At 33.7% G+C, this 57,671-nt stretch carries 57 protein-coding genes and 1 tRNA gene (1 of these 58 cut by a window edge); 39 read left to right on the forward strand and 19 right to left on the reverse strand.

All coding sequences use genetic code 11. The annotated features are described in order from the left end of the window. Window positions 1–75: 75 nt before the first annotated feature. The 15 genes from NQQ59_RS13080 (at window position 76) to NQQ59_RS13150 (ending at window position 18,100) form a co-directional block, all read left to right on the forward strand. Window positions 76–1,107, forward strand: coding sequence for a LacI family DNA-binding transcriptional regulator (locus NQQ59_RS13080; protein WP_144215699.1), 1,032 nt, complete (start codon window positions 76–78; stop codon window positions 1,105–1,107). A 173-nt stretch (window positions 1,108–1,280) separates the two neighbouring features. After that, window positions 1,281–2,636, forward strand: coding sequence for an MFS transporter (locus NQQ59_RS13085; protein ID WP_144215700.1), 1,356 nt, complete (start codon window positions 1,281–1,283; stop codon window positions 2,634–2,636). Between the two features lie 23 nt (window positions 2,637–2,659). Then, the gene (gene pgmB / locus NQQ59_RS13090; RefSeq protein WP_144215701.1) at window positions 2,660–3,316 is read left to right on the forward strand and encodes a beta-phosphoglucomutase; all 657 of its coding nucleotides are present in this window, start codon (window positions 2,660–2,662) and stop codon (window positions 3,314–3,316) included. A gap of 195 nt (window positions 3,317–3,511) precedes the next feature. Next, window positions 3,512–5,815 carry a glycoside hydrolase family 65 protein gene (locus NQQ59_RS13095; protein ID WP_144215702.1) on the forward strand — a complete coding sequence of 768 codons (2,304 nt, stop codon included), beginning with the start codon at window positions 3,512–3,514 and terminating at the stop codon, window positions 5,813–5,815. A 27-nt stretch (window positions 5,816–5,842) separates the two neighbouring features. Beyond that, window positions 5,843–7,957: a glycoside hydrolase family 97 protein gene (locus NQQ59_RS13100; protein WP_144215703.1), complete on the forward strand. Its 2,115-nt coding sequence runs from the start codon at window positions 5,843–5,845 to the stop codon at window positions 7,955–7,957. 113 nt (window positions 7,958–8,070) lie between these two features. Then, window positions 8,071–8,784, forward strand: coding sequence for a carboxylesterase family protein (locus NQQ59_RS13105; protein WP_144215704.1), 714 nt, complete (start codon window positions 8,071–8,073; stop codon window positions 8,782–8,784). Window positions 8,785–8,814: 30 nt separating this feature from the next. Beyond that, the gene (locus tag NQQ59_RS13110; RefSeq protein WP_144215705.1) at window positions 8,815–10,674 is read left to right on the forward strand and encodes a glycoside hydrolase family 13 protein; all 1,860 of its coding nucleotides are present in this window, start codon (window positions 8,815–8,817) and stop codon (window positions 10,672–10,674) included. 149 nt (window positions 10,675–10,823) lie between these two features. After that, the gene (locus tag NQQ59_RS13115; protein ID WP_144215706.1) at window positions 10,824–12,491 is read left to right on the forward strand and encodes an alpha-amylase family glycosyl hydrolase; all 1,668 of its coding nucleotides are present in this window, start codon (window positions 10,824–10,826) and stop codon (window positions 12,489–12,491) included. Between the two features lie 160 nt (window positions 12,492–12,651). After that, window positions 12,652–13,329, forward strand: a complete 678-nt coding sequence (locus NQQ59_RS13120; RefSeq protein WP_144215707.1) for a glycerophosphodiester phosphodiesterase — start codon at window positions 12,652–12,654, stop codon at window positions 13,327–13,329. 83 nt (window positions 13,330–13,412) lie between these two features. Further along, window positions 13,413–14,621 (forward strand): BaiN/RdsA family NAD(P)/FAD-dependent oxidoreductase, encoded by a 1,209-nt coding sequence (locus NQQ59_RS13125; RefSeq protein ID WP_144215709.1) that lies wholly within the window; start codon window positions 13,413–13,415, stop codon window positions 14,619–14,621. Window positions 14,622–14,627: 6 nt separating this feature from the next. Beyond that, complete coding sequence (locus NQQ59_RS13130) at window positions 14,628–15,275, forward strand: HAD family hydrolase (protein WP_144215711.1); 648 nt, start codon at window positions 14,628–14,630, stop codon at window positions 15,273–15,275. A 1-nt stretch (window position 15,276) separates the two neighbouring features. After that, a complete protein-coding gene (locus NQQ59_RS13135) occupies window positions 15,277–15,849 on the forward strand; it encodes a Crp/Fnr family transcriptional regulator (RefSeq protein WP_144215713.1) in 573 nt (190 codons plus the stop codon). A 60-nt stretch (window positions 15,850–15,909) separates the two neighbouring features. After that, window positions 15,910–16,584: an MBL fold metallo-hydrolase gene (locus NQQ59_RS13140; protein ID WP_144215715.1), complete on the forward strand. Its 675-nt coding sequence runs from the start codon at window positions 15,910–15,912 to the stop codon at window positions 16,582–16,584. A gap of 73 nt (window positions 16,585–16,657) precedes the next feature. Continuing rightward, window positions 16,658–17,377, forward strand: a complete 720-nt coding sequence (locus tag NQQ59_RS13145; RefSeq protein WP_144215717.1) for a hypothetical protein — start codon at window positions 16,658–16,660, stop codon at window positions 17,375–17,377. Window positions 17,378–17,389: 12 nt separating this feature from the next. Next, on the forward strand, window positions 17,390–18,100 hold the full coding sequence (locus NQQ59_RS13150) for a hypothetical protein (RefSeq protein WP_144215719.1): 711 nt from the start codon (window positions 17,390–17,392) through the stop codon (window positions 18,098–18,100). Between the two features lie 35 nt (window positions 18,101–18,135). Here NQQ59_RS13150 and NQQ59_RS13155 read toward each other — a convergent pair whose 3' ends face one another. Further along, the gene (locus NQQ59_RS13155; RefSeq protein ID WP_144215721.1) at window positions 18,136–18,612 is read right to left on the reverse strand and encodes a TspO/MBR family protein; all 477 of its coding nucleotides are present in this window, start codon (window positions 18,610–18,612) and stop codon (window positions 18,136–18,138) included. Between the two features lie 317 nt (window positions 18,613–18,929). Here NQQ59_RS13155 and NQQ59_RS13160 point away from each other — a divergent pair, with 317 nt between their 5' ends. The 5 genes from NQQ59_RS13160 (at window position 18,930) to NQQ59_RS13180 (ending at window position 23,976) form a co-directional block, all read left to right on the forward strand. Further along, entirely contained in the window at window positions 18,930–20,012 is a 1,083-nt protein-coding gene (locus NQQ59_RS13160; protein WP_144215723.1) for a diphosphomevalonate/mevalonate 3,5-bisphosphate decarboxylase family protein, read from the forward strand. A 72-nt stretch (window positions 20,013–20,084) separates the two neighbouring features. Continuing rightward, window positions 20,085–21,023: a mevalonate kinase family protein gene (locus NQQ59_RS13165; RefSeq protein ID WP_144215725.1), complete on the forward strand. Its 939-nt coding sequence runs from the start codon at window positions 20,085–20,087 to the stop codon at window positions 21,021–21,023. 66 nt (window positions 21,024–21,089) lie between these two features. Next, window positions 21,090–21,680 (forward strand): DUF502 domain-containing protein, encoded by a 591-nt coding sequence (locus NQQ59_RS13170; protein ID WP_144215727.1) that lies wholly within the window; start codon window positions 21,090–21,092, stop codon window positions 21,678–21,680. Window positions 21,681–21,741: 61 nt separating this feature from the next. Beyond that, a complete protein-coding gene (locus NQQ59_RS13175) occupies window positions 21,742–22,698 on the forward strand; it encodes a geranylgeranylglycerol-phosphate geranylgeranyltransferase (RefSeq protein ID WP_144221535.1) in 957 nt (318 codons plus the stop codon). A 369-nt stretch (window positions 22,699–23,067) separates the two neighbouring features. After that, window positions 23,068–23,976, forward strand: coding sequence for a pseudouridine synthase (locus tag NQQ59_RS13180; protein ID WP_144215729.1), 909 nt, complete (start codon window positions 23,068–23,070; stop codon window positions 23,974–23,976). Between the two features lie 63 nt (window positions 23,977–24,039). On the opposite strand, the gene NQQ59_RS13185 is transcribed toward NQQ59_RS13180, so the two are convergent. Next, complete coding sequence (locus NQQ59_RS13185) at window positions 24,040–24,642, reverse strand: DUF937 domain-containing protein (protein WP_144215731.1); 603 nt, start codon at window positions 24,640–24,642, stop codon at window positions 24,040–24,042. A gap of 291 nt (window positions 24,643–24,933) precedes the next feature. Next, the gene (locus tag NQQ59_RS13190; RefSeq protein ID WP_144215733.1) at window positions 24,934–25,434 is read right to left on the reverse strand and encodes a DUF456 domain-containing protein; all 501 of its coding nucleotides are present in this window, start codon (window positions 25,432–25,434) and stop codon (window positions 24,934–24,936) included. Between the two features lie 94 nt (window positions 25,435–25,528). Here NQQ59_RS13190 and NQQ59_RS13195 point away from each other — a divergent pair, with 94 nt between their 5' ends. Beyond that, window positions 25,529–25,864: a hypothetical protein gene (locus NQQ59_RS13195; protein ID WP_144215735.1), complete on the forward strand. Its 336-nt coding sequence runs from the start codon at window positions 25,529–25,531 to the stop codon at window positions 25,862–25,864. A 34-nt stretch (window positions 25,865–25,898) separates the two neighbouring features. Continuing rightward, entirely contained in the window at window positions 25,899–26,378 is a 480-nt protein-coding gene (locus NQQ59_RS13200; protein ID WP_144215737.1) for a hypothetical protein, read from the forward strand. Between the two features lie 102 nt (window positions 26,379–26,480). Here NQQ59_RS13200 and NQQ59_RS13205 read toward each other — a convergent pair whose 3' ends face one another. Together NQQ59_RS13205 and NQQ59_RS13210 are read right to left on the reverse strand one after the other, a co-directional pair. Beyond that, the gene (locus NQQ59_RS13205) at window positions 26,481–27,584 is read right to left on the reverse strand and encodes a glycosyltransferase family 2 protein (RefSeq protein ID WP_144215739.1); all 1,104 of its coding nucleotides are present in this window, start codon (window positions 27,582–27,584) and stop codon (window positions 26,481–26,483) included. Beyond that, window positions 27,581–28,525 carry a flippase-like domain-containing protein gene (locus NQQ59_RS13210; RefSeq protein ID WP_257698273.1) on the reverse strand — a complete coding sequence of 315 codons (945 nt, stop codon included), beginning with the start codon at window positions 28,523–28,525 and terminating at the stop codon, window positions 27,581–27,583. Before NQQ59_RS13210 ends, NQQ59_RS13205 begins: the two co-directional genes overlap by 4 nt. A gap of 128 nt (window positions 28,526–28,653) precedes the next feature. On the opposite strand from NQQ59_RS13210, the gene ruvC reads away from it, so the two are divergent. The 7 genes from ruvC to NQQ59_RS13245 all read left to right on the forward strand — a co-directional run bounded on the left by ruvC (window position 28,654) and on the right by NQQ59_RS13245 (window position 33,367). Beyond that, window positions 28,654–29,208 carry a crossover junction endodeoxyribonuclease RuvC gene (ruvC, locus tag NQQ59_RS13215; protein WP_144219785.1) on the forward strand — a complete coding sequence of 185 codons (555 nt, stop codon included), beginning with the start codon at window positions 28,654–28,656 and terminating at the stop codon, window positions 29,206–29,208. A gap of 90 nt (window positions 29,209–29,298) precedes the next feature. After that, window positions 29,299–30,444 carry a radical SAM family heme chaperone HemW gene (gene hemW / locus NQQ59_RS13220; RefSeq protein ID WP_144215744.1) on the forward strand — a complete coding sequence of 382 codons (1,146 nt, stop codon included), beginning with the start codon at window positions 29,299–29,301 and terminating at the stop codon, window positions 30,442–30,444. Window positions 30,445–30,524: 80 nt separating this feature from the next. Next, window positions 30,525–31,274 carry a cyclase family protein gene (locus NQQ59_RS13225; RefSeq protein WP_144215746.1) on the forward strand — a complete coding sequence of 250 codons (750 nt, stop codon included), beginning with the start codon at window positions 30,525–30,527 and terminating at the stop codon, window positions 31,272–31,274. Window positions 31,275–31,434: 160 nt separating this feature from the next. Further along, on the forward strand, window positions 31,435–31,836 hold the full coding sequence (locus tag NQQ59_RS13230) for a GNAT family N-acetyltransferase (RefSeq protein ID WP_144215748.1): 402 nt from the start codon (window positions 31,435–31,437) through the stop codon (window positions 31,834–31,836). After that, the gene (locus NQQ59_RS13235) at window positions 31,833–32,183 is read left to right on the forward strand and encodes a DUF4260 domain-containing protein (RefSeq protein ID WP_144215750.1); all 351 of its coding nucleotides are present in this window, start codon (window positions 31,833–31,835) and stop codon (window positions 32,181–32,183) included. Before NQQ59_RS13230 ends, NQQ59_RS13235 begins: the two co-directional genes overlap by 4 nt. A 6-nt stretch (window positions 32,184–32,189) precedes the next feature. Then, window positions 32,190–32,558 carry an MmcQ/YjbR family DNA-binding protein gene (locus NQQ59_RS13240; protein ID WP_144215752.1) on the forward strand — a complete coding sequence of 123 codons (369 nt, stop codon included), beginning with the start codon at window positions 32,190–32,192 and terminating at the stop codon, window positions 32,556–32,558. Window positions 32,559–32,665: 107 nt separating this feature from the next. Continuing rightward, the gene (locus NQQ59_RS13245; protein ID WP_144215754.1) at window positions 32,666–33,367 is read left to right on the forward strand and encodes a PH domain-containing protein; all 702 of its coding nucleotides are present in this window, start codon (window positions 32,666–32,668) and stop codon (window positions 33,365–33,367) included. A gap of 145 nt (window positions 33,368–33,512) precedes the next feature. On the opposite strand, the gene NQQ59_RS13250 is transcribed toward NQQ59_RS13245, so the two are convergent. Continuing rightward, window positions 33,513–34,613 (reverse strand): DUF4407 domain-containing protein, encoded by a 1,101-nt coding sequence (locus NQQ59_RS13250; RefSeq protein ID WP_144215756.1) that lies wholly within the window; start codon window positions 34,611–34,613, stop codon window positions 33,513–33,515. 237 nt (window positions 34,614–34,850) lie between these two features. Between NQQ59_RS13250 and NQQ59_RS13255 the strand changes: the two genes are divergently transcribed. After that, window positions 34,851–37,661: a TonB-dependent receptor gene (locus tag NQQ59_RS13255; RefSeq protein WP_144215758.1), complete on the forward strand. Its 2,811-nt coding sequence runs from the start codon at window positions 34,851–34,853 to the stop codon at window positions 37,659–37,661. Between the two features lie 76 nt (window positions 37,662–37,737). Further along, window positions 37,738–38,796: a phytase gene (locus NQQ59_RS13260; RefSeq protein ID WP_144215760.1), complete on the forward strand. Its 1,059-nt coding sequence runs from the start codon at window positions 37,738–37,740 to the stop codon at window positions 38,794–38,796. A gap of 144 nt (window positions 38,797–38,940) precedes the next feature. On the opposite strand, the gene pckA is transcribed toward NQQ59_RS13260, so the two are convergent. Both pckA and NQQ59_RS13270 read right to left on the reverse strand, forming a co-directional pair. Continuing rightward, entirely contained in the window at window positions 38,941–40,545 is a 1,605-nt protein-coding gene (gene pckA / locus NQQ59_RS13265) for a phosphoenolpyruvate carboxykinase (ATP) (protein ID WP_144215762.1), read from the reverse strand. Window positions 40,546–40,846: 301 nt separating this feature from the next. Beyond that, the gene (locus NQQ59_RS13270) at window positions 40,847–41,233 is read right to left on the reverse strand and encodes a DUF423 domain-containing protein (protein WP_144215764.1); all 387 of its coding nucleotides are present in this window, start codon (window positions 41,231–41,233) and stop codon (window positions 40,847–40,849) included. A gap of 176 nt (window positions 41,234–41,409) precedes the next feature. Here NQQ59_RS13270 and NQQ59_RS13275 point away from each other — a divergent pair, with 176 nt between their 5' ends. Beyond that, a complete protein-coding gene (locus NQQ59_RS13275; RefSeq protein WP_144215766.1) occupies window positions 41,410–42,774 on the forward strand; it encodes a saccharopine dehydrogenase family protein in 1,365 nt (454 codons plus the stop codon). A 343-nt stretch (window positions 42,775–43,117) separates the two neighbouring features. Here the strand turns inward: NQQ59_RS13275 and NQQ59_RS13280 are convergent, their stop codons facing one another. The 6 genes from NQQ59_RS13280 to NQQ59_RS13305 all read right to left on the reverse strand — a co-directional run bounded on the left by NQQ59_RS13280 (window position 43,118) and on the right by NQQ59_RS13305 (window position 49,209). Continuing rightward, window positions 43,118–44,341: a M56 family metallopeptidase gene (locus tag NQQ59_RS13280; RefSeq protein WP_257698282.1), complete on the reverse strand. Its 1,224-nt coding sequence runs from the start codon at window positions 44,339–44,341 to the stop codon at window positions 43,118–43,120. Then, entirely contained in the window at window positions 44,338–44,712 is a 375-nt protein-coding gene (locus NQQ59_RS13285; protein WP_144215768.1) for a BlaI/MecI/CopY family transcriptional regulator, read from the reverse strand. The genes NQQ59_RS13280 and NQQ59_RS13285 overlap by 4 nt, the downstream gene beginning before the upstream one ends. Then, window positions 44,709–45,554 (reverse strand): DUF6624 domain-containing protein, encoded by an 846-nt coding sequence (locus NQQ59_RS13290; protein ID WP_257698284.1) that lies wholly within the window; start codon window positions 45,552–45,554, stop codon window positions 44,709–44,711. Before NQQ59_RS13290 ends, NQQ59_RS13285 begins: the two co-directional genes overlap by 4 nt. A gap of 136 nt (window positions 45,555–45,690) precedes the next feature. After that, window positions 45,691–46,113, reverse strand: a complete 423-nt coding sequence (locus tag NQQ59_RS13295) for a toxin-antitoxin system YwqK family antitoxin (protein ID WP_144215771.1) — start codon at window positions 46,111–46,113, stop codon at window positions 45,691–45,693. A 321-nt stretch (window positions 46,114–46,434) separates the two neighbouring features. Further along, window positions 46,435–47,532 carry a glycosyltransferase family 61 protein gene (locus NQQ59_RS13300; RefSeq protein ID WP_144215773.1) on the reverse strand — a complete coding sequence of 366 codons (1,098 nt, stop codon included), beginning with the start codon at window positions 47,530–47,532 and terminating at the stop codon, window positions 46,435–46,437. A gap of 288 nt (window positions 47,533–47,820) precedes the next feature. Further along, on the reverse strand, window positions 47,821–49,209 hold the full coding sequence (locus NQQ59_RS13305; protein WP_144215775.1) for a dipeptidase: 1,389 nt from the start codon (window positions 49,207–49,209) through the stop codon (window positions 47,821–47,823). 110 nt (window positions 49,210–49,319) lie between these two features. Between NQQ59_RS13305 and NQQ59_RS13310 the strand changes: the two genes are divergently transcribed. Together NQQ59_RS13310 and NQQ59_RS13315 are read left to right on the forward strand one after the other, a co-directional pair. After that, a tRNA-Leu gene (locus NQQ59_RS13310) sits at window positions 49,320–49,404 on the forward strand. Between the two features lie 184 nt (window positions 49,405–49,588). Continuing rightward, window positions 49,589–50,383, forward strand: coding sequence for a toxin-antitoxin system YwqK family antitoxin (locus tag NQQ59_RS13315; RefSeq protein ID WP_144215777.1), 795 nt, complete (start codon window positions 49,589–49,591; stop codon window positions 50,381–50,383). 6 nt (window positions 50,384–50,389) lie between these two features. Here NQQ59_RS13315 and NQQ59_RS13320 read toward each other — a convergent pair whose 3' ends face one another. Then, entirely contained in the window at window positions 50,390–51,016 is a 627-nt protein-coding gene (locus NQQ59_RS13320) for a hypothetical protein (protein WP_144215779.1), read from the reverse strand. A 238-nt stretch (window positions 51,017–51,254) separates the two neighbouring features. Next, entirely contained in the window at window positions 51,255–51,488 is a 234-nt protein-coding gene (locus NQQ59_RS13325) for a hypothetical protein (protein WP_144215782.1), read from the reverse strand. An 86-nt stretch (window positions 51,489–51,574) separates the two neighbouring features. Here NQQ59_RS13325 and NQQ59_RS13330 point away from each other — a divergent pair, with 86 nt between their 5' ends. The 5 genes from NQQ59_RS13330 to NQQ59_RS13350 all read left to right on the forward strand — a co-directional run bounded on the left by NQQ59_RS13330 (window position 51,575) and on the right by NQQ59_RS13350 (window position 54,751). After that, window positions 51,575–51,805 (forward strand): helix-turn-helix domain-containing protein, encoded by a 231-nt coding sequence (locus NQQ59_RS13330; RefSeq protein WP_144215784.1) that lies wholly within the window; start codon window positions 51,575–51,577, stop codon window positions 51,803–51,805. Between the two features lie 141 nt (window positions 51,806–51,946). Then, window positions 51,947–52,081, forward strand: coding sequence for a hypothetical protein (locus NQQ59_RS13335; RefSeq protein WP_257698285.1), 135 nt, complete (start codon window positions 51,947–51,949; stop codon window positions 52,079–52,081). A gap of 208 nt (window positions 52,082–52,289) precedes the next feature. After that, window positions 52,290–52,763 (forward strand): YcxB family protein, encoded by a 474-nt coding sequence (locus NQQ59_RS13340; RefSeq protein WP_144215786.1) that lies wholly within the window; start codon window positions 52,290–52,292, stop codon window positions 52,761–52,763. A 313-nt stretch (window positions 52,764–53,076) separates the two neighbouring features. Continuing rightward, window positions 53,077–53,733, forward strand: coding sequence for a 3-keto-disaccharide hydrolase (locus NQQ59_RS13345; RefSeq protein ID WP_144215788.1), 657 nt, complete (start codon window positions 53,077–53,079; stop codon window positions 53,731–53,733). A 226-nt stretch (window positions 53,734–53,959) separates the two neighbouring features. Beyond that, window positions 53,960–54,751, forward strand: a complete 792-nt coding sequence (locus NQQ59_RS13350; protein WP_144215790.1) for a hypothetical protein — start codon at window positions 53,960–53,962, stop codon at window positions 54,749–54,751. 228 nt (window positions 54,752–54,979) lie between these two features. Here the strand turns inward: NQQ59_RS13350 and NQQ59_RS13355 are convergent, their stop codons facing one another. From NQQ59_RS13355 to NQQ59_RS13365, 3 genes are all read right to left on the reverse strand, one after another. After that, entirely contained in the window at window positions 54,980–55,645 is a 666-nt protein-coding gene (locus NQQ59_RS13355; RefSeq protein ID WP_144215792.1) for an HAD family hydrolase, read from the reverse strand. Window positions 55,646–56,000: 355 nt separating this feature from the next. Further along, complete coding sequence (locus NQQ59_RS13360) at window positions 56,001–57,584, reverse strand: MFS transporter (protein WP_144215794.1); 1,584 nt, start codon at window positions 57,582–57,584, stop codon at window positions 56,001–56,003. Between the two features lies 1 nt (window position 57,585). Next, window positions 57,586–57,671, reverse strand: partial view of an HlyD family secretion protein gene (locus NQQ59_RS13365; protein WP_144215796.1) — the 3' portion only. Its footprint extends 967 nt past the window's final position; 86 of the gene's 1,053 nt are visible here — the last part of the coding sequence; its start codon lies beyond the right edge, outside the window; it ends in the stop codon at window positions 57,586–57,588.

A 57,671-nucleotide genomic window follows, 5' to 3' on the forward strand; every position in this document is an offset into this window, starting at 1 on the left:
TTTTAGCGTTAAAATTGCAAATACAAAAATTATTATACACCTTTATTACTAATTAGATTTTTTTCAATTAATACCATGAAACGTAAAATAACCCTAAAACAGATCGCAAAGGAACTTGACGTCTCAATTTCAACTGTCTCAAAATCACTCCGAAACAGCCTTGAAATTGGAGAAGAAACCAGAGAAAAAGTTCAGGCTTTTGCAAAGTTTTATAACTACAAACCAAACAACATTGCTCTTAGTTTAAAAAACCGAAAAACCAAGAGTATTGGCATCATCATTCCCGAAATCGTACACTACTTTTTCTCTACTGTGATCAACGGAATTGAGCAGGTTGCAAACGAATATGGCTATAGTGTTGTCATCTGTGTTTCTGATGATTCTTTTGATAAAGAAGTCTTAAATATGGAGATGTTAGCCAATGGAAGTATCGACGGATTTATCATGTCTCTTTCTAAAGAAACACAGTTTAAAGGCGATTTTCATCATATCACAGAAGTAATCAATCAGGGAATGCCCGTAGTCATGTTTGATCGCGTTACAAACGACATTTTATGCGATAAAGTCATTATTGATGATAAAGCTGCAGCTTATGAAGCGGTTCAAAGTTTGATTGATAATGGACGAAAAAAAATCGCTTTGGTAACTACAGTAGATTATGTTAGTGTTGGAAAACTGAGAACTGACGGTTATGAAAAAGCATTATTAGACAACGGATTACCCTTTAATGAAGATCTAATTATCAAAATTGAAGATGTAGATACCTGTGAAATTACCATCAGTCAACTTCTACATGATAGAGCTTTTGATGCTGTTTTTGCTGTAAATGAGCTTTTTGCGGTAACTATTATCAAAACTGCAGCAAAAATGGGATTAAAAGTTCCTGAAGATTTAGCGGTAATTGCTTTTACAGACGGAATTATCTCAAAATATTCAACTCCAACCATTACAACTGTAAGTCAAAGTGGTGAAAAAATGGGTAATAAAGCAGCTAAAATGCTTATTGAGCGCATAGAAGCCGAAGAAGATGACGACGAAGAACATACTGAAAATTATACCACCGAAGTTATAGAAACTCATTTAATAAAAAGAGAATCTACTGACTAATTTTCTTAAAATCAATACCTTCTAAAGCCATAATTTATTTTTATGGCTTTTTTATTAGCATATATAAAAAAATAATTTATACTTTTACGGCCGTCAAGGCTTTTAGTTTTACTTCGAAAAGAACAAAGTTTTGATAAGCAAGGCGCTTATCGTATAATTTTCAAATTACGATAATGGAAAAGCGTAAATTAAGTTTCTGGGAAATTTGGAACATGAGTTTTGGTTTCTTAGGAATACAAATGGGATTTGCACTTCAGAATGCAAATGCCAGCAGAATTCTTCAAATTTTTGGTGCCGACGTACATGAACTTTCGTGGTTCTGGATTATTGCTCCCTTAATGGGATTAATAGTGCAACCTATTATTGGTCATTACAGCGATAAAACCTGGGGAAGATTCGGCAGACGAAAACCTTTCTTTTTAGTGGGAGCCGTTTTAGCTTCGGTGGGATTAATTTTAATGCCGCAGGCTAATATTTTCATTTCTGTTTTACCAGCCTTATGGGTTGGAGCTGGAATGTTAATGATCATGGATGCTTCTTTCAACATTGCTATGGAACCTTTCCGTGCTTTGGTTGGCGATAATTTAAGAACAGATCAACGTACTGCAGGATTTAGTATCCAAACTTCATTAATTGGTTTTGGAGCCGTAATTGGTTCAGCACTTCCGTACATTTTGACGAAGTATTTTGGAGTGCCAAACAGCACTGTTCCAGGAAGTGTTCCGTTAAATTTGACTTTATCGTTCATTATTGGTGCGGCAGTTTTAATTGGTTCTATCTTAGTAACCTTATTCACAACCAAAGAATACTCACCTGAAGAATTGGCAAAATTTGAAGATCCACAAAATGAGGTGATTTCTGATTCTGAAGAAAAATCAAAAATTACAGACATCTTTACCGATTTTGCAAAAATGCCAACCACAATGCGTCAGCTTAGCTGGGTGCAGTTTTTTTCTTGGTTCGGATTATTCGGAATGTGGGTTTTTACAACACCAGCCATTGCACATCATATTTACGGATTACCATTAGAGGACACTTCTAGCCAGCAATATCAAGACGCTGGAGACTGGGTCGGAATTCTGTTTGGCGTTTACAACTTAGTTTCTGCCATTGTCGCTTTGTTCTTTTTACCCTACATCGCTAAAAAAATCGGTCGAAAAGCAACACATTCACTTTCATTAATTATTGGCGGAATTGGTTTAATCTCCATTTATTTCATGCCAAATGAAAATTGGGTTGTGCTACCGATGATTTTAATTGGAGTAGCATGGGCTAGTATTTTGGCTATGCCATATGCCATTCTTGCCGGATCTATTACACCTAAAAAAATGGGTGTTTATATGGGAATCTTCAACTTCTTTGTTGTTATTCCGCAGATTGTAAATGCGTTAATCGGAGGTCCAATTGTAAAATATCTTTATAATGGAGATGCCATTTATGCTTTGGTTACTAGTGGTGTCAGCTTTCTAATTGCTGCAGCTTTAGTTTCTAAAGTAAAAGACGTAGACGACTTTTCTCAAAAATCATAATTAAGAATAATTTTTCCCTCACAATGAACAAAAAGGCATTTATATTCGACCTCGACGGCGTAATTGTAGACACCGCCAAATACCACTTTTTGGCCTGGCAGAAAATCGCTCAGTCATTAAATATAAATTTTACACACGAAGACAATGAACTTTTAAAAGGCGTGAGCCGAGTTCGTTCGCTAGACATTATACTTGGATTAGGCAATGTTCAGGCTTCTCAAGAAGACAAAGACAAATGGCTGATTCAAAAAAACGAAGATTATTTATCTTATTTAGTTGACATGGATGAAAGTGAGATTCTTCCAGGAGTTTTGAAAATTCTACAACTTTTAAAAGATTTAAATCAAGGAATTGCATTAGGTTCTGCCAGCAAAAATGCAAGACCAATTCTAGAAAAAACAGGAATCATCTCTTACTTCGATGTTATTGTGGACGGAAATGACGTTACCAATGCAAAACCAGATCCTGAAGTTTTCTTAAAAGCGGCTCAATCGTTAAACATTGATCCAAAAAATTCAATTGTATTTGAAGATTCTGTTGCCGGAATTCAGGCAGCAAATATTGCAGAAATGGTAAGTGTTGGAATTGGCGAGGAAACAATTTTACATGAAGCTGATCATATTTTTAAAGATTTTACCCAAATCACACCAGACTTTATTAACGACTTAATTAGTCAATGAGAAAATTTGATAATTAGATAATTCCTAAAAATGAGAATAATTTAATTACCACTCAACAAATTGTATCACAAAAAAAAAAATGTAAAACACCAAGCAATTCAAAAGGTAAAGAATAGCGTTCAACAGATAATTATCTAATTATCAAATTGCCACATTATCTAATTACCCTAATTGCCACATTATCTAATTTAAGAGATGAATCAAGATTATATAAAACCAGACAATTGGTCCATAATAGAAGAAGGATTTGATGTCGAAAGAGTAAAATCGTCTGAAAGTCTTTTCAGTATCGGAAACGGTGCTATGGGACAGCGTGCGAATTTTGAAGAAAAATATTCTGGCGAAACTTTCCAAGGAAGTTATATTGCAGGTATTTATTATCCAGACAAAACAAAAGTGGGCTGGTGGAAAAACGGTTATCCGAAATATTTCGCTAAAGTTTTAAATGCTCCAAACTGGATTGGAATTGATATCGAAATCAACGAAGAAAATCTTGATTTACACAATTGTACCGAAGTGAGAAATTTCCGCAGAGAATTGAATATGAAAGAAGGTTGGTACAATCGTTCTTTTGAAGCTGTTCTTAAAAATGGAACTGAAATCTCGGTAAACATCCGTCGTTTTCTTTCTTTAGATTTAGACGAAGCCGGAGTGATCAAATACGATATTACGCCTTTAAATAAAGATGCAAAAATCGTTTATAAACCGTACATCGATGCTGGTGTAACGAATGAAGATGCCAACTGGGAAGAAAAATTCTGGGAACCTCTTGAAGTTAAAAAAGGCACAAACGAAGCTTTTGTAACGGCACAGACTTTCAAAACGCATTTTAAAGTTACGACTTTCATGCACAATACGATTTTGGCAAATGATGAAAATATCAATGTTTCTCCGTCAACAATCGATTCAACAACAGATAAAGTTCAGTACACTTACGGAACTATTATCGCAAAAGGACAAACCTCAACAATCCAAAAAATTGGAGGTTATACAGTTTCTTTAAACCACGAAAATACTTTAGCTGGAGCCGAAAAAGTAATCAAATCTGCTGTTGCTTTAGGTTACGAAACGTTGCTTCAAAACCAAATTGATGCTTGGGCAAAAGTTTGGGAAATGTCAGATATCACGATTGAAGGTGATGTTAAGGCACAGCAAGGAATTCGTTTCAATATTTTTCAATTGAACCAAACGTATTCAGGAAAAGACAGCCGATTAAATATTGGTCCAAAAGGATTTACTGGAGAAAAATACGGAGGTTCAACGTATTGGGATACTGAGGCATATTGTATTCCATTCTACATGGCTACAAAAGATCAGCAAGTGGCAAGAAACTTATTGACATACCGTTACAATCAACTGGACAAAGCGATTGAAAATGCGAAAGATAATTTAGGTTTCAAAAACGGTGCGGCTTTGTATCCAATGGTGACCATGAATGGTGAAGAATGTCACAACGAATGGGAAATCACACACGAAGAAATCCACAGAAATGGAGCGATTGCTTTTGCGATTTACAACTATTACCGTTACACGGGAGATTACTCTTATATTCCAGAAAAAGGTTTAGAAGTTTTAATCGGAATTGCGCGTTTCTGGCACCAAAGAGCTTCGTTCTCTAAAGATAAAAACCAATACGTAATTCTTGGAGTTACCGGTCCAAACGAATACGAAAACAACATCAACAATAACTTCTACACGAATTATATTGCAAAATGGTGTATTGATTTTGCTTCAGAACAAATCGAAAAAGTGGCTTCAGAATATCCTGCAGATCACAAAAGAATTCTTGAAAAAGTTAGCCTTTCGGCGAATGAAATTCAGGAATGGAAAAAAGTGGCTGGTGATATGTACTTCCCTATTTCTAAAGAACTTGGAATCTACTTACAGCAAGATGGTTTCTTAGACAAAGATTTAGTTCCTGTAAAAGATTTAGATAAATCTCAGCGTCCTATTAACCAAAAATGGTCTTGGGATCGTGTTTTACGTTCGCCATACATCAAACAGGCAGACGTTTTACAAGGTTTCTATTTCTTCGAAGATCATTTTTCGAAAGAAGAATTAAAACGCAATTTCGAATTTTACGAATCATTTACGGTTCACGAAAGTTCACTTTCGCCTTGCGTGCACTCTATTCAGGCTGCGGCCTTAGATAAAATGGACATGGCATATACATTTTATTTAAGAACGTCTCGTTTGGACTTAGATGATTATAACAAAGAAGTGGAAGAAGGTTGTCATATCACGTCAATGGCTGGTACATGGATGAGTATCGTGGAAGGCTTTGGAGGAATGCGCGTGAAAAATAACCAACTTCATTTCTCGCCAAAAATTCCAAAAGAATGGAAAGGGTATTCGTTTAAAATCAATTTCAGAAACCAGATTTTAAAAGTTTCTGTAAATCATAACGAAACCACTTTTACAGTTGACGGTGATCAGGATTTAGAAATTATAGTAAATGGCAAAGCTATAACAGCTGATAAACTCGTACAAATTAATTAAATTACAATTCTCTAAAAATCTAAAAACATGAAAAACTTATTTTTCGCCAGTTTAGTTTTGTTTGCGGTTAGCACGATTGCTAAAGCGCAGCAATTAAAATCTCCCGAAGGCAAGTTCGTAATGGAATTTTCGCTTCAAAGCGACGGAACTCCAACTTACAACTTAAAGTATAAAAACAAAGAAGTTGTAAAAACCAGTAAACTAGGTCTTGAACTTAAAGATGACAAAAAATCTTTATTGAATGATTTTACAATTGCTGATACTAAAACCTCAACTTTTGACGAAACCTGGAAACCAGTTTGGGGAGAAGTAGATCACATCAGAAATCACTATAATGAGTTGGCAGTAACTTTAAACCAAAAAAGCACAGACAGACAAATCGTAATTCGTTTTCGTTTGTTTGATGATGGTTTAGGTTTCCGTTACGAATTCCCAGCGCAAAAGAATCTTACTTATTTTGTAATCAAAGAAGAAAGATCTCAATTTGCCATGACTGGAGATCACACTGCTTTCTGGATTCCTGGAGATTACGATACTCAGGAATACGATTACACAAAATCTAAATTATCAGAAATTAGAGGTTTATCTGAGAAAGCTTATACAGCAAACGTTTCTCAAAAGTCTTTTTCACCAACAGGAGTTCAGACTTCTTTGATGTTAAAAACAGCCGACGGAATCTACATCAACTTGCACGAAGCTGCTTTGATTGATTATTCTTGTATGCACTTAAATTTAGACGATAAAAACTTAGTTTTCGAATCTTGGTTAACACCAGATGCAAAGGGAGACAAAGGTCATATGCAAGCACCAAATCACTCTCCTTGGAGAACGATTATTGTGAGCGATGATGCAAGAGAAATTCTTTCATCAAAAATGACTTATAACTTAAACGATCCATCAAAAATTGACAATACTTCTTGGATTAAACCAGTAAAATACGTTGGTGTTTGGTGGGAAATGATTACAGGAAAAAGCTCTTGGTCATACACTAATGATTATCCAACAGTTCAATTGGGTGTTACAGATTTCGCGAAAGCAAAACCAAACGGAACGCACGGAGCAAACAATGCTAACGTAAAAAAATACATTGACTTTGCTGCTGCAAATGGTTTCGACGCTGTTTTAGTTGAAGGATGGAACGAAGGCTGGGAAGACTGGTTCGGACATTCTAAAGATTATGTATTCGATTTCTTAACACCTTACCCAGATTTTGATGTAAAAGGTCTTCACGAATATGCAAAATCTAAAGGTGTAAAAATCATCATGCACCACGAAACTTCTGGATCTGTTCGTAACTACGAGCGCCACATGGATGCTGCATACAAATTCATGAAAGACAATGGTTATGATGCTGTAAAAAGCGGTTATGTTGGTGACATTTTGCCTCGTGGCGAAAATCATTACGATCAATGGATTGTAAATCATTATCAATATGCAATCGAAAAAGCAGCTGATTACAAAATTATGGTGAACGCTCACGAAGCAGTTCGCCCAACAGGAATTGCAAGAACGTATCCTAACTTAATTGGAAACGAAGCAGCAAGAGGAACAGAATACCAAGCTTTTGGTGGTTCTAAACCAAATCACGTTACGGTTTTACCATTTACAAGATTAATCGGTGGTCCAATGGATTATACGCCTGGAATCTTTGAAATGGATATCAGCAAAATGAATCCGGATAACAAATCGCATGTAAACAGCACATTGGCTAATCAATTGGCTTTATATGTTACAATGTACAGCCCGTTACAAATGGCAGCAGATACTCCAGAAAACTACAACCGTTTTCCAGATGCATTCCAATTCATTAAAGATGTCGCTGTAGATTGGTCAGAAAGTAAATATATCGAAGCTGAACCTGGAGATTTCATCACAGTGGCTCGTAAAGCAAAAGGAACAAACAACTGGTTCGTTGGAAACGTAAACGGAGAAACTCCACGTACTTCAAACATCGATTTCAGTTTCCTTGAAAAAGGTAAAAAATATACAGCAACAATTTACGCTGATGCAAAAGATGCGCATTACAAAACAAATCCGCAAGCTTATACGATCAAGAAAATTGCTGTAACCAATAAATCAAAATTATCTCAGTTTTCTGCTCCAGGAGGAGGATATGCGATCAGCATAATTGAAACGAAGTAATTTTCTAAAAGACAAGTAATTTTCCCCCCATAATTACTTGTCTTTTTACTATCAAATCAAATTAAGAAGTTAAATTTGAGAGAACTATTTTCTTCATCTTTAGATCAATTAATATGAGCCTCAAACTTAACTTCTTCATTTTTCTTTTTGTCTTTTTTGGACTTAATGCCTATTCTCAAAACAAAGCAAAAGCATCTTATGATTATCTTTTGTATTTGCCGAAAGATTATGCGAAAGCAACCAAAAAATATCCGCTTGTAATTTATTTGCATGGCGGTTCGCAAAAAGGAAATGATTTGAATAAACTGAAAATCTACGGCCTTCCCTATTTAGTAGAAAAAGGTCAGGATTTCGATTTTATAATAGCTTCTCCGCAATGTCCGGATAATAAATACTGGTCGACTGAGAATTGGTTTGAATCGCTTTATGCCGAATTAAATTCGAAATATAGAATCGATATGGACCGAGTTTATCTAACAGGAGTTAGCATGGGAGGTTATGGGACATTCATTACAGCTTTGGATTTTCCAGATAAATTTGCTGCAATAGTACCGTTGTGTGGCGGAGTAAACGACAGCGATTTAGCCCGAATCTGTAATTTGAGTAAAATTCCTGTTTGGACTTTTCACGGAACAGCCGATGATAAAATTCCATTTAGTGAAACCGAAAGAATTGAAAAAGGTTTGGAATCATGTGAAACCAATAAAAATTTCAAGTTTACTCGTTTAGAAAATGAAGGACATGAAATTCAGTATTTATATGAAACAAAACCTGAAATCTACAAATGGATGCTCAAACAGAAGAAATCAAATAAAATCAAACCTTGATTTTATTACACATTCATAAAAATACAAACTATGAAAAACCAAAAAACATCACTTGTCTATAAATTAGCCCTTTTGGTTTTGTTGTTTTCTGCTTCCGCGAAAGCGCAAATCCAAAAAGTAGAACCGCCATTTTGGTACGCAGGAATGAAAAATTCGGAACTGCAAATTATGTTCTACGGAAAAAATATTTCGCAATACGAAGCTTCGGTTTCCAACAATGTTGCCATTAAGAATGTCGAAAAAACAGAAAATCCAAACTACCTTTTCGTAACTATTGATACGAAAGATGTAAAGGCTTCCGAATTGATTTTCTCTTTCAAAAACAATAACAAAGTTGCTTTTAAACAAAAATATACGCTTAAAGAAAGAAGAGCGAATTCTGCCGACAGAAAAAGCTACGATGCCTCTGACTTAATTTATTTAATCATGCCAGATCGTTTTGCCAACGGAAATCCTAAAAACGACAGCGATGCTTCTTTAACTGAAAAAGGAAACCGTCAAGATCCAAGCGGACGTCATGGCGGCGATATCGAAGGAATAATCAAAAACTTAGATTATATCTCAGCTCTCGGTGCCACTACAATTTGGAGCACACCTTTATGCGAAGACAACGACAAACAGCATTCGTATCATACTTACGGACAGTCTGATGTTTACAAAATTGATCCGCGTTACGGAACGAATGAAGATTACGTTCGTCTTTCTAATGAAATGCATAAAAAAGACATGAAATTAGTTATGGATTATGTAACGAATCACTGGGGAATTACGCACTGGATGGTGAAAGATTTACCAACAAAATCATGGCTTAACCAATTTGAGAACTACACGCAAACACATCACAGACGTGAGGTAATTACTGACATTCACGCTTCAAAAATTGATCAGGAAGTTTGTGTTGACGGCTGGTTCGTGCCTTCAATGCCGGATTTAAATTTAAGAAATCCGCTTGTTGCGAAATACTTGACTCAAAATGCTATTTGGTGGATTGAGTACGCAAATCTTGACGGTTTCCGTGTAGACACTTATAACTATTCAGATAAAACGGCGATGGCTAATTGGGCAAAAGCGATTACAACTGAATACCCTAATTTTAATATTGTAGGTGAAATCTGGATGCACAATCAGGCGAATTTAGCTTTCTGGCAGAAAGACAGTAAAGTTGGAGCCATTGAAAACTACAATTCAAACCTTCCATCGGTAATGGATTTTACACTTCAAAGTCAGATTACTTCTGCTTTCAACGAAGATGAACCAAACTGGGACAGCGGATTGATCAAATTCTACAACAATTTTGCAATGGATTTTCTATATCCAAACACCAATAACATTTTAGTTTTTTCTGAAAATCACGATACGGATCGTATGAATGATAAGTTTAAATACGATTTACCAAAATACAAATTGGCAATGACTTTATTGGCTACAGTTCGCGGAATTCCTCAGATTTATTACGGCTCAGAAATTGGAATGGGCGGTGACAAAGGTAAAGGCGATGCAGATATTCGTCAGGATTTTCCAGGCGGATGGGCTGGCGACAAAAACAATGCTTTTACAAAAGAAGGAAGAACTCCAGAACAAGCTGCTTTCTTTGATTTCAGTTCAAAATTATTCACTTGGAGAAAAACAAACGAAGCCGTTCATTTCGGAAAAATGACGCATTATATTCCTGAAAACAATACTTATGTATATTTCAGATATACAGATGCTAAAACCGTTATGGTAGTTTTCAATAACAATGCAAAAGAGCAAGTTGTAAAAACAAACCGTTTCAAAGAAAGCATCAAAAACTTTAAATCAGGAAAAGATGTTATCACAGGAAAAACTTTCGATTTAGCTTCTGAAATTACTTTAGAACCAAAATCAGCTCTGATTTTAGAATTGGAATAATTTTTTTTCCGCCACGAATTCACAAATTATTTTTTGACAATCTATGAGAATAAAAATTCATGAATTCGTGGCTATTTTTTTACCAACTGTTTTTTACAATCTTTAAAATAAAAATTCGTGAATTCGTGGCGGAAATTTATAGACATGTTATGAAAAAATACACTTTCCTTTTTTTATCTTTAGTATTCATAATTACGGGTTGTTCTGGCTCAAAATCAGTTACAATGAATAACGAAAATACTTCGAAAACACCTTTCGTTTGGGAAGGAGCAAATGTTTATTTTTTACTTACAGACCGTTTTTACAACGGCGACAAATCAAACGATTTAAATTTCAACCGAACCAAAACGCCTGGAAAACTACGCGGATTTGAAGGTGGAGATATTATCGGAATTACAAAAAAAATAGAATCTGGTTATTTTGAAAAATTAGGAATCAATGCCATTTGGCTTACGCCGATTGTTGAACAAATTCATGATGGCGTTGACGAAGGAACCGGATTGAGTTATGGCTTTCACGGTTATTGGGCAAAAGATTGGACGGCTTTAGATCCGAATTTCGGAACAAAAGAAGATTTAGCCAATTTGGTAAAAAAAGCGCATGAAAAAGGCATCAGAATAGTTTTAGACGGTGTAATCAATCATACTGGTCCAGTAACTCCAGAAGATCCCGTTTGGCCTTCTGATTGGGTTAGAACTGGTGTGGTCTGCGATTACAAATCTTTCGAAAATACTACGATGTGTACTTTGGTTGAAAATCTTCCAGATGTAAAAACCGAAAGCACTCAAAACGTAGAATTGCCTCCTTTTTTAATTGAAAAATGGAAGAAAGAAGGTCGTTATGAAAAAGAAGTCGCTTCGTTAGATGAATTCTTCAAAAGAACTGGTTATCCAAGAAGCCCGAAATATTACATTATAAAATGGCTGACCGATTATATTCTGGAATTCGGAATTGACGGTTACCGCGCTGATACTGTAAAACACACCGAAGAAGGCGTTTGGGCAGACTTTAAAAAAGAATGTGATTATGCTTTTGAAACTTGGAAAAAACACCACCCGATGCAGGTTTTAGATCAGAATCCGTTTTACACCATTGCCGAAGTTTACGGTTACGGAATCAGTGGCGGACAGGATTATGATTTTGGAGATCGAAAAGTCAATTATTTCCAGAACGGTTTCAACAGCATGATCAATTTCGAATTTAAATGGAATGCTGCACAAAGCGATTATGAAACTTTATTCTCAAAATATTCCAATCATTTAAATAACGAATTAAAAGGATATTCAGTTCTTAATTATATGTCTTCTCACGACGACGGACAACCTTTTGATGCGAATCGCGTAAAAGGTTTCGAAGCAGGAACAAAACTCTTGCTTTCACCAGGAATGTCACAGGTTTATTATGGAGACGAATCGAATCGTTCTTTGGTTGTTGAAGGAACAAATGGCGATGCAACTTTACGTTCGAACATGAATTGGGACGATATACAAAACAATCCTGACACAAAATTCATGCTTTCACACTGGCAAAAATTAGGTCAGTTTAGAAGAAATCATCCTGCTGTTGGCGCTGGAGTTCATACGCAATTAAGCAGTCAACCGTATTTATTTTCAAGAACCTATTCTAAAGGATCATATTCTGACAAAGTATTAATTGGTTTAGATTTACCAGAAGGTCGTAAAGAACTCTCAGTATATTCCCTTTTCGAAAACGGAACTAAATTACGTGATGGTTTTTCTAATCAAGTAACAGAAGTTGTTGATGGAAAAGTGATTATTGACAGCGAATTTGGAATTGTTTTACTCGAAAAGATTTAACCGCAAAGACGCAAAGTTTTACGCAAAGCACGCGAAGGTTTTTTAGCCACGAATTCACGAATTTATTTTTTTACAATCTATGAGAATAAAAATTCGTGAATTCGTGGCTATTTATTTTCATAAATCTTTGCGACCTTTGCGGTTAAAAAAAACTCAGAAAATGCTAAAAATAGCTCACAGAGGTGCAAAAGCATACCAACCTGAAAATACACTTCAAGCGTTTCAAAAAGCCTTAGACTTACATTCAGACGGAATCGAATTGGACGTTCACCTAAGCGCTGACGGACATATTATCGTAATGCACGACGAAACCATCGATAAAATGACCAACGGGAAAGGCGATATAAACAAATACACTTTAGCCGAATTAAAGTCATTTCGAATCGCTGAGAAACTCCAAATTCCAACGCTGAATGAAGTTTTTGATTTAGTAGATAAAAAATGCTTCATTAACGTGGAGTTAAAAAATGCTGATACTTCAAAAAATGTGGTTTCGTTAATCGAAGAATACATCAATGAAAAAGGTTGGAATTACGAACATTTTATCATTTCGAGTTTCGATTGGAATGCTTTAACAGCAGTTCAAAAACTAAATCCAAACATTCCGATTGGTGTTTTAACAGAAGAAAATGTTGATGATGCTTTGGCTTTCGCCGAAAACATAAAAGCAAAAGCAATTCATCCTGATTTTCATTTATTGAATAAAGAAAATGTTCAGCAAATTCAAGAAAAAGGATTCTTAGTTTTCCCTTGGACTGTAAACTCGGATGAAGACATTCAAAAAGTAAAAAGTTATAAAGTAAACGGAATTATCTCTGATAATCCAGATAAAATATAAAGTTTAAATAGCCACGAATTCACGAATTTTTTTCTCATAGATTGTAAAAAAATAATTCGTGAATTTGTGGCGAAAACCAAAATATGATTAAAAATTTCGACATCATCATCGTTGGCGGAGGCGCTGCAGGTTTTTTTACCGCAATTAATATTGCCGAGAAAAATCCGAAACTAAAAATCGCCATTTTAGAAAGAGGAAAAGAAGTACTTTCTAAAGTCCGCGTTTCTGGTGGCGGACGATGCAATGTAACGCACGCTTGTTTTGAACCTAACGAATTAGTGAAGTTTTATCCACGTGGTGAAAAAGAACTTCGCGGGCCGTTTCATCAGTTCTGTTCTGGCGATACAATCGAATGGTTTGAAAAACGCGGTGTCGAATTAAAAATCGAAGAAGACGGGAGAATGTTTCCTGTTTCCAATTCGTCACAAACTATTATCGACTGTTTTCTAAAAGCAACCGAAAAATTAGGCATTAAAGTATTGACAGGACAAAGCGTTCAGTCGATTTTCAAAAAAGAAAATCATTGGAAAATTGACACACAATCTGACAATTTCGCTACAGAAAAATTAGTAATGGCAACGGGAAGCAATCCTAAAATCTGGGAAATGCTTCAAGAACACGGTCATGCCATTGTAAGCCCTGTCCCTTCCCTATTTACTTTCAATATTAAAGATTCTCGAATTAAAGAATTGCCTGGCGTTGCGGCACAAGTTACCGTAAATGTAAAAGATACTAAATTAGAATCGACAGGCCCTTTGTTAATCACACATTGGGGAATGAGCGGACCAGCGATTTTGAAACTTTCGGCTTGGGGTGCCCGTATTCTGCATGACAAAAATTATCAGTTTACCATTTTTGTGAATTGGTTAAATGATTTGGATTTTGAAGATGCTGAAAAAATCTTAAAAGACTTAAAACAAGAACACGCTAAAAAAGCAGTTTCTAAAAAATCTCCTTTTGATTTTCCGAATCGTTTGTGGGAAAGTTTGGTTTTGGCTTCGGGAATTGATGCGGAAACAAAATGGGCAGATTTATCTAAAAATCAATTGCAAAACCTAACTTCACAATTAACAAAAGCCGAATTCAAAGTCAACGGAAAAAGCACTTTTAAGGAGGAATTTGTAACGGCTGGCGGAATCGATTTAAAGGAAATCAACTTTAAAACAATGGAAAGCAAAATTCACGAAAACCTTTATTTTGCTGGAGAAATTGTCAATATCGATGCCATAACAGGAGGATTTAATTTTCAGAATGCCTGGACAAGCGGGTTTATTCTGGCTCAAAATATTTAATACAAAATGAAATTTAAAGGAATTATTTTTGATTTAGACGGAACATTAGTCAATTCATTAGAAGACATTTCAGATGCGATGAATAAAGTGCTTCACGGTCTAAATTTCCCAACGCATACTTACGAAACCTATCAATATTTTATTGGAAGCGGATTACGAAATCTAGTGAGCAAAGCACTTCCAGCAACAAACAATTCGGATGAACAAATAGAAATTTGTTTTGAATGTATGATTAACGAATATCGTGAAATCTGTACATTGAAAACAAAACCTTATGATGGAATTGTAGAATTGTTAGAAAATCTGACTTCGCAAAACATCAAAATGGCGGTTTTCTCTAACAAAGCTGACGAATTAACGAAGAAAATAGCATCTGAAATATTTCCAAATCATTTTGATCAAGCGGTTGGTTTAAGTACAGAAGCGCTTAAAAAACCAAATCCCTTTGAGGCTTTAGAAATCGGTAAAAAATGGAATTTAAAACCAGAAGAAATACTTTTTGTTGGAGATTCTGATATCGATATGCAAACTGCTGTAAATGCGAATATGTTTCCTGTCGGCGTTACTTGGGGTTACAGAACCGAAGAAGAATTGAAAAACAGCGGTGCAAAATTGGTTGTTAATACAGCTTCAGAATTAATTGAGATTCTATAAAATGCATCTTTCATTACAAAAACAAATTACAGCGATTGCCTCTTTTTCTGAAAATGAAATTGAGACAATCGCTTCTTGTTTTGAATATGAAACGTTTAATGCTAAAGAATATCTTTCTGAAATGGGAAAAATCAGCAACAAGATTTTTTTCATTCTTAATGGATTAGCGAGAGTTTATTACTTAAAAGACGGAAAAGAAATCACAACGTATTTGAGTTCTGATGAAGGTTTTATTGCTTCCTATTCCAGTTTCATTAATCAGACACAATCTTTTGAAAATATTCAATGTATTGAAGATTGCGAAGTCCTTTCGATTACTTTTGAAAAAATGCAATTTCTGTACAACGAAATCCCAAATTGGGAACGTGTTGGGAGAATTTTAGCCGAGCAGAATTATCTTTGTATGGCAGACAGAGTTTTAAAACTTCAAATGATTCCTGCCAAAGAAAAATATCAGACTTTTTTAACTTCGGCTCCAGCCAAAATCATTCAGCGGACACCTTTAATTTATATCGCTTCTTTTCTCGGAATTACCCCAGAATCGCTAAGCAGAATCCGTCAAGATATTTCTTAACATTTATCAAGTGGATTGAAAATTCGAATTCGAATCTTTGTCAAAATAAAATTTGAAAAGATGAAGAATATCGCCAAAGACGTTTACCAAATCCCACTATTTCCTCGAAATGCCATTAATTGTTATTTAGTTGAAGATGTTTTAATTGATTCCGGAATTAGAACTTCTGCCAATAAAATATTGAAATCACTAAAAGACAAATCTGTTAGTCAACACGCATTAACACACGCCCACGCCGATCATCAGGGAAGCAGTAAAATAATCTGTGAAACTTTGAAAATTCCGTTTTTATGCAGCGAACCTGAAAAGGAATTTGCTGAAAATGGAAACGTAATTACAGAATACCCAAATCCGAATCATATTATATCAAAATTTCAGAAGAATTTCTGGGCTGGAAAAGGACATTCAGTTTCTCAAACTTTAAAAGAAGGCGATCAAATTGGTGGATTTACGGTTATTGAAACTCCTGGACATTCCAGAGGTCATTTATCGTTTTTCAGAGAAAAAGATGGCGTTTTAATTGTGGGCGATGTTATGACAAATATGAATCTGTTAACAACAAAAGTCGGTCTTCACGAACCTCCTCATTTATTCACTTCAGATCAAGAAATGAATAGAAAATCGATTCTAAAATTGGCTTTGTTACAACCCAAAATATTGTGTTTTGGCCATGGTCCAGTTTTGTTTAACAATGGAGAATTAGAGAAATTCAAGAACTCTATTTTATTTAATTAACAAGAATTTACAGATTCAGTAAGTTTTCATTAAGACTATTCTAATAATTTTACTCTCAACTAATTAATCCTATATGAGAGTAAAATTACTTACCACGATTTCTATTTTCACTTATCAAATCGGCATTTCTCAAACCGAAAAATTACTTCAGGGAAAAGTTCTTTCACAAAATATTCCACTTAACAAAGTAGAAGTAATTAATAAAACAGCTAAAACGAGTACTAAAACAAATGAATTAGGTGAATTTTCGATTCTGGTTCGTCCAAAAGACAGTTTACTTTTCTTTTCAAAAGATTACTTTTTTAAACGATTAAAAATTTCTCAGGACAATATTGATCAAAATAATATTATGGTTAATATGATTTTGAAACCTGAAGAATTAGATGAAATTGTAGTTACCAAAATTTCATTTCCTAAAGTTAAAATGGCTGACGAAAATTCTACTGTAAGACCAAAGCCTGCAATATCAAATCCTGGTGTTTATACTGGAGGCATTACAAACGGAGCAGATTTACTGGCTATATTTAGTTTGTTTATGAAAAAAGATAAAAAGGCAAAAATCAAATCTAACGAATTAGATTTCAAAAAATTGGCCGAAGCTACAGTTCCTTTAGATTTCTTTACGAATGATCTGAAAATAACTCCAGAGGAAAAAGAATTGTTTTTACAATTTTGCAATGCTGATCCACAATCCAAAACTCTTGTAGAACGAAAAAATTTACTTTACACCATGGACTTTTTAATTACTAAAAATAAGGAGTTTAAAAAATTAAATTCTGGAATCAAAAACTAAAAAGTCTAATAAATGAAAGCAAAACTACTTACTACCATTTCTCTTTTCACTTACCAATTAAGTATTTCTCAAACCGAAAAATTACTTCACGGAAAAGTTATTGCTAATAATTTTCCACTCCATAATGTAGAAGTAATCAATAAAACGGCTAAAACAAGCACCAAAACCAATGAAATGGGAGAGTTTTCCATTTTAGTAAAACCGCAGGACAGTTTACTTTTTTTCTCTAAAGATTACTTCTTCACCAGATTGAAAATGACTTCTGAAAAGATAAAATCGAATCATCTTGTTGTAAAAATGGTTATTAAACCCGAAGAATTAGAAGAAGTAATTATACCAACGGAAATGAAATTTGATCCACTACCGCCAGATCCAGAGACTATTGCAGAAATAGATCGTGATAAAAGAGCTAAGAACTTAAAACGTTATATTAGTGGTTACAATGATGGCACAATCGTTAATGGAATGCAGACTAAATTTTCTTTTGGTGGCGGAAAGTCACAAGATGAGGAAACCGAAAGTGCATTCAAAAAACTCGTGAAGAAAACGTGTTCTAAGGAGTTTTTCTTAAAAGAATTAAAAATAGAAACTCATCAAAAAGAGCTTTTCCTTGATTTCTGTGATGCTGATCCAAAGTCTAAAACACTTACATTGCAGCCCAACCTTTTAGCTACCATAGAGTTTTTGACTGCAAAAAATGAAGAGTTTAAAAATTTGAAGTAGTTTCTTTTTCCAAAAACTTGAAACCTGAAATAAATCTACCTATTCAACCACCAAATACTTGCATTTAGAACCGTTGCAAATCCAACCCAAAGCAAATATGGAATCAACAAATAAGCTGAAATTTTATTGATTTTGATGAATTTTAAATACGTTTCATAAATCATCAGCCATAGCAGCACAATTTCAATTAAAGCTAACATCGGATTTTTCAATCCAAAAAATAAGTAAGACCAAATTGAATTTAAAATTAATTGAATGATAAAGAAAAGTAGTGCTTTTTTTACTTCTTCTGTATTCTCTTTTATTCTGTCCCAAACTAAAGCAGCCGCAACAGCCATAAAAATATAAAGCACAGTCCAAACCGGCATAAAAATCCAATTCGGCGGATTAAAAACTGGTTTCTGCAATGTTACATACCAAGTTTCAATACTTGGTCTAGTTACTAAACTAGCAGAATAACCAACTGTTAAACAAATAACTAAAGCTATAGCAATTTTTACGAATTTATTCATTTTATCAAATTTTGAATTCAAAAATAATCAAAAGAAAAGTTTTTCACCATATAAGTTATATAAGTTCATTTTAGTAAAGCCTTGCTTATAATTTCTTATATGACTTATATGATGGGAAAAAAATTTTAAACCACGGAAGCATATAAGGTCAATTTAGTAAAGCCAACTAATAATTTCTTATATGACTTATATGGTGGAAAAAAAAATTAAACCATATAAGTAATATAAGTTCATTTTAGTAAAAGCCACTTATATTTCTTATATAACTTATATGGTGAAAAAATTTAAAAGTTATCTTTGCCAAAATTTTATAATTCATGTATTCAGCAGCTGATTTTATACCAACTTCATATACTTCAACAATCGAAAACGGAAACTTTGAATGGAGCACTCCAAGCAACATTGCATTGGTGAAATACTGGGGGAAAAAAAACAACCAGATTCCAGCAAATCCTTCAGTAAGTTTTACTTTAAACAATTGTAAAACAATTACAAAGTTAGGTTTTGAAAAAAGAACCAATCAAAATGTTTTTTCTTTTGATTTGCTTTTTGAAGGAAAACCAAAAGAAGATTTCAAACCAAAGATTCAGAAGTTTTTAGAAAGAGTTGAGGTTTATCTGCCGTTTTTGAAAGACTATCATTTTACAATTGATACTCAAAATACATTTCCGCACAGTTCTGGAATTGCTTCTTCGGCTTCTGGAATGGCGGCTTTGGCAATGAATTTTATGAGTTTAGAAAGAAAACTAAACCCAGAAATGACTGATGATTATTTCTATCAAAAAGCTTCATTTTTAGCTCGTTTAGGTTCTGGAAGTGCTTGCAGAAGTGTAAAAGGAAATGTTGTGGTTTGGGGCAATCAGGCGAATATTGAAGGAAGCACGGATTTATTTGGAGTTGAATTTCCATATACAATTCATGATAATTTCAAGAATTACCAAGACACCATTTTATTGGTTGATAAAGGCGAAAAACAAGTTTCAAGTACTGTTGGACATGATTTGATGCACAATCATCCGTATGCTGAAAGACGTTTTGCGCAAGCACACGAAAATCTGGATAAATTAATCGCCATTTTTGAAAACGGAAATCTAGACGAATTCATCAAAGTAGTAGAAAGTGAAGCTTTGACTTTACACGCCATGATGATGACTTCGATGCCGTATTTTATTTTGATGAAACCAAATACTTTACAGATTATAAATGCGATTTGGAAATTCAGAAATGAAACACAAATTCCGGTTTGTTTTACACTTGATGCTGGAGCAAATGTGCATGTATTATATCCTGAAAACGTTAGCGAAAAAGTATTACAATTTATTCAGGACGAATTAGTTGTATTTTGTCAGAATGGTCAGTACATTTGCGACAAAATTGGAAGTGGTGCAATTGCATTATAATTTTGCGTATCTTTAATCAATAATTTAGATAATTCAAACTAGACCCAAATAAAAAAAGACATCAAATAAATCATGAAAGGACCTTTATTTTACTCAAAAATATTACTCTTTGGAGAATACGGAATTATCCGCGACTCTAAAGGACTTTCTATCCCTTATAATTTTTACAACGGTGCATTAAAGAAGTCTGAAGAACCTTCGGATGAAGCAATTGCATCAAACAAAAGTTTAAAAAGTTTTGCTTCTTATCTTGAAGTACTGCATACGCAGCAGCCTGAATTGGTTACTTTTGATTTAGAGACTTTAAAAAATGATGTCGAAACTGGAATGTATTTTGATTCTAGTATTCCGCAAGGATACGGTGTTGGAAGTAGCGGTGCACTTGTTGCAGCTATTTATGATAAATACGCTACAAACAAAATCACGGTTCTAGAAAATCTGACTCGCGAAAAACTATTACACTTAAAAAACATATTTTCTCAAATGGAAAGCTTTTTTCACGGAAAAAGTTCTGGTTTAGACCCATTAAACAGCTATTTGAGTATTCCGATTTTAATTAATTCTAAAGACAATATCGAAGCAACTGGTATTCCGACTCAAAGTTTTGACGGAAAAGGTGCCGTATTTTTATTAGATTCAGGTATCGTTGGAGAAACAGCTCCAATGGTTAGTATTTTCATGGAAAACCTAAAAGACAAAGGTTTCCGTGCCATGCTGAAAAACCAGTTTGTAAAATATACAGATGCCTGCGTAGACAACTTCTTACATGGCGACATGAAATCTTTGTTTACCAACACCAAAAAGCTTTCTAAAGTTGTTTTAAATCATTTTAAACCAATGATTCCGGAACAATTTCACGGAATCTGGCAGCACGGGATTGACACCAACGACTATTACCTAAAACTTTGTGGTTCTGGCGGAGGTGGCTACATTCTTGGTTTTACAGAAGATCTGGAACGTGCAAAAAGTGCTTTAAAAGATTATAAATTAGAAGTCGTTTATCAATTTTAATTCCCATACACGCCGAAGTTATTTGAGTAGATTTTTATAAGTTTTTCATCCTAAAAGTTATTTATTATGAAAAGTATCTTAAAAATAATTAAATCAACTTTTTTAGGAGGAATTCTATTTTTAGCACCTTTAGTGGTACTGCTTATCATTCTTGAAAAAGGATATGGCATTATTAAAAAAATAACGCTGCCGCTTGTAACTAATCTGCCAAGAGTTCATGTTTTAGGAATTGCGCTTCAAGAACTTATCGGAATAACATTTATAATTCTTATTTGTTTTGCTGCAGGTTTGCTGGCAAGAACTAAAAAAGCAAAAGAACTTATTCTGAAATTAGAAAACGGCATTTTAAGCTTTGTTCCTGGTTATTCATTTATGAAAAGCATGAATGAAAATATTATGGGAATTGAATCTAAAGAAAACTTAAAAGTAATCTTAGTTCCTACGGACGCTGGCTGGCAATTTGCTTTTTTGATCGAACAAATTGACGAAAACAATTTTACAGTTTTTGTTCCAGATGCTCCAAATCCATGGAGTGGTTCTGTGGTTTTTGTAGAGAAAAAAGACATCAAAGAAGTCGATATGACTCAAAAACAGGCTTTGGCATGCATTAGAAAATTAGGTTTTGGCTCTAAAGAATTGTTAAAAAACAAACTCTAAATTTTTAATACCAAAAATATCTTTTAACTTCCCTAATCTAATCCTTTACACCCTTCAATTTATGTTAAGCAGACAACAAAAACTTTTGATAATGAAAATCGTGAGTCTGTTTTCTGTGGTTAGAGGTTACAACATTCCTATTATTGTTTTAGCGCAATATTTATCGGCAATTTTTATTCTGGCGCCAGAAATTAGAGCATTGGATATTCTACTGGATTTCTATTTATTTCTGATTGTTTTTGCTTCGGCTGTTACGATTGCTTCGGGTTATATTATCAACAATTTTTATGACAGTCAGAAAGATTTGATTAATAGGCCTAACAAATCAATGCTAGATCGTTTGGTGAGTCAGAAAACGAAATTAACGGTTTACTTTAGTTTGAACTTTTTGGCAGTTTTAATGGCTTCTATTGTTTCCTGGAGAGCATTTTTATTCTTTTCTGCTTATATTTTTATGATTTGGTTTTATTCTCATAAAATTAAAAAGTATCCAATTATCGGAAATCTAATGTCGGCTTTGCTTGCTGTAACTCCGTTTTTTGCTATTTTGCTTTATTTCTACAATAAGATTTCTTTTGAAGAAATCGAAAATCATATGAGTCATTTTGTGGTGATTTGTGCGCATGCAATATTCTTGTTTTTATTGTTGCTGATTCGCGAAATGATAAAAGATTTAGAAAATTTAAAAGGTGATTTGGTAACCAACTACAGAACAATTCCTGTGATTTATGGAGAGAAAATCTCGAAACAGATTATTACTGCTTTGACGATTTCTACGATTTTTCCAGTTTATATTTTAGTGAATGTTTACGATGTAGGTTATATGGACATTTACTTTTATGTCTGTTTTGGAGTTTTAATTTTCTTTTTAATGTTTTTATGGAGATCCGATTCTAAGGAACATTTTTTAAGGCTTCACAATCTTTTGAAATTCTTGATTGTTTCTGGGGTTTTCTGCATTGTTTTGATAAATCCGAGTGTTTTGTGGCACGGGCGCGAGTTGATTTCTAACTATTAAATGTTTTGTTTCTCGCAGATTTGGCAGATTTTGCGGATTTATTTTATTCCGCAGAGATTCGTGAAGAAGATTTCGCAGAGATTCGCAAAACTTTTTGTGCTTCTTTGTGTCTACTTTGTGAATCTTTGCGAAACAGCTAAAATGTTTAAAAGAAGCCAATTGTCTGAATCTAGCCCCGATTGAAATGAAAATCCTTTTATGGCGGGGTTCGCCATAAAAGATTGTAATGGAAAGCGGGAAACCATGTTAAAAAAAAATGCCTGTTGTGATGCTTCTTATTCCTCTAAAAATCAAAGCTATTAATCTAAGAACAATGAACTTAAGTTTTATTAGCAGGAAAAAACTATCTTTGCACAAATTAATAATTTTATGAACAACAAGGAAGGCAATAATAAAAGAGGAGGATCGAGACCAAATAGCTCAAGACCAAACTCTAATAAGCCAAAACCTCCTATGGCGAAACGTGCGCAAGGGCCCAAAAAAGTAAAACCGGAGGTTAAAGCCGCTAATGCTGCTGCGGAAGAAAAATTAAAAAAACAGAATCAGGCTCCGAAAAGACAAAAGGCTTCAGATGAAATTCGTTTGAATAAATACATTTCGAATTCTGGTGTTTGTTCTCGTCGTGATGCTGATATTTATATTCAGTCTGGAAACGTTAAAGTTAACGGAACTGTTGTTACCGAAATGGGATATTTGGTAAAATTGAATGATGTAGTAAACTTTGATGGTGTTACGCTGACTCCTGAAAAGAAAGAATATATTTTGTTGAATAAGCCTAAAAACTTTACAACTGCTCTTGATGAAGGTCAGGAATACCGTAACGTTCTAGAACTTGTACGTGGCGCTACCAATGCCAAAATTGCTCCTATCGGAAGAATGGACAAGAATACAACAGGTTTATTGGTGTTTACAAATGATACGGATATGATTCGTAAGTTTACTTTACCAAACCAAAAATCGTCTAAAATTTATCAGGTTTCTCTAGATAAAAACTTGAAGTTTGAAGATTTAGAAAAAATCAGTAAAGGCTTGGTTCTTGACGGACACCGCGTTTTTATTGAGGAAATCAGTTATATTGATAATGAACCAAAAAGCGAAATTGGTCTTAAATTGCGCACGGCCAACGTAAAAGTGGTTCGCTCTATTTTTGAGTCTTTCGAGTATAATGTACTTCGAATTGATCGTGTTTCGTTTGCTGGTTTAACCAAAAAGAATCTTCCGAGAGGAAACTGGCGCTTTTTGACTGAACAAGAAATTATCAATTTGAAAAACGTTTAATAGTTCTTCAAATTTGAATGATACCGAATCCTGTTTTCTTTTGAAAATGGGATTTTTTTTATTTTAGAAACTGAAAAAATTATGTCCGAAAAGGGTAAATATGGATCTTCCCATAGATTGGCTTTTGTCTTCGACTGTTTCGTAACATGAAAAACCAAGGATGATTTTGATTCCAGGTGGAATACTGTTTAAGATATCTCTTTTTTGATCTTCGAGAAGTAGTTTTAGGCCTTCTATTAGTTGAAGATTGTATCTTAAGTAAGACATTACAAGAAGGGCAGAAAAGTTAAGTATTTCTCTAGCGGTTTCACTTTTGATTCCGACTTCGTTTGAGACCATTTCTGAAATTCTTCCTTTTTTATTGGAAAACAATTCTTTAAGTAAAACGTTTCCTTCTAAACGGTAGCAATCATCTACTGATAAAATTCTACCGGCGTTAAAGTCGATTTCTTGGTAGAAAGTTGAATCTTCTTTTATCATGGAAACAATTTCAGAATAAAAATCAGATTCTTCGGCTTTGTTGTAGAGTCCCATTAAAATTGTACCGATCGAGACATCAATTCCCTTTATCAAAAGAGCATCATTTTCAAAATAAAACTTATTTAATTTGGAGACAACATTAGATGAAATAAAACGTCTAAGTTCAATTTGTAGGTTTGGGGTCATACGTTTAACTTATTTTAGGGGGAAACAATTATTTAAACTCGCTCAAAATAACCGATAAAGTGAGGCTTTTTATCGTTTATCGTGATAAAAATATAAAATATATTAACATTTCCAAAAAATAAGTTAAAATTTTAGTTGGTCGATTTTCAGGTATTTAACACTAAAAACTGACAAAAGCAGTAAACATAAAGCTTGACGTAACGTATAATATAAAAAATTATTTTCAAAAAATTAAGATTTTTTCTGAAAAATATAAAAATATAAGAAAAAGCTTAAAGTCAAAATTACTATTTAGAAAATTAGAGCTCGATTTTGCCAAAGAATAGTCAGAAAAATACCGAGATAAATTACCGAAAAAAGGAAATTGACAAAACTAGAAGCCAGAAAACCTAGAACAGATCCTGTAGCGGCTTTTAAGGCACGTTTATGATTTTGAGAATCGTATAGTAATTCGCCAATAAGCGCCCCTACAAATGGACCTATGATAACTCCAAAAGGAATTGGAGCCAGAATTCCGACGATCAAACCAATGTTAGTTCCCCAAACTCCGTAAGAACTTCCGCCAAACTTTTTGGTGCCTTTTGCCGGAATTACATAATCTAAAATAGTGATGATAACCATTAAAACAAAAGTGATTCCTAAGACCCAATAATTGTTTTCAACCGCTTTGGTAAGATAAAGCAATAATAAACCTACCCAACAGCTTGAAAGTCCAGGTAAAACGGGAATAAAACTCCCGAAAATTCCAACAATCATACAGATAAAACCCAACAATACTAAAAGTAAATCCATAATATATTTGTAAATTTGCACTTACAATTTAAGCAATATTAATATGATGCAAAAGTTTGTAAAAATAGTTTTCATTCTATTATTTGTGTTTTCAATGAGTGAAAATACATATGCTCAATCTAAGAAACTTTCTGCAGATGACCAAGTATTGCAAGACAGTCTTTATAATAGTAATAAGAAAAAAGTACTCAGTTTTTCTATGAAAGACTTTGATAAACTATTTTTTGACTTTTTCAATACAAAAAACGATCCTAATATACTTTTAACAAAAACTGAATTTTACAACTATACGGTTCAAATAGCCGCATTTTCAGACAGACTGATTAAATTATATCCTGATCAAAAGGAAGTTGCAGAGAAAAACAAAGAAAATTGGCTTTCTGAAAACTATGAAGATTATTTAGAATACAAAGCTTCTCAAAAAAAATAATCGTATTTTTGTTCATTCATTCAATTTAAAAACTTTGAGGCAGTTTTTTCCCCTTTTTATTTGTGTTTTATTTAATTCCTGTCAATATTTTGAGAGGCAGGTTCCCTCTGAAAAGGAATTACTTCAAAAAGAATTAAAATCAATTAATTGGAAAGAAGTTGATGAATATCCTTCTGTTCCCAACTGCGAAAAAATAGCTGATAAAAAACTCCGTCAACAATGCTTTTTTGAAGTAATGTCGAATTTGATTCAAGAGAAACTGAACGTTGACACCTTATCAATTTTATATCCTGAATTGGATACAATTGAAGTAAAAGTAACGGTTTTCCCAAATGCCACAATGAAATTTGAACCTCAGTTTCCAAAAGATTCTGTGGCTTATGATACCATAAAAATTGACAGCATTTTACACGCTCGTTTAGTCGATTTTCCGAAAGTTAATCCCGCTATAAAACGAGGTGTTCCAGTTAAAACGCAATTTATTCTGCCTGTAATTATAAAAGCAAAAGAATAGTTTTTTTTATTTTACCATATAAGTGATGTAAGATCATTTAAACTATTGGTAAAATAAAAAAATTTGTTTCTTAAATCTCTTATATAACTTATATGGTTTAAATTATTTTTTAAACTGACGATCTTTCCATTCGTAAGAACCAAATAGACTATACAAAGCGACAGACGAACTAAAAAACGGATATAATAAACTACTTAGTAAAAGGCTTTTAATGCTAGTTTTCGTCAAGAATTGATTGGTTATTGAAAGTAAAACGAAATCAATTAAAAACTTAGAAAAAGCAAAAATCACAAAAATTGGATACGACCAAATTCCGAAAATCATAAAGAAAAATCCAATTACAAAACTCAGGTTTCCGAAGAAAACAATTAAACCCAAAAATTTGCCGAAAGCACTTTTGTACGAACTTGTTTTGGCTGCCCAACGCACTCTTTGATGGAATAAGCTTTTCCAGTTTTCGGTTGGTTTTGTGGTAACAATTGCTTCATTTGCTTTTAAATACTGAACTTCATTTGGAAACTTTTCAATTGCTTTTTGAAGTAAAAAAACATCGTCGCCACTCGCAATTTTGTCATTTCCTTCAAAGCCGTTTAAGCTTTCAAACAATGATTTCGTATAAGCAAAATTAGCTCCATTACACATAAATCCTTTGTTCAAACCAAAACTTCCAATTGTTGCACCTTGCAGACTTGTTAAATCCAATTGCTGAAAATGCTCTAAAAATAAATTCTCGCATTTGTACGTGACAGCGCCCGACAGCATTGAAACTTCGTTTTCTTGAATGTAATTATCAAAGGTTAAAAGCCAGTTTTCTGGAACGATACAATCGGCATCGGTTGTAATTACCCAATTGGTTTTTACATGTTGCATTGCAGTTGTAATCGCATCTTTTTTGGGAGAATTTGAAAGTCGAATATTATCGATTACAGAAACTTGGAATTTGGAATTTAGAAATTGAAATTTTTCACTAGAATTATCATCAACTAAAATAACTTCGAATAAATCTCGTGGATAATTCAAATTAGAAAAGCTCTCCAAAAGTATGGGCAAATTTTCTTTTTCATTCCGAAACGGAACTATAATCGTAAAACTTGTTTTGGGTTCTAAATCCTGTTTTTTGTATTTTTTTATTTTGAAAAAACCATAAATAAGTAACTCAATACTAATTATATAAATCCCTAATATGGCAAATAAAACAAAAATCATTCTGTGGTTTTGGTTTTAAAATTCAATACAAAATAACTTCCTAAAACTACTGGTAGCACCACATTTAAAAACCACATTAAAGTGCTGATGAAAATAACAATCCATTCGTTTACGCCTAGAATTCCGAAGAAATAAATGGCTACGCTTCCTTTCACAGCAAAATCTAAAAACTGGAAAGTTGGTAATGAAGAAGCCAGAAAATAAACAGATGTAATCGCTGCCATTAAAGTTAAATACGGCAAATCGACATCAAAACCTAAAAACAAAAAGTAATATTGATGCGAAAAAACCAAATATCTCAAAATCCCTAAAAAGATGTTTTTTTGATGAACCGATTTCGGAATTTCATTGATTTTATGAATGAGTTTTTCAAGCGAGTATCCTTTGACTTTTATCTTTTTAATGAAGAACAAAATGAGCAGAATCAATACAAATCCACCGAAAAGAATCAAGACAGTTTTAGTCGTAATTACATTGAATTGTGCATTGAAATATAGTAATCCAAAAATCCCGAAAATCACGGTCAGAATCATTTGAATTCCGTTGCAAATCAAGTTCAGGAAAACCACTTTTTTGGCTTCAGATTTTGGATAATACAACGCTTTGCCCGCGTACTCTCCTACTCCATTTGGCGTAAAAATTCCAGCTGTTAAAGCGGCTAAAACCTGTTTCGTAGCTTCGTAAAGGGAAATTTTATGAATGACCTGCGCCAAATTCTGCCATTTCAAAATCTCGAAATAACGATTCAAAACACTCAAAAGCAAAATAAATCCAATCCCTAAAACCGACTGATTTTTTTGGAATAAAACAATGAATTTGTTCCAGTCTAATTTGTCGTTGTTAGCCAGCTGATTGTAAATAAAATAAAATGCGCCGCCAACAATCAAAAGTTTGACTACAAGAACGAGGAATTGCTTAGCTTTGTGAGGAATTGAAATCATGCCGCAAAAGTAAACAATTTGGAAATGTGGCAATTTGAAAATGAGAAAATGAATCGTTTTGACTTTCAAAAAACTTGAAACTTGAAAACGTTAAAATTGAAAACGTTAAAATTGAAACAAAAAACCTCTTGACACAAGAACGCATCATATTAGGTATTGACCCAGGAACCACGATTATGGGTTTCGGATTAATTAAAGTAACCAATAAAAAAATGGAATTTCTGCAGTTGAATGAATTGCAACTTTCCAAATACGACAATCATTACCAAAAACTAAGAATCATTTTTGAAAGAACGATCGAATTAATTGAAACGCATTGTCCAGACGAAATTGCAATTGAAGCTCCTTTCTTTGGCAAAAACGTTCAATCGATGCTGAAGTTAGGTCGTGCGCAAGGAGTTGCCATGGCGGCAGGACTTTCAAGAGGAATTCCGATTACGGAATACGAACCGAAAAAGATCAAAATGGCAATTACCGGAAACGGAAATGCCAGCAAAGAACAAGTTGCCAAAATGCTGCAACAGCTTTTAGGTTTAAAAGAATTACCCAAAAATCTCGATTCAACAGACGGTTTGGCGGCTGCGGTTTGTCATCACTTTAATTCTGGAAAAGTTATTGCTGGAAAAAGTTATTCTGGTTGGGATGCTTTTGTGAAACAAAACGAGGATCGAGTGAAAAAATAATGTGTCAATGAGAAAATTTGATAATTAGATAATTCCGTAGACAACGAATAAATTATCTAATTGACACATTTTCTAATTATCTAATTAAAAATGTCGGGCATCTACATCCATATTCCTTTTTGCAAGCAGGCTTGTCATTACTGCGACTTTCATTTTTCGACTTCGATGAAGAAGAAAGACGATATGGTTTTGGCTTTGGCTAAAGAAATTGGCATGCGTAAACCCTTCGACTCCGCTCAGGATGACAATATCATTGAGACGATATATTTTGGAGGCGGAACACCGTCAGTTTTAAGTAACGAAGAAATTAACTTTCTAATTTCTGAAGTTTATAAGAATTACAAAGTCATCGAAAATCCCGAGATTACTCTGGAAGCAAATCCTGATGATTTATCTGCTGAGCGAATTTTAGAATTGTCCAAAAGTCCGATAAACCGTTTAAGCATTGGAATACAGTCTTTTTATGAGGATGATTTGAAGATGATGAATCGCGCTCATAATTCAGCGGAAGCCAAAAAATGTCTGGAAGAAGCGACTAGATATTTTGATAATATTTCATTGGATTTGATTTACGGAATTCCGGGATTGAGCGACGAAATGTGGCGACAAAATATTCAAACCGCTTTAGATTTCGGCATTCCGCATATTTCGAGTTATGCTTTGACGGTTGAACCGAAAACAGCTTTAAGCAAATTAATTCAAACTGGAAAAGTTGCCGAACCTCAGGATGAAGTGACTTCCAATCATTTTATGATTTTGGTTGAAATGCTTCAAAAAAACGGTTTTATTCATTATGAATTATCGAATTTTGGGAAGGAGAATTATTGCTCCAAAAACAATTCGGCATATTGGCTGGGCAAAAAATACATCGGAATTGGTCCTTCAGCACACAGTTATGACGGAGAAAAAAGAGGCTGGAATATTGCCAATAATTCGCTTTATATAAAAGCAATTCAGAATAATGAACTTCCTATTGAAACTGAAACTCTAACTATTTCTGATCGTTACAATGAATATATTATGACAGGATTACGAACGATTTGGGGTGTTTCTTTAGACAGAATTGAAAAGGAATTTGGGCAAGAATACTTAAATTATCTTCATAAACAATCTGAAAAATTCTTAAACGACGATCTGCTTTCAATTGAAAACAACATTCTAAAACCAACTCCAAAAGGAAAATTTTTAACGGATGGAATTGCTTCAGATTTATTTTATCTAAATTTGGAAGAGTAAAATTAGCCACGAAGGCACAAAGGCGCAAAATTGAAAAAAACTTTGTGACTTAGAGTCTTTGCGGCACAAAATCCAAATTTGTGTTAGCAAAAATCAACAACTTCGAAATAGATTTATCAAAACCCATCGATATCTCGATTCCTTTAACGAATACAGACGAAAATCCGATTGCTTGGTATATTGAAAAACCTTCCATTGAACCTGTAGTTTTTGGCGATTGGATTGGGAAGGTTTCGGAAGGAAAATCATCTACAAATTTCAATAATATTTTCTTCAATCCGCATGGACATGGCACGCATACGGAATGTCTGGGACATATTACGAACGATTTTTACAGTATCAATCAATCATTAAAACAGTTTTTCTTTACTGCAAAATTGATTACGGTTGAACCTGAAAAAATCGACGAGGATTTCGTTATTACAAAAAGTCAAATTGTAAGCTTACTTACTGAGAAAACAGAAGCTTTAATCATTAGAACACTTCCAAATCAGTTGGATAAAAAATCAAGAAAATATTCGAATACCAATCCGCCTTATTTGGCTGAAGATGCTGCGATTTTCATCCGCGAAAGCGAAATCCAACATTTATTAATTGATTTGCCAAGTGTTGATAAAGAGCATGACGAAGGAAAATTATTGGCTCACAAAGCATTTTGGAATGTAAAAGACACTGTAAATCTAAATGCCGATGCGAGATTAAATGCAACAATTACAGAAATGATTTATGTTTCGGACGAAATTGAAGACGGAAATTACATTCTAAATCTTCAAATCGCTTCTTTCGAAAATGATGCAAGTCCAAGCAAGCCGATTTTATATAAAATTTAAAAAAGTTAGCCACAAATTACACAAATTTTCACGAATTATTTTTTGCCACAGATTAAAGGATTAAAATGATTTAATCTGTGAAAATCAATTAATTTGTGGCAAAAGATTAAAAAGAAATTTGTGAAAATTTGTGTAATTTGTGGCTAAAAAACAAACAACAATGATAACCGTCTCTACAGATAAAACAAAACTCGACGTTCCGTTTATACAGAACTTTTTAAAAGATATTTATTGGGCTGCAGGGCGAACGATTGACGAAGTGCAAAGAACAATCGATGCTTCGGTTTGTTTTGGAATTTATTTGGATGGCAAACAAGTTGGTTTTGCGCGCGTCATTACCGATTATGTAGTTTTTGCCTATTTAATGGACGTTTTTATTACTGAAGAACATCGCGGAAAAGGTTATTCGTCCATTTTAATCGAAACAATGATGAACGAACCGCAATTGCAAGAAGTTAAAATCTGGCGATTGGCAACCACTGATGCACACTTTTTATACGAGAAATTCGGATTTACAAAACTAAATCATCCCGAAAAGATGATGGAAAAAATAGTCAAATGAAAACAGTTTTAAAACTTGAAGAAGTCGCTTTATTTATTCTCGGTATCTTTTTATTTAACCGTTTAAATTATGAATGGTGGTGGTTTTTGGCTTTAATTTTAGCTCCAGATTTATCCATGATTGGTTATGCATTTGGAAACAAGATTGGAGCGCTTCTTTACAATATCTTTCATCATAAAGGAATTGCACTTTTAATTTATGCTGTTGGTTGTTATTTAAGTATTGAAATGGTGCAGTTAGCCGGAATTATTTTATTTTCACATTCTGCAATGGATCGTATTTTTGGATACGGTTTGAAGTATGAAAAAGGTTTTAAATACACACATTTAGGCGAAATTGGTAAATAAACAATTATGAATTTAGAAACGTTTTACGAATATTGTCTTTCAAAAAAAGGAGCAAGCGAACATTTTCCTTTTGATGAAAATACCTTAGTTTTTAAAGTGGGCGGCAAAATGTTTGCTTTGTCTTCCTTATCGCAATGGGAAAAAAATGAGCCATCGGTGAATTTAAAATGTGATCCCGACCGCGCACAAGAACTCAGAGGTGAATATGACGACATAAAACCTGGATTTCATATGAGTAAAGTGCATTGGAATACTGTGACTTTAAATGGAAATTTGCCTGATAAATTCGTTAAAGAACTGATAGATCATTCGTACGAATTGGTTTTCAAAAGTTTGACAAAGAAAATTCAGAATGAAATTACTGACCCGAAGTAAATTTTTACCGAACAGGCGAAGCAATTAGAAAATTAGGCATTACATTTGTAGCGTCAGTAAAAAAACTTAGCCGCTCAGCAGCTATGAAACTTAGCAACTTATAAGCAATGAAAGAACAATTTAAAAAATTTCTGAACGAAGAGCAAGATCCAAAAGCGATTGAAAAAATCACTTCGAAACTTACAGATTTATTAATGAAAGGCGAAGAAGTTGGATACATCGCAGTGCAAAAAAAGCCTGCTATTACTGTTTTTCCAGACAGTATCGTTTTGACAAATAAAAGAATTATCATTTGCAAGCCTAAAAATTTAGGTCTTTCTATGGATTTTACAGATTATACTTGGGATGATATTGCAAGTACTTTTGTAAAAGAAAACATCTTAGGTTCTGAATTTTCATTTGGTACTAAAACTGATTTAGCGGTTTCTATCGATTATATTCCGAAAATTCAGGCTAGAAAAATTTATACTTACGCTAAAGAACAATTGGATTTATTAAAAAATCCTGTTCAGACAGCAACTCCAGTTCAGGAAATTATTGAAGAAGAAGAACCAGAAGTGGTAGATGAAATCGAAGAAGTAGAAACAGAAGAAGTAACAAGCTTTGCTGAAATTTTACCTGCGGCGCCAGTGGTTACAGAAACTTACGAGCCACTTCCAACTCAACCAACCGGAGAACGTAAATTAAGTGATTTATCTAAAGAAGAACTTTTCGATAAATTACAGAATTACAAAAAACTTCTTGACAATGGTTTGATCATGCAAGGAGAATATGATGCTTATAAAAAAGAGATATTAAGCTACATGTAGTTTTTTAAAGTACAAAGTTCAGAGTACAAAGTACAAAGTTTTTATATACTTTGTCTAAAATAATAAAGCCAGAAATAGAGTTCTATTTCTGGCTTTTTCTTTTTAAACTTTGTACTCTGTACTTAGAAACTTAGGAACTTTTAACTCACAAAGTCGCTTTCTGCTTCTCTACAAATTTATGCGATTGTAATTCCAACAGTTCTTTTGCATTTTTGCGTTGCAGGTCAAATAAACCTTTGTCTTCTGCAATATCAGCATAAACCCTATCGTGCATTTCGGCACTGGTTTTCACTAATAATTCACGCTGGTATTTGTTTTGAGTCAGCGTTGCTCTCATGGCTGTTTCGGCTTCTTCTTGTTTGAAATCGAACTCGCCTTTTGGTGCCAACAATTTGGCAATAATTGGAGAAGTTTCAATGGCTAAAAACAACAACATAATGAAAAATGATGGTAACCAAGGTAATTTATTCAACGCATTAATACGCGCCATTAATCCGTCGAAACCTTCAATTATGGGCTGTGTCTGAGAAACTTTCTTATCTAAATCGGCTTGAAGTTGTACACCTGCTTTTTCTTTTTCTGCAATTTTTGCTTCGTTTGTCTTTTTCAGCGTTTCGAATTCTTTCAGAGCTGCATCGTGTTTCTCGCGTTTTTCTTTATAAACTGGGCCTTTTCCTAATTTCTTCGTTCCCGTAGTTCCTTCCGCTTCTGTAATGTAAACCGAATACAAATCATTTACTTCTTTCTCTTTCTTTGTAATATCAGCTTTTAGCGCTGCAATCTCTGCTTTGTTTTTATCTAAATCTGTTTTGAAATAAGTTCCAATTTGTTTTTTATTGGCCAATTCCATTTCGTTTTTCTCTTTCAATAAAACCGTATTAATTTCTTTTTCGAAGATTTTAATCTCTAATGGCTTCGAAATTACAATCGCAATAATAATCGCCAATATAATACGAGGAGTTGCCTGTAGGAATTCATCCAGAAAACGATCTCTTTTTTTTATAGTAGAAACTATAAATCTATCTAAATTAAAGATTAATAAACTCCATACAAATCCGAAAATTAAAGCGGGATAAATAGAATCGAAAACGGTAAAAAGCGCATAAGCACTGGCCAAAAAAGCCATAACTGCTGTAAAGAAAACTGTGGCTCCAATACCAACATATTTGGTTTGTTCGCCTTCTGAGCAGTCTTTCAGGATGTCACGGTCGACTCCTGAACATAGGATAAAAAATTGTTTTAACATGATTGATGATTTTTGATTATGATGATACGGCAAATTTAACGCCAATTTTTCAATTACAATCAAAATACTTTTCTCTTTTTAGTTGTGAATCAATTATTTGATCCTTTTTGTGTTATTTAAAGATTAATAAACCTTAACAGAAACAGCTCAATCATAACATTATGTTAATTTTTTTTCAAGGCTGTAGTAATATAGGGGTTTTAGTTTCGCAACCGAAAATAAAACAAACACACAACAATGAAAAAATTTTATCTATTAACAGCATTCTTTTTATTAGCCTTTACGGGTTTTGCTCAGAAGGCTATTATATCTGGAAAGATATTAGATGCTGATGACAAACTTCCTCTTCCTGGAGCTATGGTTCAAATTGTAGGAGAGAAAAAATACACCGTTTCCGACTACAACGGTCGTTTCGAATTACTAAACATTAATGAAGGAACTTATAAAGTTGAAGTAAAATACATCGGGTATACTACTTTAACTCAAGAAATAAAAGTAGAGCAAGGAAAAAATAACGTTATTGACTTCGCTCTTAAAGCTTCTGAAAATGAATTGAAAGAAGTTATTGTTGGAGACATCTTAAAAGGTCAGGCAAAAGCGCTTAACCAGCAGAAAAACAACAAAAACATCGGAAACGTAATTTCTTCAGATCAAATGGGACGTTTTCCTGATGCTAACGTTGGAGACGCTTTAAAACGTGTTCCAGGTATCACAATGCAGAATGACCAAGGTGAGGCTCGTAACATTATTATTAGAGGTTTGGCTCCATCATTGAACTCTGTAACTTTAAATGGTGACAGAATTCCATCTGCTGAAGGAGACAACAGAAACGTACAAATGGACTTAATTCCATCTGATATGATTTCTACAATCGAAGTAAACAAAACACTTACACCAGATATGGACGCTGACGCGATTGGAGGTTCTGTAAACTTAATTACAAGAGCAACTCCAAACGGACAAAGAATTTCTGCAACTCTTGCAGGAGGTTATTTGCCAATTCGTGATCATGCTTCTTACACTGCTGGTTTTGTTTATGGTAATCGTTTTATCGACAACAAATTAGGAGTTGTAGTGAGCGGTTCTTACAACAATGTTGATTACGGTTCTGACAATATCGAAAACGAATGGGTAAGAGATGAATTTGGAAATGATTATTTACAAGCTGCAGAAATCAGAAAGTACGATGTACAACGTATTCGTCGTAGTGGATCTATCGCTTTAGATTATAAATTCAACGAAAACAATACTATTTTCGCTAACGCTATCTACAACTGGAGAGATGATAGAGAAAACCGTTTTAGAACTACTTATGATGATATCGAAGCTATTTACGATGGTGAAAATATTACAGGTTTTGAAGGTCGTGTAAAACGTCAAACAAAAGGTGGTTTAGATAACAGCAGAAACAAAAACAGAAGATTAGAAGATCAGAGAGTTCAAAACTACTCTCTTCGTGGAGAACACTTAATCAACTCTAAATTAGATTTAGATTGGTCTGCAAACTATGCAAAAGCTAGAGAATACCGTCCAGGTGAGCGTTATATCGAATACCGTCAAAAAGGTTTAGAGATGTTCCAAGATTTATCTAATCCTAGATTTCCTTTAATGACTACTGCTGGTGAATCTACAGACGAATTTGCATTTGATTCTGTAACAGAAAACACAGACGAAACTAGCGAAAGCGAATTTGGTGCAAAAGTAAACATCCGTTTCCCATTCTCTGTAATTGCAGGTGAAAAAGGACGTTTGAGAACAGGTCTTAGACTTCGTTTAAAAGAGAAGGAAAGAAACAACATGTTCTATTCTTATACTCCATTAAATGATAATATGGAATTATTATCTGATGTTCCAACATCTTATTATGATGGACAAGGATTTAATCCAGGAAGTAAATATGTACCAGGAACTTTTGCTTCGGCTTCATACTTAGGAGGTTTAGACTTAAACAATGCTACTTTATTTGAAAAAGAAACAGATCCAGCTGAATACTTAGCTGTTAACTATAATGCTAAAGAAAGAATCTCTGCTGCTTACGTAAGATGGGATCAGGATTTTAATGACAAGCTTTCAATGGTAATGGGGGTTCGTGTTGAGAATACTCATATTGATTACACAGGAAACCGTGTATTAGATGAAGAAGAATTAGAAAGTAAAATCAACAATACAAACTCATACACGAATGTATTGCCAAGTATTACCTTCCAATACAACGCTACAAAAGATTTAGTTTTAAGAGCTGCTGCTACAACGGCTTTGGCTAGACCAAACTATTATGCACTTGCACCTTATGTAAACAATATAGCTGCAGATAAAGAAATTACAGCTGGAAATCCAGATCTTAAAGCTACATATGCTTACAACTATGATTTAATGGTAGAAAACTATTTCAAATCTGTTGGTTTGATTTCTGGAGGTGTTTTCTACAAAAGATTAAATGATTTCATTTACAACTACAGCGACAATCAGTATACTGATGCGAAATTTGCTGCAGATTTCCCAAATCAATCAAACCCAATTCCAGCGGGAGAAAACTGGTCTTTCTTACAATCAAGAAATGGAGACAATGTTAATGTTTACGGATTTGAAGTTGCTTTACAACGTCAGTTAGATTTCTTACCTGGTAAATTCTTGAAAGGTTTTGGTATCTATTTGAACTATACTTACACAAAATCTAAAGCAAGAGGAATTGCTGATGAGGATGGAAACGAAAGAAACAACATTAGTCTTCCAGGTACTGCACCACACATGTTTAACGGATCTTTATCTTGGGAAAACAAACGTTTCTCTGCAAGAATCTCTACAAACTTTACATCTGACTACTTAGATGAATTAGGTTCTGAGTCTTACAAAGATAGTTTCTATGACAAGCAATTTTTCTTAGATGCAAATGCTTCTTATAAAATTACACCAAAATTACGTGTTTTTGCTGAGGCTAATAACATAACAAACCAACCGTTACGTTACTACCAAGGAATTGAAGCTCACACAAAACAAGCTGAATATTACCAAGCTCGTTATAATTTAGGATTAAAATTAGACTTGTAATCTTCAATTTTTTTAAAATTCTTAAATTAGACAGAGTTTCACGCTCTGTCTAATTGCATTAAAATATATTACACAAATGAAAAATAAATCTTTAGTTGCTCTTTTACTTTTAGCGGTTTCATTTACAGCTTGTAAAGACGACAAATTAGCTCCAATTCAGCCAAATGCTGTAAAACCAACCGTTGTTACAGAAGCTTTACCTCACGACACAGACGATCCTTCAATCTGGATCAATCCGACAGATGCTACAAAAAGTATCATTGTTGGAACAGATAAAGACACAGACGGTGGCTTATATGCTTTTGATTTAAATGGAAAAATCCTTAAAAAATCAATTACGTTAAAACGTCCAAATAACGTTGATATCGCTTACGGATTAATAATTGACGGAAAAAAAGTTGACGTTGCTGTAACTACGGAACGTGAAGAAAACAAAATCAGAATCTTTAGTTTACCAGATTTAGAGCCAATCGACAATGGTGGAATTCCTGTTTTTGAAGGAGAAGCACAACGCGATCCAATGGGAATTGCTTTATATACACGTCCGAGCGATGGAAAGATTTTTGCTATCGTTGGAAGAAAAACAGGTCCATCTGGAACTTATTTATGGCAATATGAACTTTCTGGAAACGGAAAATTCGCTGCTGCAAAAGTAGTTCGTAAATTCGGAAATTATAGCGGTAAAAAAGAAATCGAAGCTATTGCAGTAGATAACGAATTAGGAACCGTATTATATTGTGACGAACAATTCGGAATCAGAAAATACAAAGCAGATCCAGCTTTAAACGACAATAAAGAATTGGCTCTTTTTGGACAAAAAGATTTCAAAGCAGATAATGAAGGAATCGCAATCTACAAGAAAACAGATTCTACAGGATATATTTTAGTATCAAACCAACAAGCAAATACTTTTATGGTTTATCCAAGAGAAGGTGCTAACGGAAATCCAAACAGCTACCCTTTATTGGCAGAAATTCCAACTTCTACAGTAGAATGTGATGGTGCTGATGTAACCAATTTAAACTTAGGTCCAAAATTCCAAAACGGACTTTTTGTAGCCATGAGCAACGGAATGACATTCCACTATTACACTTGGGATTTAATGCAAAAACGCATCGACGAAGCGAAAAAATAATTTATTTTTTTTTTTGAGGTTTTTCAGTCGCAGTTTTTCAGTGTTCTATTTATTTTTTTATTTTTTTTACTGCGATTGGAAACCAAACAAAAAAAGCTGTTCAGATATTGAACAGCTTTTTTTACTTGAATTAATGAATTCCTTTTATTCTGTAATCGGCGCTCCTGCTAAAATTTCAGCATTGGCAAATTCTTCAAACTTCGCAAAATTAGCTTTGAATTTCTGAGCCAATTCTAACGCTTTTTTATCGTATAAATCTTTGTCTTCCCAAGTATTTCTAGGATTTAAAATTTCCTCTGGAACATTTGGACAAGATTGTGGTTTTGCAATTCCAAATACTGTATGATTTTCGTAGGCTACATTATCTAATTCTCCTTTTAATGCCGCGGTAATCATCGCACGAGTATATTTCAATTTCATTCGGCTTCCCGTTCCATAAGCTCCTCCAGTCCATCCTGTGTTGATTAACCATACTTTCACTCCTGCATCTTTCATTTTTTTGCTCAACATTTCAGCATAACGAGTTGGATGCAAAGGCATAAATGGCGCTCCAAAACAAGCTGAGAAATTAGGCTGAGGCTCTGTTACACCTGCTTCAGTTCCAGCAACTTTCGCAGTATATCCAGAAATAAAATGATATGCCGCCTGACCTGGAGTCAATCTTGAAATTGGAGGCAAAATTCCGAAAGAATCAGCCGTTAAGAAAAATATATTTTTTGGATTATGACCAACCAAACCTGGCTGTACATTATCAATATGTGTTATTGGATAACTTACACGAGTGTTTTGAGTGATAGAAACATCATCATAATCTACTTCGTTTGTTCCAGCTTTGAAAACCACATTTTCTAAAAGCGCTCCTTTTTTGATCGCTCTAAAAATGTCTGGTTCGTTTTCTTCCGTCAAGTTGATTACTTTAGCATAACAACCACCTTCGAAGTTGAAAACTGTATTTTCGTTTGTCCAGCCGTGTTCATCGTCCCCGATTAATTTACGTTCTGGATCTGCAGATAAAGTCGTTTTTCCTGTTCCAGATAATCCAAAGAAGATTGCAGTATCTCCGTCTTCTCCAACATTTGCACTACAGTGCATTGGAAGTGTATTTTTAAAAACTGGAAGAATAAAATTCAAAGCAGAGAAAATTCCTTTTTTCATTTCTCCTGTATAACCAGTTCCGCCTATTAAAGCGATTTTTTTAGTGAAATTTAAAATAGCGAAATTAGACTGACGTGTTCCGTCTACTGCAGGATCTGCCATAAAACTTGGAGCACAAACTACTGTCCATTCTGGAGTAAAATTAGCCAACTCAGATTCTTCTGGACGTAAAAACATATTGTAGCAAAACAGATTTGACCAAGCCGTTTCTGTTACAACACGTACATTCAATCTATAATTTGCATCAGAACACACATAAGAATCACGAACAAAAACTTCTTTGTCTGATAAAAATGCTGTTACCTTGTTATAAAGCTTATCAAAAGCTTGAGGTTCAAACGGGATATTTACATTTCCCCACCAAACTTGATCTTTGGTTACATCGTCTTTTACAATAAAACGGTCCTGTGGAGAACGACCTGTAAATTCACCTGTATTAATTGCTAACGCACCGGTAGAATTCTCAACACCTTGTCCTGACTGCAAAGTAATCTCATGTAATTCATCTGCAGATAGTTGATAACGAACTCTTGCATTTTCAATTCCTAATTCTTTTAACGAAATCGATTGCGAGAAAACTGTGTTAGTGTCCATAAATTTTTGAGTTGTGTGTGATTTTTTGTTTAAAGCAAAATTACAGATTAATTCTTATCCCTTTTAAAATAATTAAATTTCACTTTGATTTATATGAAAAAAGAGAAATTTCACTTTAAAAATTACAAAAAGAAAAAAATAACCGCTTCTAATTTGTTTAATTACAACCTTTTCAGTGATTTTGTTATATTATTTTCGTTTAACAACTGAAAACGACAAAAACTCACACAAATAAAGTTATATGTTATTTATGTGACAAAATTAAAGATTAATTCTTAGACAGAATTTTTTTTTCGGGATTTTATGATTTTCGCTTCAAAATCGCAAAGAATAATAGCGCCCAACCAATAATTAATAGGAAACCTCCAATAGGTGTTGCGAATACGATAATTTTAGAATAAAACAGCGTGTAATCTTTTGTAGCCACCAAATAGATTGAACCGCTAAAAAGAACAACACCAGCAACAACTAAATTATAGATAGCTTTAACTGTCTTTTCGGCAATTTCTTTTTGTGTAGATAAAAAGAGAAGAAAAAGAGCATGATACATTTGGTAACGAACACCAACTTCAAAAGTATTCAACTGATCAACTGAAAGGTATTTTTTTAATAAATGAGCTCCAAAAGCACCCAAAATAATGGCCAACATACCTATAAAAGCTCCAGTAAGAATAAGTTTTCTTTTCATGATTTATATCTTTTGAAATTTGACACAAAAATACTTCAAACCAACCGAATAACCGCTTTACTTTTGAGATTATTTAGAATAAAATCAAATTATTTTTTTTGATATTTTTTGCTTTTATTGAATTAAATTTGTTACATTTATAACATTTAAATCCATTTGTGTTAAATATTTAAAACATGAGAAACGTTTTAATAATTGGAGCAGGAAGATCTGCCTCGTCGCTAATTCGGTATTTATTATCTAAATCGAACGAAGAAAACCTGCATTTGACTGTAGCTGACCTGTCTTTGGATTTAGCGAAAGCAAAAACGCAGCACCATCCAAATGCCACTCCCCTTGCTTTAAATATTTTTGAGACTGATGAAAGAAGAAATGCTATTGAAAATGCTTCAATCGTAATTTCAATGCTTCCCGCACATCTACATATCGAAATTGCAAAAGATTGTATCGAGTTCAAAAAACATCTTGTAACGGCTTCCTATATTAGTGATGCCATGCAGGCTTTTGATACTGATGCCAAACAAAACAACCTCATCTTCATGAACGAAATTGGTCTTGATCCTGGAATCGACCATATGAGCGCCATGAAAGTTATTGATGAAATTAGAGCCAAAGGTGGAAAAATGCTTTTGTTTGAATCTTTCTGTGGCGGACTAGTAGCGCCTGAATCTGATACTAATTTGTGGAATTATAAATTTACTTGGGCGCCAAGAAATGTGGTTCTAGCAGGACAAGGAGGCGCGGCCAAGTTTATTCAGGAAGGTACTTATAAATATATTCCGTATAGCGCTTTATTTCGTAGAACTGAATTTCTGGAAGTTGAAGGTTATGGAAAATTTGAAGCTTATTCGAATCGCGATTCCCTGAAATACCGCTCTGTTTATGGTTTGGATGATATTCTTACTTTGTATAGAGGAACCATCAGAAGAGTTGGTTATTCACGGGCTTGGAATATGTTTGTACAACTCGGAATGACTGATGATAGTTATACTATTGAAGGTTCTGAAAACATGAGTTACCGTCAATTCATCAATTCTTTTCTACCCTATCATCCAACAGATTCTGTGGAAATCAAAACCCGTTTGATCTTAAAAATTGATCAGGACGATATTATGTGGGATAAACTTTTGGAACTGGATTTATTTAACCCAAACAAAAAAGTAAATCTGCCAAATGCGACTCCAGCTCAAATTTTAGAAAAAATCTTGACCGACAGCTGGGCTTTAGAACCCGATGATAAAGACATGATTGTCATGTATCACAAGTTTGGTTATGAATTGAATGGAGAAAAGAAACAAATCGATTCTAAAATGGTTTGCATTGGTGAAGACCAAACCTATACCGCAATGGCAAAAACAGTTGGACTTCCAGTTGCAATTGCAACTTTATTGATTTTAAACCGAAAAATCACAACTCCAGGCGTTCAACTTCCGATTAAGAAAGAAGTTTATGAGCCTATTTTGAAAGAATTAGAAGAGTACGGAGTCATTTTTAACGAACAAAAAGTACCTTACTTTGGATATAATCCGGATTTGTTTTAGCCCGGATTCTGCATGTTTATTTTTAGAATTTTTATTTAATTAGTTTTTTAATTTTATCCGCTTCTTCCATCAGAAGCGGATTTTTTTCTTTTAAGGGACAAAGGCGCAAAGCAACAAAGAGACAAAGGGACAAAGTGACAAAGGTTTTATGCTTTACAATAAAATTGGAATGCCTACAGCTTTAGCCGGAGGTTCTAGATTATAAAGCAAAAGGCTTTATCCAAATATTCGGCTAAAGCCAATTAAAGCATACAAAAAAACCTCCAGCTAAAGCTGGAGGCAATTCAGAAACCTTTATCTTCCCTGTTACTTTGTCCCTTTGTCCCTTTGCCGCTTTAAAGAGCTATTTTGCTGACTGAATGAGAATTGGCAAACTATAACTTACTCTAATTGGTTTTCCATTTTCAGTTGCTGGAATCCATTTTGGCGAAAGCTTTAAAACCCTGATTGCCTCATCTCCTATACCATAGCCCAGGTCTTTTGTTACTTTAAAATCAGATAGACTTCCATCTTTTTCTATCATAAATTCCATATAAATTTTACCATCAGCTTTCTGTTTTTCAAACTCTTCCGGAATTTTAAAGTTCTGACCAACAAACATATAAAACTTCTCTATTCCACCTGGAAATTTAGGTTCGTTTACATTAGTAGTATCATAACCAAGATTAAAACCTTCTTTCATCTTTACGTTGTTACTCGATTGAGCAATACTTTTTGGTGTAAAAACAAAAAACGTTATCGCGTAAACAGCGCCAACAGTAAACACTTTCAATACTATTTTCGTAAAAGATTCTTTTTTGGTCATCATAAGTAAACGTTTTTTAGTGATTAAATAATTGATTGTACTTGCCAATGCAACCGTATTTTTCTGTGAAGCAAAATCAAGCAACAGATTCTGATAATTTTGTACCTCTCCAAATTGTTTGTTAACCGCTTCATCTGCCAAAAATTCGTGATTGAGTTTTATTGCTTTTTTATACCATATAAAGATTGGATTAAACCAAAACACAATCTGCAAAACTTCGATAAACAATATATCGAGAGTATGTTTTTGTTCCAAATGCGCTTTTTCGTGTGTCAATAATTCTAACGGAATTTTACCATTCTTAAAGTCTTCTTGATTAAGAAAAATGGCATTCCAAAATGAATGAGGTAAAATTCGCTCTTCTGTCAAAACAACTTTTTGCCCTTTGATAATTTCAATTCTATTCTTTTTCATACTGAAATAAAAAGAAAGCACATTTTGAATAAAACGCACAATTAAAATTATTCCGACAACACTATAAATTACCCAAAAAAAGTACATCAGAATTTCGCTGTAATCGATTTTATCTAAAACTGCTTTATCAGTCACAATCATAATTTCTTCCAGCTGAATCATTCTGACTTTATCCGAAAAAAGCGAAACAACCGAAAACAATTGCAACGGAATTATCAAACTAAAAACGATACTTCCCAACAAATAGATTCTATTAAAACGAAACATTTTTTCGTTTTCTAACAATAATTTATACACTGCAAAAAACACCGCAAGCAGCAAACCCGATTTTAAAAGATATGTTATCATTTTTTCTTTTTTTGAATTTCTGTATCAATTATTTTTTTGAGATCTTCCAATTCCGAAGCCGACAGATTGGTTTCGGTAGTAAAGAATGAAGCAAATTGTGAAGCCGAATTATTGAAAAAATTACTAATAAGCCCTTTTACATGTTTAGAAAAATAATCTGTTTTCTTCACTAAAGGATAATATTCTCTCGAATTTCCGAATTCGTTGTATGCCACAAATTTCTTGTCAATCATTCGTTTTAATAAGGTCGCAACAGTTGTTGTTGCCGGTTTTGGTTCTGGATATGCTTCCAGCAAATCTTTCATGAACGCTTTTTCAAGCTTCCATAAATGTTCCATTAATTGTTCTTCTGCGTTTGATAATTGCATCATTGTTTAATATTTTCAAGTTTTTCCAGCTCAGGTAATTCTTTTTTATAAGCCTCTAAATTCCAGTCAATGTTCATTTTTGCAGCATATTCAGCTATAGGTCCAAGCCCCACTTCTGCACGCCTTTTATCAACATTATCAGGATCTATCATTGGTGATATATACATCTTATTGGTCTTTTTATTCTTTGCTCCTTGACTGCCATAAATTTGCCTTCTACCTTCTCGCAAAGCTACCCTATCTTCTAGATAAGCTAGATTTCCGGCATCTGCATTCCCATTTTTAACCGCATCTCTTAGCATCGGCAAATACTTTTGCTGGTATTTTAAATCGGCATGCTGAATAACCAAAAACAATGTTTTATTTCCCTGATCTCCTACAACATTTTTTCCTAGCCATCCCCTTTCGTCTAGTATTTTTATAACCTTGATAAGATTAATACTATCTTTCCTTTCCATAATTTTACCAATGCTGTCCATTTTTCTTTTATCAGGATTTTTAGCTCTGTAAACACTCATAAATTCTCCACGAATTTCCTGATCATCTGTATAAATCTCCGCAAGCTCTTTTTCTAGCACTTTATCGTAATTTGCTCCAATAATCTCCAATTTCTTTTGCAATTTTTCAATTGTCTTTTCCCATTCTTTTTCTAAATGTAAAGGCTTTAGATCCTTATCTATTTGAATATGTGCCATATTTACATATCCTTTATCAATAGAAAGATTCAGCCATTTAAATGCTTTTTTATTTTCTTTTGCCATAGATGCAGAACAACCAGCATTATACAAGTCTTTATACGATTCCTGTTCTATTTTAAAAGCTTTACTAAAACAATCAACAGACAATTTATAGTTTTCTGCAGTATAGCAAGAATCTGCTTTACGAACCTATTCTTTATAGGTTTGCGCTTTCGCGAAAGCACAATTCATTACAATAAAAAAGAAAGCGAGTATTTTTTTCATAGGTTAAATAGTTAATGGTTTATTGTATTTTTTGTTCTGAGATTAATTCTCCTTTTTCGTAGTTTTTAATGCTTTTCAGCTTTCCTTTATCCGAATAGAATTTCCATTCTCCAAAATAAAACCAATGCGTTTCTACTCCATTTACCTCTAACTTGGTTTTTCCTTTCGATTCTAATTTTCCATTTTCATAATAGCTTTTTACAACACAGATTCCTTTTTTGTATTTTTCTGTTTTATAGATCTTACCATTAATGTAAGATTTCCATTTTTTGACAGGCTGATCACTTTTGTAATATTCATACGATTTATAAGTAGTACTATCTTGAGTGTAATTATCGATCCAGACTCCTTCCTTTTTCCTGTCAATTTTCTGATTAACAGGTTTGCTTTTGCATCCAAAAAGTATTAATCCGCAAAAAAACAATAAAAGAAAATTTCTCATAATTACGTTTTAATTCTACAATTATAGATTCCATTCTACAAATGTAGAATTAAAATTTAAAATTGCAAGAAAAAGATTCTTTTTTTTATTTGGAGAGACAAAGTAACAGAGTTACAAAGTGACTGAGCTCCTTATTGATACGGAAAATTGTGGTCTGTCAACCTTAAAAATAAAGCCAAAATGAATTGCCTCCAGCTTCAGCTGGGAGTTAGAATTATCAAGAAGAAAAGTGTTTTAGCTAGAAAATCTCTGTTACTCTGTCACTTTGTAACTTTGCAACTTTGCAACTTTGCAACTCTGTAACTCTGTAACTCTGTAACTTTAAGAAGGAATCAACTCCAAAGTTCTTTCAACTTCTTCAAAATCGACATAAAAGTTTTCTCCTTTTGGAATTCCCACCACAAAACTGTAATGGATGTTTTCCATATCTGTAGTATTTTTAATAACACCGCTAAAACGAGTTGGAGGCTGCAAAATCAAAACAGAAGAACCAGATTCAAGAGTCATTAATCCGTGAAACAAATGACTTCCTTCAATTCCGGCTAAGATTTTAGCACCTGCACAAGCCGCAAGTATTTCTGAAGCAGAGTTTTGAGTAACATCTACAATCTTAAATCCGTATTGATCACGAAGCTGTTCTGCAATTTCAATTTCGTTTAACATGACACGGGATATTCCAGAATTTCTGCGTAAAATAAAAACTCCAGGATCTGAATTTGCTTGAAATCTAGAAAGTAACTTATTTCTGTTTGCAGCAAAACGGAGATGTTTGTTTTGATTATTTCCCCAATTGTCATCGAATAAAATAGCATTTTTAAAATAAGCCGAATTAGTTCGAAACGGATTCATTCCTAAAAACGATTCGTATTCAGACATATGAGAATAAGGAATAATATTGGAAGTTACCGGAACTCCCTCAGCTGCCGCCAAAGCATAATTAGCACAATCGTCGGTCAACCAAAGACCAAAAAACTGATTCCCTTCAGAAGTACTGTAAAGCGCCGCATTATCGATTACAGTATCTGTAAACGCAGGCGGAAAATAATTCATTTTTTTTGAAAGCTGAAAAGTAGGATGAAGTCTAAAATTATGAAGTCCCTTATACAAAAAACCATTAATCATAAAGACATTCTTGAGTTTGTAAGCGCGAGTTGGAGCATGTTCAATTTCAAAACCTCCGTGCATTTCTTTATACGGATCATCGGTATAAGCCGTTCCCGTAACACGCTCTAATTGATTTTCTAAAAAAAATGCTTTTGATGAAATTGTAGTATTTCCAGGAGCTATCTGCCAGGATTTTTCAGCAATATTTTCTAAATTTTTTCCATCGCGAAACATCGCGTATGATTTTTTTATGCCTTTAAGATATCTGGTATACGCAATTGGCGAAAATCTAATCTTTTTTTGAACTAAGCCCATTTATTCAACATTAAAATAACATTAGAAAATTTTATGAAATAGAATTATCATTAATATCAAAAGGGGCTTATTGATAAAAAAGCCAAATTTAAGTTAATTTAATTAACAAAATACAAATTCAACATTAAAAAATAAAAAATATTTAAATGAGGAAATTCCAAATCCTAAAGTGTTGAAAAACAAAAAAATCCGTTCATTTCTGAACGGATTTCTATTAAAGTCAACTTTGTAAAAGTTCAAAAGAACTCTAAAAAAAACTTGGTAATTTAGCGTCTTCGCGGCAAAACCTTATTTGCTTAATTCCACAAAATACTTATAAAACAACGGAATAGTCTCAATACCTTTCAAGTAATTAAAGATTCCGAAATGCTCGTTTGGAGAGTGAATCGCATCACTATCTAATCCGAATCCCATTAAGATGGTTTTGCTTTTTAATTCTTTTTCGAACAAAGCAACAATCGGAATACTTCCTCCTGAACGAACAGGAATTGCAGGAACTCCAAAAGTTTGTGTATACGCTTTGTTAGCAGCCTGATAGCCGATGCTGTCAATTGGCGTTACATAACCTTGTCCACCGTGGTGAGGCGTTACTTTTACTGTAACTCCAGCTGGTGCAATGCTTGTAAAGTGTTTGGTAAAAAGTTCTGTAATCTCTTCCCAATCCTGATTTGGAACCAAACGCATCGAGATTTTAGCGAAAGCTTTACTCGCAATAACCGTTTTAGCACCTTCTCCTGTGTAACCACCCCAGATTCCGTTTACGTCTAATGTCGGACGGATTGAGTTTCTTTCGTTCGTTACATAACCTTTTTCACCGTAAACATCTTCTATGTTTAAAGCGTTTTTATATTTTTCTAAGCTAAAAGGCGCTTTTGCCATTTCGGCTCTTTCTTCTGCAGATAATTCCTGAACTTTATCGTAGAATCCTGGAATCGTAATATGATTGTTTTCGTCGTGAAGAGAAGCAATCATTTTTGCCAAAACATTAATTGGATTCGCTACAGCTCCACCGTATAAACCTGAATGCAAATCGCGGTTCGGACCTGTAACTTCAACCTCGACATAACTCAAACCTCTTAAACCAGTCGTAATTGATGGTTGTTGATTCGAAATCATTCCAGTATCTGAAATAAGGATTACATCGTTTTTCAGTTTTTCTTGATTGCGTTCTACGAACCAAGCCAAACTTGCAGAACCTACTTCTTCTTCTCCTTCGATCATGAATTTTACGTTACAAGGCAACGTATTGCTTTGTACCATTAATTCAAGCGCTTTTACGTGCATGTACATCTGACCTTTGTCGTCACACGCTCCACGGGCAAAAATCGCTCCTTCTGGGTGAATATCTGTAGTTTTGATTACTGGTTCAAATGGTGGTGAAGTCCATAATTCTAAAGGATCTGGCGGTTGTACATCGTAGTGTCCGTAAACTAAAACCGTTGGAAGATTTGGATCTATTATTTTTTCTCCGTAGATAATTGGGTAACCTGGAGTGTCGCAAGTTTCGACATAATCACATCCTGCTTTTGATAAACTTTCTTTTACAGCCTCTGCTGTGTCAATAACATCTTGGGAATATGCAGTGTCGGCAGAAACCGACGGAATCTTTAATAATTCGATCAATTCGTTGATAAACCGATCTTTATGTTGTTGAACGTAGGACTTAATATTTTCCATTTAAATAATTTTTATAGAAAACCAAATGTACAAAAAAGAGAATTAAAAAAATTTTTCAAAAAATGCTTTGATTATTCAAAAGTATGCCTATCTTTGCACCCACAATTACCGCGGATATGGTGAAATTGGTAGACATGCCAGACTTAGGATCTGGTGCCGCAAGGCGTGTAGGTTCGAGTCCTATTATCCGCACCAAAAAAAGCTTCTGAATATTTTTTCAGAAGCTTTTTTGTTTTTACCCGTTTTGCCTCAAATTTGTTTATAAGTATTTTCATACAAGTGTTTATTTCAATTTCTTATTTTTACTTTTAAAACTTATTTGAAAGACTATAATTCCCAAAATTAAAAGTAATTCAAAACTTAATTTAAAAAATTCAAATTGAAAAATATATTCTCATTTTCACTCCTTATTTGTATTTTATTATTTTCATGTACAAAAAAATCAACAATAGAAAATGAATTAGATTCTCTGAACCTATTCTCTAAAAATTTCAATTCAGTTGACACTACCTTCTATAAAAATAAAAAAATAAAGAACTTACGTTTTTACAAAAGCAAAAGCAACTATATTAATGTAAGCTTTTATGAATCTGGGAAAAAACAATCAATTGGAGAAGTGAAAAATAGCCAATGCCATAACGAATATATTGATTGGTATGAGAATGGCGAAAGGAAATGGGTTCGCAATTATGATCTCGGAAATCAAATTGGAAAAAATATCGAGTTTAGAGAAAACGGAAAAATTGAAAAACAATTCGATAATGACAAAAATGAGTCTACAGATTACTGGGAAAATGGAAACCCTAAATTTAAATTCATAGAAAACGTTCTGCAATATTATTATTACTCTAACGGTAATTTAATGGAACAGTACGACAAAGTAAATAGTGAAGAATCTTTTGTAAAATATCTTAGTGAAAACGGAGAAATCATATTTTCTGGATATTACAAAGGAAGGATTTTATTTAAGAATAATGAAAAATTCAACGGTACAATAACCTGTTATTTCAATAATGGAAAAATTTCTCATTTTGAAAAAGTCGTCAATGGAATTCCAGATGGCAAATTCTATAGCTATTACGGAAATGGGATTCTAAAATTTGAAGGCAAAATTGAAAATAAAAAAATGATTTACTATAAATCATATTCTGATGATGGAAAGTTAACCGAATAAGGTTTTTCACCCATCAATCCTCCTCTTCACAATCTCTAAAACCTCTTCTTTGCTCATAAATGAATTCATGAAATCTTCGAGGTTTCCTTCGTTGGTTACTTCTCTGAAAAAGACTTCGTGATCGGTACCAAATAAAGTTGGGTTTTCTGGATTGGGGTCAGATAATGTGATGTAGAAATTATCTGGAAAACTATAGCTTGTTACCAGCAGAATAAAATCTGGTGTTGGATCGTTGGTTACTTTTATGATTTCGGTTAGATCTGTACTTTCATCTGTAAAATCACTGTTCCATTCGTCAAAATCGGGTGTTCCTTGTTTGAAAGGTGTAAAAGGACTGACTTCCCAAAACATCTGTCCAAATCCTTCGGTGGTTTGACAGAAATATTTTTGAATGATTTTTTCGTATAAAGCTTCTTTATTTTCTTTAAAAAGAGCTTCATTTTCGTTGATGAAATCACCAATTCCGTAAATAGGTTCTTGCTCTTCAGCAGAAGCCCAAGGAGCGTCTTCCGGTCTTTGGTACAAAACGGTGTCAAAAGTTATAGACTGCAAATCTTCCTGAAGCGAATTGCCTTTTACATTATCGATGTTTCCGCCTAGTTTTTTAATCTGTTCTAAAATTTCCTTTTTCATTGGGTTGTATTTTAAAGTAATTAAAAATAGGAATTTTCAACATATTAACTCTAAAATCAGCAAAGTTTTACACAAAAGCTTGATCATCTTGACGAAAGAAGATTACCAACACAACCAACGGGTTTGTACACGTGAAAAAAATTATTAGAACAATCTAAACAATTAAAAAATTTTGTCGGTTGTGCTGTTTTGGTTTCTTCTTTCGTCGAAATGAACTGTTTTTAAAACAATATTTTCCTTAATCAATCTCCAAATAAGGATCGAGAATCTCTGCCAATCTATTGAGCCAATAGAAATTATCATCGATATTTTTACTATCAAATTCTAAGGTTTCGCATTTGCGCATTACACATAACGAAAGCACATAATTGACTTCTCGAATGGTTTTTGCCATGTCTTTTGGAAAAACAACATCAGTAAAAAAATCTCTTAGTCTCGTTTCAACATCTTCTGAAAAGTTTCCTGTAGCCATAATCTTATTTTTTATTTGCTCCAAATATAATAAATTACACCCATACATGGGTGTAATTGAAAAATAAATCTTTCCACTTTTGAAATATGGATATTTCAGAAGCTACTTTTATTGTAAATCTTGGCATTCACGTTAGACAAATACGAGAAAAGAAAGGTTTGTCACAACAAGATTTAGCCGATGATTGTGGCATAACACAAAATCAAGTAGGCAGAATAGAAAGAGCTGAAATAAATACTACAATAAAAACTCTTGTAAAAATTGCCAATGCTTTAGATGTTGAACCTAAAGAATTATTGGATTTTCCTTTGAAATAAATGGGAAAGTTTACCATCAAAAAACTGCCAAAACAATTTCGCTTTTTATTTACTTTAAAAGAAGTTAAAGAAATTGAAAATTTTACCGAAATAAAATTCAAAAACGTAATGGGAATTTAGTAAACTCCAAAAAGTTTCTAAATGATCAATTTATACAAAGCAGTATTCACGGTTTGTCTATTCGTGGCACGAAATCAGAATCAGGCTGGGATTTTACTTTTCATCAACATGGATTCAGGGAAGAATTACTTCCCACAATACACGAATCAGGATTAAAAACTATTTTGCTTGAAAAAATAAAAGAATATTTGCATCAAGTATCTAATTCAGCTGAAACAGATTGTTATAATAACCCTCAACTTTGGGCGTATATCATGATAATTAAAAATAAAGCAGAAGTTTCCTGGCGAGAAATTAAATAAGAAAAAATACAGCTAAAGTCGGAAGTATTATTTTTACCTCAAAAACAAACCATTAATCACCAATGATCAAAACCAAAAAATTTCAACTTACCAAAAAAGAATACTTCTCGTTTATTATTAGAATTTTATTAAAAAGACGCTGGTGGCTTTATGCTTTTATAATGTTTATTTCTGTCGCAATCCTTTTTAAAGACAACAAAGATTCTTCTGATACTTTTATTATTGCTTTTGGCTTTATCTACCCTTTACTCATACTGTTTCAATATTGGCGATTCGCCTATTCAAAAGAAAATAAGATCATATTTAAAGAAAGACAATATGAAATGTACTCGGATAGAATTATTTCTTACATGGGAGAAATCTCAGAAGGAACAATTGACAATCAAAATTTTATAAAAGTTTTCGAATTAAAAGACCTTTATCTTTTATATATTTCAAAAGGTCAATGTTTTTACTTTCCTAAAAGAATTTTTGAATCTCAGGAAGATGAAAATTGGTTTAGAAATGAAGTGTTTTTAAAGATTAAGAAGAAATAATTTTGGCTAAAGCCATTTCCCAAAAAAACATAAAAAAACCTCCAGCTAAAGCAGGAGGCAATTCGTCTAGTTTTGTCATTTCGAGGAACGAGAAATCACACGCGGGATTCGACAAAGATTGGAGAATTCACTTTGTGGAGTTTCTAGTGTGATTTCTCGTTCCTCGAAATGACAAACAACAGCTCTTAAACCTCTTTACAATTTTCAAAACAAAAAAAGCAGAACGACGTATTTTTATTTTAGTCGATATAATTATTTTTACTTTTCATAAATCGTCAATCCAACGAATCTATTTCGTTTTAAACTTATTGTTATGTTTCAAAAATCAGCTTTTGCCATTGTTCTTCTTTTGATTTTAAATTCCTGTGCTGTTCAGCAAAAAACTCTAAAAACGGAGGATTGGTATGCTTTTACCAAAACGAATCCTGCAAGACAGGAACCGTCAAAAGTTTACGAGTTTACAGACGGAATGATTCGCATGTACGGAGACGACAATGGTTGTTTGATGACCAAAAAAAGCTATAAAAACTTTGAACTTACTTTGGATTTTAGATGGAATTTGGAAGAAAAATATAAAATGAAAGGCACCAAAAACAGTGGCGTGATGTACAACATTCCTCTAGATGCATCTGACAAAATCTGGCCAAAAGGAATTCAGTTTCAAATAAAAGAAAATGTTACGGGCGACTTTATATTTCTAGATCAAGTAACAGCAAAAGTAAACAGAAAATTGATTGAAGCCGGTGCAAGCGTAGTTTCTCCAAAGTTTTTAGCCAATGAAAACGCACATGGCGAATGGAATTCTATTGTGATCAGATCTTTCAACGGAAAAATTACGCAGTATCTAAACGGAAAATTGGTAAACGAATGCACAGAAGCTTCTTCTACGGAAGGGAAAATTTCTTTAAACTATGAGCGTTCGCCAATTGACTTTAGAAACATTTCAATCAAAAGCATTTCTAAAGAATAAAATCTACGATACATTAATTGTCTATTGCGCACCAACTTTGTGAAGTTTCTTGCGGAGATTCCCCATTTCTGGGAATGAGATACTGAATAATTCAGATTTAAAATAATTCAGAAATTTCTTTAATTATTTTAGGTTTTAATCTTTAAATATTCTTATTTTTAAAATACCAAAAACCTAATTCTCCTTATTTTATTCATTTTTAAATCTCTAAAACTATTTAGAACACATGAAAAAATACAGATTATTAGTCATTCTTATTGGAATTATTGCGGTTTTTTACTTCGCCAGATCGGTTCGAAGTTTTACCGTTAAACAAGAAACCCGAACGCTAAAATCGGAACATTTTGTTGTTTCCTATAGCGGAATTTATAAAAGTGAAGCTGAAAAAGTCAGCAAACACCTGGAAGAGAATTATGCTCAAATAAGAGAAAATCTAAAAGATGTCGAACATGGTATAACAAAGGTTTTTATCTATGGTTCACGATTTAAGTTCAACGAAGCTACAGGTTTAGAAGAAAATACAAAAGGTACAAGCCGCGGCCCAAACGAATTTCATTTTATTTATACCAATTGGTTTAATTCTATTTTTCCAGACGATCCGCTCAAAACGGCGCTACATGAATTTACACATTGTGTTCAGTTAAATATTTTGATCTACAAAGCCAAAGACACTATTATCGCGCAAGACCGACTTACTTTTGACAAGGAATTTGATAAAAAGTTCAAAGCCGAATATCCGCGCTGGCTTTGGGAATCGATCAGTATTTTTGAAGCGAAAGAAGTAAACACCTTAAGCGTAAAATATGCCAAAAGAAAAAATCTGACTTTAGAAGAACTCAACCAAAGTAATCAGATTTACAATATTGGTTACACGATAATTGAATATCTGACCCAAAAATGGGGAAAAGATGTTTTACCCAAACTAATCGCTTCTTTCGGCAGTATCGAAAAAACACTGAATATTTCAACGGAAGAATTTGAGAAAGGCTGGATGGCTTTTTTGGAGGAGAATTATTGAATATTTTTATTTCACGCAGATTTTAAAAGATTTAAGCAGATATACACAGATTATTTATTTTACAAAATCTAAAAAAAATCTGCTGTAATCTGTAAAATCTGCGTGAAAAAATCCGCATCTGTACAAGAAACTTGGAACTAAAAAACCTTTGTCAAAGTTTAAAACTTTGACAAAGGTTTCGTATCAATTGGAATTTGGACTCGAGCGATAGCGAACAGGCGAAGCAATTTATTTATTGGAATTTAATATTTCAAGAATCTTATCCACATTCACTTCCCTATAATCATTGATATAAAAATCACATGGCGGCAATTCTTCTTTAGAATGAGTACTCAAAACACCAACGACTTTCATTCCGGCATTTAATCCTGCTGTAACGCCCGAAAAAGAATCTTCGAAAACCACACAATCAGACGGAGAAACACCAACTCTTTCTGCCGATTTTAAATATACTTCTGGATTTGGTTTATGAAACGTGACATCTTCGCTTGACATCATCGAATCCATTTTTTGATCTAATTTCAGGAAATTAGCAATCAAATCCAGATTAGCGCGCGGCGCCGATGTTGCAACAGCTGTTTTGAATCCGCGAGATTTTAGTTCTTCTAAAAACTGCATATAATGCGGAATCGTTTCGACCTTGTCTTTGTAAATCTCACGAAACATTCCTTCTTTTTCGTCTTCCAATTTCGTCAATTCTTCACCTTGAATCGGACGTTTGAAGAAATGCGTCATGATGTAACTATTGTGTTTTCCGTACATATGTTCTTCAAATTCTTCATTCGTGTACGGAATTTTATATTTATCGAAAAACTTTTCAAAAGCGACTACATGATGCGGATTGGTGTGGCAAATCACGCCATCCATATCAAAAATTACACATTGCTGGCTCATAATTTTATTTGTTTTTAAACGGGTGCAAGATACGAGCATTTATATTGTTTCTAGCCTTTAAGTACGTTAATAAAGTCTTATTTCTCGCAGGATTTTGTTTAGAATCTCGCAAAGTCGCTAAGACGCAAAGTTTTTGTTTTAAGATAATACCAAACGCACAGTTTGTCATTTCGACGAAGGAGAAATCACACTAGAAATTCCGCAAAGAGAATCGCCAATCTGCGTCGAATCCCGCGTGTGATTTCTCCTTCGTCGAAATGACAAACATGCGATAAAAAACTTTGCGACTTTGCGACTTTGCGAGACTAATCGACAAAGATTAGCAAAAACTTGAAACATTAAACTTGAAACAAAATTACCCGATCCAAATTTTACTTTTCACCAAAGTCATTGTTTGTCTCAAATGCTGATTACATGCAATTAGAATAATCAAAACTACTAAACCATATCCTACAATCGTATAAATCTCCATATCCGCCAATAAAGTCGATTGTTTTGAAATTGTACCGAAAAGCTTTTTCATCGCTAAAACATTGGCATTATCTGCTGAATATCCTTTGGCAATAAAACTTTGAGTTGTCGAAGCAATTGCATTCTGAGCTTCTGGATTTTCTCCTGTTACAAATTGACTTAATTTCAGAAAATGTTTTTTATTCAAGAAAACCATGGCATTCTGCATCACACAGAAACCAATTGTACTTCCCCAAAAACGTCCCGAAACACCCACAATTCCCGAAGAAACCGCCATATTTGCAGGAACCGAAGAGGTGGTAAACAGAATCAACGGAACAAATAAAAACCCTACTCCGATTCCTTGCAAAATGTATGGAATAATAATATCGCTCAATGCAACATCTGGCACAAAAAGAAACGTAAACCAGAAGTGGAAAATAGCAATGAGCGTAAAACCAATCATGAAAATAATTTTAGTCGAAACAGATTTCATCAGAAAAAAAGCGGCTAAAATAAGTCCGATTACGTTTCCTAGTCCGTTTATGTACTGAACGCCTGCCACACGTGATGGATCCCAATTCCAAATTGAATACATCGCAGAATGACAAAGACTCAATGTTGCTCTGCTGATATAAAAAAGGAAAAACAATAAAAATCCGATTCGCAGATTCGCGTATTTTATGACCTCAAAGTTGAAACTCGGCCTTTTTACCAAACGTTCTTTAAAGATGAACAATCCACCAGTTATGAGCGAAATTACCAGCATTAAAACCATTTCTGAAGATTGAAACCAATATTTTTTCTCTGCGTAAACAAAAAAGTAGGCACCGCAAAGAATCGAAATTAAAACCAAAAAATAACTCATCCAGTCGATTTGATACAACGGAATCTTCTTCGTAATTCGGTGCCCTCTGAAAGTAACTAAGATTAAAAAGACGTTTAAAACCTGCAGTCCGCCCGAAACATACAACATGTATTTCCAGTCGTAATGGTCGAGAAACCACACGGCGATATTCATAATAAACGGCGTAGACAACAACAGCGAGCCGTAATAAAATGAAAACCCGATAATGATCGCATTTTTAGAATTGAACTGCTCAATAAGCAATTGTCTGATCGTAATTACAGGAAGCGCCATCAGGATTCCTTCGGCAACTCTCATTAATAAAAAGACCGAAAAATTGGTTATATAAGCCGATGCAACAATCGTAATTCCGATTAAGGAATAAACTGCCATCAGATAATTTTTCGCAGGAAAAAAACTCGAAAATCGGCTTTCTATTAAAATGGTTGCCAGCAGAGTTCCGTAGGTTACGCACATTGCAAACTGCAAATCTTCGGGCTCAATATCCAGAAAACTAGCCGCATAAGTTACGTTTGACGTGTAAACTCCCAATAAAATCATAGAATGCAGCAAACAAACGAACAAAATAATAATGATCGCCCATCTCGGAACCCATGATTTAAATATACTTTTATCTTCCATTTTATTTGTGCGCAGCAACAACTGTAATATTCATTCCTGCTCTTAAAAAATCGGTTTGTTTGTCTTGTTCTTTTAACTGAATTCTAA

The sequence above is a fragment of the Flavobacterium panacis genome (assembly GCF_024649945.1).
In the GTDB taxonomy this organism is placed as follows: domain Bacteria; phylum Bacteroidota; class Bacteroidia; order Flavobacteriales; family Flavobacteriaceae; genus Flavobacterium; species Flavobacterium panacis.

Bases quoted from the DNA above. Each gene is read 5' to 3' on its own strand.
- NQQ59_RS13080 (WP_144215699.1), top strand. From the start codon at position 76: ATGAAACGTAAAATAACCCTAAAACAGATCGCAAAGGAACTTGACGTC.
- NQQ59_RS13085 (WP_144215700.1), top strand. From the start codon at position 1,281: ATGGAAAAGCGTAAATTAAGTTTCTGGGAAATTTGGAACATGAGTTTT.
- pgmB (WP_144215701.1), top strand. From the start codon at position 2,660: ATGAACAAAAAGGCATTTATATTCGACCTCGACGGCGTAATTGTAGAC.
- NQQ59_RS13095 (WP_144215702.1), top strand. From the start codon at position 3,512: ATGAATCAAGATTATATAAAACCAGACAATTGGTCCATAATAGAAGAA.
- NQQ59_RS13100 (WP_144215703.1), top strand. From the start codon at position 5,843: ATGAAAAACTTATTTTTCGCCAGTTTAGTTTTGTTTGCGGTTAGCACG.
- NQQ59_RS13105 (WP_144215704.1), top strand. From the start codon at position 8,071: ATGAGCCTCAAACTTAACTTCTTCATTTTTCTTTTTGTCTTTTTTGGA.
- NQQ59_RS13110 (WP_144215705.1), top strand. From the start codon at position 8,815: ATGAAAAACCAAAAAACATCACTTGTCTATAAATTAGCCCTTTTGGTT.
- NQQ59_RS13115 (WP_144215706.1), top strand. From the start codon at position 10,824: ATGAAAAAATACACTTTCCTTTTTTTATCTTTAGTATTCATAATTACG.
- NQQ59_RS13120 (WP_144215707.1), top strand. From the start codon at position 12,652: ATGCTAAAAATAGCTCACAGAGGTGCAAAAGCATACCAACCTGAAAAT.
- NQQ59_RS13125 (WP_144215709.1), top strand. From the start codon at position 13,413: ATGATTAAAAATTTCGACATCATCATCGTTGGCGGAGGCGCTGCAGGT.
- NQQ59_RS13130 (WP_144215711.1), top strand. From the start codon at position 14,628: ATGAAATTTAAAGGAATTATTTTTGATTTAGACGGAACATTAGTCAAT.
- NQQ59_RS13135 (WP_144215713.1), top strand. From the start codon at position 15,277: ATGCATCTTTCATTACAAAAACAAATTACAGCGATTGCCTCTTTTTCT.
- NQQ59_RS13140 (WP_144215715.1), top strand. From the start codon at position 15,910: ATGAAGAATATCGCCAAAGACGTTTACCAAATCCCACTATTTCCTCGA.
- NQQ59_RS13145 (WP_144215717.1), top strand. From the start codon at position 16,658: ATGAGAGTAAAATTACTTACCACGATTTCTATTTTCACTTATCAAATC.
- NQQ59_RS13150 (WP_144215719.1), top strand. From the start codon at position 17,390: ATGAAAGCAAAACTACTTACTACCATTTCTCTTTTCACTTACCAATTA.
- NQQ59_RS13155 (WP_144215721.1), bottom strand. From the start codon at position 18,612: ATGAATAAATTCGTAAAAATTGCTATAGCTTTAGTTATTTGTTTAACA.
- NQQ59_RS13160 (WP_144215723.1), top strand. From the start codon at position 18,930: ATGTATTCAGCAGCTGATTTTATACCAACTTCATATACTTCAACAATC.
- NQQ59_RS13165 (WP_144215725.1), top strand. From the start codon at position 20,085: ATGAAAGGACCTTTATTTTACTCAAAAATATTACTCTTTGGAGAATAC.
- NQQ59_RS13170 (WP_144215727.1), top strand. From the start codon at position 21,090: ATGAAAAGTATCTTAAAAATAATTAAATCAACTTTTTTAGGAGGAATT.
- NQQ59_RS13175 (WP_144221535.1), top strand. From the start codon at position 21,742: ATGTTAAGCAGACAACAAAAACTTTTGATAATGAAAATCGTGAGTCTG.
- NQQ59_RS13180 (WP_144215729.1), top strand. From the start codon at position 23,068: ATGAACAACAAGGAAGGCAATAATAAAAGAGGAGGATCGAGACCAAAT.
- NQQ59_RS13185 (WP_144215731.1), bottom strand. From the start codon at position 24,642: ATGACCCCAAACCTACAAATTGAACTTAGACGTTTTATTTCATCTAAT.
- NQQ59_RS13190 (WP_144215733.1), bottom strand. From the start codon at position 25,434: ATGGATTTACTTTTAGTATTGTTGGGTTTTATCTGTATGATTGTTGGA.
- NQQ59_RS13195 (WP_144215735.1), top strand. From the start codon at position 25,529: ATGAGTGAAAATACATATGCTCAATCTAAGAAACTTTCTGCAGATGAC.
- NQQ59_RS13205 (WP_144215739.1), bottom strand. From the start codon at position 27,584: ATGATTTTTGTTTTATTTGCCATATTAGGGATTTATATAATTAGTATT.
- NQQ59_RS13210 (WP_257698273.1), bottom strand. From the start codon at position 28,525: ATGATTTCAATTCCTCACAAAGCTAAGCAATTCCTCGTTCTTGTAGTC.
- hemW (WP_144215744.1), top strand. From the start codon at position 29,299: ATGTCGGGCATCTACATCCATATTCCTTTTTGCAAGCAGGCTTGTCAT.
- NQQ59_RS13230 (WP_144215748.1), top strand. From the start codon at position 31,435: ATGATAACCGTCTCTACAGATAAAACAAAACTCGACGTTCCGTTTATA.
- NQQ59_RS13235 (WP_144215750.1), top strand. From the start codon at position 31,833: ATGAAAACAGTTTTAAAACTTGAAGAAGTCGCTTTATTTATTCTCGGT.
- NQQ59_RS13240 (WP_144215752.1), top strand. From the start codon at position 32,190: ATGAATTTAGAAACGTTTTACGAATATTGTCTTTCAAAAAAAGGAGCA.
- NQQ59_RS13245 (WP_144215754.1), top strand. From the start codon at position 32,666: ATGAAAGAACAATTTAAAAAATTTCTGAACGAAGAGCAAGATCCAAAA.
- NQQ59_RS13250 (WP_144215756.1), bottom strand. From the start codon at position 34,613: ATGTTAAAACAATTTTTTATCCTATGTTCAGGAGTCGACCGTGACATC.
- NQQ59_RS13255 (WP_144215758.1), top strand. From the start codon at position 34,851: ATGAAAAAATTTTATCTATTAACAGCATTCTTTTTATTAGCCTTTACG.
- NQQ59_RS13260 (WP_144215760.1), top strand. From the start codon at position 37,738: ATGAAAAATAAATCTTTAGTTGCTCTTTTACTTTTAGCGGTTTCATTT.
- pckA (WP_144215762.1), bottom strand. From the start codon at position 40,545: ATGGACACTAACACAGTTTTCTCGCAATCGATTTCGTTAAAAGAATTA.
- NQQ59_RS13270 (WP_144215764.1), bottom strand. From the start codon at position 41,233: ATGAAAAGAAAACTTATTCTTACTGGAGCTTTTATAGGTATGTTGGCC.
- NQQ59_RS13275 (WP_144215766.1), top strand. From the start codon at position 41,410: ATGAGAAACGTTTTAATAATTGGAGCAGGAAGATCTGCCTCGTCGCTA.
- NQQ59_RS13280 (WP_257698282.1), bottom strand. From the start codon at position 44,341: ATGATAACATATCTTTTAAAATCGGGTTTGCTGCTTGCGGTGTTTTTT.
- NQQ59_RS13285 (WP_144215768.1), bottom strand. From the start codon at position 44,712: ATGATGCAATTATCAAACGCAGAAGAACAATTAATGGAACATTTATGG.
- NQQ59_RS13295 (WP_144215771.1), bottom strand. From the start codon at position 46,113: ATGAGAAATTTTCTTTTATTGTTTTTTTGCGGATTAATACTTTTTGGA.
- NQQ59_RS13300 (WP_144215773.1), bottom strand. From the start codon at position 47,532: ATGGGCTTAGTTCAAAAAAAGATTAGATTTTCGCCAATTGCGTATACC.
- NQQ59_RS13305 (WP_144215775.1), bottom strand. From the start codon at position 49,209: ATGGAAAATATTAAGTCCTACGTTCAACAACATAAAGATCGGTTTATC.
- NQQ59_RS13320 (WP_144215779.1), bottom strand. From the start codon at position 51,016: ATGAAAAAGGAAATTTTAGAACAGATTAAAAAACTAGGCGGAAACATC.
- NQQ59_RS13325 (WP_144215782.1), bottom strand. From the start codon at position 51,488: ATGGCTACAGGAAACTTTTCAGAAGATGTTGAAACGAGACTAAGAGAT.
- NQQ59_RS13330 (WP_144215784.1), top strand. From the start codon at position 51,575: ATGGATATTTCAGAAGCTACTTTTATTGTAAATCTTGGCATTCACGTT.
- NQQ59_RS13335 (WP_257698285.1), top strand. From the start codon at position 51,947: ATGATCAATTTATACAAAGCAGTATTCACGGTTTGTCTATTCGTGGCA.
- NQQ59_RS13340 (WP_144215786.1), top strand. From the start codon at position 52,290: ATGATCAAAACCAAAAAATTTCAACTTACCAAAAAAGAATACTTCTCG.
- NQQ59_RS13345 (WP_144215788.1), top strand. From the start codon at position 53,077: ATGTTTCAAAAATCAGCTTTTGCCATTGTTCTTCTTTTGATTTTAAAT.
- NQQ59_RS13350 (WP_144215790.1), top strand. From the start codon at position 53,960: ATGAAAAAATACAGATTATTAGTCATTCTTATTGGAATTATTGCGGTT.
- NQQ59_RS13355 (WP_144215792.1), bottom strand. From the start codon at position 55,645: ATGAGCCAGCAATGTGTAATTTTTGATATGGATGGCGTGATTTGCCAC.
- NQQ59_RS13360 (WP_144215794.1), bottom strand. From the start codon at position 57,584: ATGGAAGATAAAAGTATATTTAAATCATGGGTTCCGAGATGGGCGATC.